58 protein-coding genes and 1 pseudogene (1 of these 59 running past the window's edge) are annotated in these 57671 nt (G+C 27.6%); 53 read left to right on the forward strand and 6 right to left on the reverse strand.

Annotation, left to right across the window (positions count from 1 at the left end; genetic code table 11):
• Window positions 1-160: 160 nt before the first annotated feature.
• On the reverse strand, window positions 161-1354 hold the full coding sequence (locus J2Z24_RS08220; RefSeq protein WP_035148398.1) for a hypothetical protein: 1194 nt from the start codon (window positions 1352-1354) through the stop codon (window positions 161-163).
• Between the two features lie 524 nt (window positions 1355-1878).
• On the reverse strand, window positions 1879-3258 hold the full coding sequence (locus J2Z24_RS08225) for a cache domain-containing protein (protein ID WP_035148397.1): 1380 nt from the start codon (window positions 3256-3258) through the stop codon (window positions 1879-1881).
• Window positions 3259-3431: 173 nt separating this feature from the next.
• Between J2Z24_RS08225 and J2Z24_RS08230 the strand changes: the two genes are divergently transcribed.
• The 4 genes from J2Z24_RS08230 (at window position 3432) to J2Z24_RS08245 (ending at window position 9127) form a co-directional block, all read left to right on the forward strand.
• Window positions 3432-5174, forward strand: coding sequence for a sensor histidine kinase (locus J2Z24_RS08230; RefSeq protein WP_035148395.1), 1743 nt, complete (start codon window positions 3432-3434; stop codon window positions 5172-5174).
• Complete coding sequence (locus J2Z24_RS08235) at window positions 5149-6543, forward strand: sigma-54-dependent transcriptional regulator (protein WP_111947521.1); 1395 nt, start codon at window positions 5149-5151, stop codon at window positions 6541-6543. Before J2Z24_RS08230 ends, J2Z24_RS08235 begins: the two co-directional genes overlap by 26 nt.
• Window positions 6544-6759: 216 nt before the next feature.
• Complete coding sequence (gene glsA / locus J2Z24_RS08240) at window positions 6760-7677, forward strand: glutaminase A (RefSeq protein ID WP_035148143.1); 918 nt, start codon at window positions 6760-6762, stop codon at window positions 7675-7677.
• 34 nt (window positions 7678-7711) lie between these two features.
• Complete coding sequence (locus J2Z24_RS08245) at window positions 7712-9127, forward strand: alanine/glycine:cation symporter family protein (protein WP_035148142.1); 1416 nt, start codon at window positions 7712-7714, stop codon at window positions 9125-9127.
• A gap of 84 nt (window positions 9128-9211) precedes the next feature.
• On the opposite strand, the gene J2Z24_RS08250 is transcribed toward J2Z24_RS08245, so the two are convergent.
• Entirely contained in the window at window positions 9212-9901 is a 690-nt protein-coding gene (locus J2Z24_RS08250; RefSeq protein ID WP_035148141.1) for a YjjG family noncanonical pyrimidine nucleotidase, read from the reverse strand.
• A 146-nt stretch (window positions 9902-10047) separates the two neighbouring features.
• On the reverse strand, window positions 10048-11433 hold the full coding sequence (locus J2Z24_RS08255) for an NAD(P)H-dependent oxidoreductase (RefSeq protein ID WP_035148140.1): 1386 nt from the start codon (window positions 11431-11433) through the stop codon (window positions 10048-10050).
• A gap of 239 nt (window positions 11434-11672) precedes the next feature.
• Here J2Z24_RS08255 and J2Z24_RS21770 point away from each other — a divergent pair, with 239 nt between their 5' ends.
• From J2Z24_RS21770 to J2Z24_RS21625, 12 genes are all read left to right on the forward strand, one after another.
• Entirely contained in the window at window positions 11673-12260 is a 588-nt protein-coding gene (locus J2Z24_RS21770) for a TetR/AcrR family transcriptional regulator (protein ID WP_035148139.1), read from the forward strand.
• A gap of 141 nt (window positions 12261-12401) precedes the next feature.
• Entirely contained in the window at window positions 12402-13121 is a 720-nt protein-coding gene (locus tag J2Z24_RS08265) for an MBL fold metallo-hydrolase (RefSeq protein WP_035148138.1), read from the forward strand.
• Window positions 13122-13294: 173 nt separating this feature from the next.
• On the forward strand, window positions 13295-14050 hold the full coding sequence (locus tag J2Z24_RS08270; protein ID WP_035148136.1) for a MerR family transcriptional regulator: 756 nt from the start codon (window positions 13295-13297) through the stop codon (window positions 14048-14050).
• 91 nt (window positions 14051-14141) lie between these two features.
• Window positions 14142-14876, forward strand: a complete 735-nt coding sequence (locus J2Z24_RS08275; RefSeq protein ID WP_035148135.1) for an ABC transporter ATP-binding protein — start codon at window positions 14142-14144, stop codon at window positions 14874-14876.
• Window positions 14863-15606 (forward strand): ABC transporter permease, encoded by a 744-nt coding sequence (locus tag J2Z24_RS08280; RefSeq protein ID WP_035148134.1) that lies wholly within the window; start codon window positions 14863-14865, stop codon window positions 15604-15606. The genes J2Z24_RS08275 and J2Z24_RS08280 overlap by 14 nt, the downstream gene beginning before the upstream one ends.
• Window positions 15607-15638: 32 nt before the next feature.
• On the forward strand, window positions 15639-16688 hold the full coding sequence (locus J2Z24_RS08285) for an ArsA family ATPase (protein ID WP_085059062.1): 1050 nt from the start codon (window positions 15639-15641) through the stop codon (window positions 16686-16688).
• 15 nt (window positions 16689-16703) lie between these two features.
• The gene (locus J2Z24_RS08290) at window positions 16704-16922 is read left to right on the forward strand and encodes a hypothetical protein (protein WP_035148133.1); all 219 of its coding nucleotides are present in this window, start codon (window positions 16704-16706) and stop codon (window positions 16920-16922) included.
• 18 nt (window positions 16923-16940) lie between these two features.
• On the forward strand, window positions 16941-18101 hold the full coding sequence (locus tag J2Z24_RS08295; protein WP_035148132.1) for an ArsA family ATPase: 1161 nt from the start codon (window positions 16941-16943) through the stop codon (window positions 18099-18101).
• Window positions 18102-18231: 130 nt separating this feature from the next.
• The gene (locus J2Z24_RS08300) at window positions 18232-19170 is read left to right on the forward strand and encodes an ABC transporter ATP-binding protein (RefSeq protein WP_035148130.1); all 939 of its coding nucleotides are present in this window, start codon (window positions 18232-18234) and stop codon (window positions 19168-19170) included.
• A 10-nt stretch (window positions 19171-19180) separates the two neighbouring features.
• Window positions 19181-19924, forward strand: a complete 744-nt coding sequence (locus J2Z24_RS08305) for an ABC transporter permease (RefSeq protein ID WP_035148129.1) — start codon at window positions 19181-19183, stop codon at window positions 19922-19924.
• Window positions 19924-20916: an ABC transporter permease gene (locus tag J2Z24_RS08310; protein ID WP_035148127.1), complete on the forward strand. Its 993-nt coding sequence runs from the start codon at window positions 19924-19926 to the stop codon at window positions 20914-20916. Before J2Z24_RS08305 ends, J2Z24_RS08310 begins: the two co-directional genes overlap by 1 nt.
• 67 nt (window positions 20917-20983) lie before the next feature.
• On the forward strand, window positions 20984-23572 hold the full coding sequence (locus J2Z24_RS21625; RefSeq protein ID WP_035148126.1) for a winged helix-turn-helix domain-containing protein: 2589 nt from the start codon (window positions 20984-20986) through the stop codon (window positions 23570-23572).
• A 423-nt stretch (window positions 23573-23995) separates the two neighbouring features.
• Here the strand turns inward: J2Z24_RS21625 and J2Z24_RS08320 are convergent, their stop codons facing one another.
• Window positions 23996-25042: a YdcF family protein gene (locus J2Z24_RS08320; protein ID WP_035148125.1), complete on the reverse strand. Its 1047-nt coding sequence runs from the start codon at window positions 25040-25042 to the stop codon at window positions 23996-23998.
• 250 nt (window positions 25043-25292) lie between these two features.
• On the opposite strand from J2Z24_RS08320, the gene J2Z24_RS08325 reads away from it, so the two are divergent.
• The 15 genes from J2Z24_RS08325 to tsaA all read left to right on the forward strand — a co-directional run bounded on the left by J2Z24_RS08325 (window position 25293) and on the right by tsaA (window position 33658).
• Window positions 25293-25724, forward strand: a complete 432-nt coding sequence (locus J2Z24_RS08325) for a DUF3788 domain-containing protein (protein ID WP_035148124.1) — start codon at window positions 25293-25295, stop codon at window positions 25722-25724.
• A gap of 183 nt (window positions 25725-25907) precedes the next feature.
• Window positions 25908-26738, forward strand: a complete 831-nt coding sequence (locus J2Z24_RS08330) for an Mrp/NBP35 family ATP-binding protein (RefSeq protein WP_035148156.1) — start codon at window positions 25908-25910, stop codon at window positions 26736-26738.
• A 2-nt stretch (window positions 26739-26740) separates the two neighbouring features.
• Window positions 26741-27106, forward strand: coding sequence for a NifB/NifX family molybdenum-iron cluster-binding protein (locus J2Z24_RS08335; RefSeq protein WP_035148123.1), 366 nt, complete (start codon window positions 26741-26743; stop codon window positions 27104-27106).
• An 18-nt stretch (window positions 27107-27124) separates the two neighbouring features.
• Window positions 27125-27955, forward strand: a complete 831-nt coding sequence (locus J2Z24_RS08340; RefSeq protein ID WP_035148122.1) for a nucleotide-binding protein — start codon at window positions 27125-27127, stop codon at window positions 27953-27955.
• Window positions 27946-28800, forward strand: coding sequence for an ATP-binding protein (locus J2Z24_RS08345; protein ID WP_035148121.1), 855 nt, complete (start codon window positions 27946-27948; stop codon window positions 28798-28800). Before J2Z24_RS08340 ends, J2Z24_RS08345 begins: the two co-directional genes overlap by 10 nt.
• A gap of 35 nt (window positions 28801-28835) precedes the next feature.
• Window positions 28836-29195, forward strand: coding sequence for a C-GCAxxG-C-C family (seleno)protein (locus J2Z24_RS08350; protein ID WP_035148120.1), 360 nt, complete (start codon window positions 28836-28838; stop codon window positions 29193-29195).
• A gap of 34 nt (window positions 29196-29229) precedes the next feature.
• The gene (locus J2Z24_RS08355; RefSeq protein ID WP_035148119.1) at window positions 29230-29586 is read left to right on the forward strand and encodes a NifB/NifX family molybdenum-iron cluster-binding protein; all 357 of its coding nucleotides are present in this window, start codon (window positions 29230-29232) and stop codon (window positions 29584-29586) included.
• Window positions 29587-29603: 17 nt separating this feature from the next.
• Entirely contained in the window at window positions 29604-30077 is a 474-nt protein-coding gene (locus J2Z24_RS08360; RefSeq protein ID WP_035148118.1) for a Fur family transcriptional regulator, read from the forward strand.
• Window positions 30047-30508 carry a DUF134 domain-containing protein gene (locus tag J2Z24_RS08365; protein WP_035148117.1) on the forward strand — a complete coding sequence of 154 codons (462 nt, stop codon included), beginning with the start codon at window positions 30047-30049 and terminating at the stop codon, window positions 30506-30508. Before J2Z24_RS08360 ends, J2Z24_RS08365 begins: the two co-directional genes overlap by 31 nt.
• Window positions 30509-30635: 127 nt before the next feature.
• Window positions 30636-31259, forward strand: a complete 624-nt coding sequence (locus tag J2Z24_RS08370) for a DUF1847 domain-containing protein (RefSeq protein WP_035148116.1) — start codon at window positions 30636-30638, stop codon at window positions 31257-31259.
• A gap of 13 nt (window positions 31260-31272) precedes the next feature.
• On the forward strand, window positions 31273-31764 hold the full coding sequence (locus J2Z24_RS08375) for a flavin reductase family protein (RefSeq protein ID WP_035148115.1): 492 nt from the start codon (window positions 31273-31275) through the stop codon (window positions 31762-31764).
• A gap of 95 nt (window positions 31765-31859) precedes the next feature.
• Window positions 31860-32132 carry a DUF5320 domain-containing protein gene (locus J2Z24_RS08380; RefSeq protein WP_035148114.1) on the forward strand — a complete coding sequence of 91 codons (273 nt, stop codon included), beginning with the start codon at window positions 31860-31862 and terminating at the stop codon, window positions 32130-32132.
• 63 nt (window positions 32133-32195) lie between these two features.
• Window positions 32196-32663, forward strand: coding sequence for a peptide deformylase (gene def / locus J2Z24_RS08385; protein ID WP_035148113.1), 468 nt, complete (start codon window positions 32196-32198; stop codon window positions 32661-32663).
• A 134-nt stretch (window positions 32664-32797) separates the two neighbouring features.
• A complete protein-coding gene (locus tag J2Z24_RS08390; protein WP_035148111.1) occupies window positions 32798-33172 on the forward strand; it encodes a DUF134 domain-containing protein in 375 nt (124 codons plus the stop codon).
• An 81-nt stretch (window positions 33173-33253) separates the two neighbouring features.
• Entirely contained in the window at window positions 33254-33658 is a 405-nt protein-coding gene (tsaA, locus tag J2Z24_RS08395) for a tRNA (N6-threonylcarbamoyladenosine(37)-N6)-methyltransferase TrmO (RefSeq protein ID WP_035148109.1), read from the forward strand.
• 207 nt (window positions 33659-33865) lie between these two features.
• Here the strand turns inward: tsaA and J2Z24_RS08400 are convergent, their stop codons facing one another.
• Window positions 33866-34951 carry a YibE/F family protein gene (locus tag J2Z24_RS08400; RefSeq protein WP_085059061.1) on the reverse strand — a complete coding sequence of 362 codons (1086 nt, stop codon included), beginning with the start codon at window positions 34949-34951 and terminating at the stop codon, window positions 33866-33868.
• Window positions 34952-35290: 339 nt separating this feature from the next.
• Here J2Z24_RS08400 and J2Z24_RS08405 point away from each other — a divergent pair, with 339 nt between their 5' ends.
• The 22 genes and pseudogenes from J2Z24_RS08405 to J2Z24_RS08515 all read left to right on the forward strand — a co-directional run.
• The gene (locus J2Z24_RS08405) at window positions 35291-36991 is read left to right on the forward strand and encodes a molecular chaperone HscC (RefSeq protein WP_035148107.1); all 1701 of its coding nucleotides are present in this window, start codon (window positions 35291-35293) and stop codon (window positions 36989-36991) included.
• A complete protein-coding gene (locus J2Z24_RS08410) occupies window positions 36992-39544 on the forward strand; it encodes a tetratricopeptide repeat protein (protein ID WP_035148105.1) in 2553 nt (850 codons plus the stop codon). It begins immediately after the preceding gene.
• Between the two features lie 49 nt (window positions 39545-39593).
• Entirely contained in the window at window positions 39594-40643 is a 1050-nt protein-coding gene (locus J2Z24_RS08415; RefSeq protein ID WP_051593269.1) for an SDR family oxidoreductase, read from the forward strand.
• Window positions 40644-40701: 58 nt separating this feature from the next.
• Complete coding sequence (locus tag J2Z24_RS08420; RefSeq protein ID WP_035148103.1) at window positions 40702-41736, forward strand: hypothetical protein; 1035 nt, start codon at window positions 40702-40704, stop codon at window positions 41734-41736.
• 311 nt (window positions 41737-42047) lie between these two features.
• Window positions 42048-42518: a peptide-methionine (R)-S-oxide reductase MsrB gene (msrB, locus tag J2Z24_RS08425; RefSeq protein WP_035148100.1), complete on the forward strand. Its 471-nt coding sequence runs from the start codon at window positions 42048-42050 to the stop codon at window positions 42516-42518.
• Between the two features lie 396 nt (window positions 42519-42914).
• Window positions 42915-45074 (forward strand): YhgE/Pip domain-containing protein, encoded by a 2160-nt coding sequence (locus J2Z24_RS08430; protein ID WP_035148098.1) that lies wholly within the window; start codon window positions 42915-42917, stop codon window positions 45072-45074.
• Between the two features lie 13 nt (window positions 45075-45087).
• Window positions 45088-47253: a YhgE/Pip domain-containing protein gene (locus tag J2Z24_RS08435; protein ID WP_035148097.1), complete on the forward strand. Its 2166-nt coding sequence runs from the start codon at window positions 45088-45090 to the stop codon at window positions 47251-47253.
• A gap of 375 nt (window positions 47254-47628) precedes the next feature.
• The gene (locus J2Z24_RS08440) at window positions 47629-47868 is read left to right on the forward strand and encodes a class I SAM-dependent methyltransferase (protein ID WP_051593268.1); all 240 of its coding nucleotides are present in this window, start codon (window positions 47629-47631) and stop codon (window positions 47866-47868) included.
• Window positions 47869-47935: 67 nt separating this feature from the next.
• A complete protein-coding gene (locus J2Z24_RS08445; protein ID WP_146750579.1) occupies window positions 47936-49186 on the forward strand; it encodes a hypothetical protein in 1251 nt (416 codons plus the stop codon).
• Window positions 49187-49221: 35 nt separating this feature from the next.
• Complete coding sequence (locus J2Z24_RS08450; protein ID WP_051593267.1) at window positions 49222-49878, forward strand: class I SAM-dependent methyltransferase; 657 nt, start codon at window positions 49222-49224, stop codon at window positions 49876-49878.
• Between the two features lie 75 nt (window positions 49879-49953).
• Window positions 49954-50313, forward strand: a complete 360-nt coding sequence (locus tag J2Z24_RS08455) for a class I SAM-dependent methyltransferase (protein WP_051593266.1) — start codon at window positions 49954-49956, stop codon at window positions 50311-50313.
• Window positions 50314-50327: 14 nt separating this feature from the next.
• Window positions 50328-50480: a hypothetical protein gene (locus J2Z24_RS08460; RefSeq protein WP_156950235.1), complete on the forward strand. Its 153-nt coding sequence runs from the start codon at window positions 50328-50330 to the stop codon at window positions 50478-50480.
• Between the two features lie 30 nt (window positions 50481-50510).
• Window positions 50511-50801, forward strand: coding sequence for a hypothetical protein (locus J2Z24_RS08465; protein ID WP_035148092.1), 291 nt, complete (start codon window positions 50511-50513; stop codon window positions 50799-50801).
• A 1-nt stretch (window position 50802) separates the two neighbouring features.
• Window positions 50803-51039 carry a DUF2164 domain-containing protein gene (locus J2Z24_RS08470; RefSeq protein WP_035148090.1) on the forward strand — a complete coding sequence of 79 codons (237 nt, stop codon included), beginning with the start codon at window positions 50803-50805 and terminating at the stop codon, window positions 51037-51039.
• A gap of 217 nt (window positions 51040-51256) precedes the next feature.
• Window positions 51257-51478, forward strand: a complete 222-nt coding sequence (locus J2Z24_RS08475) for an anti sigma factor C-terminal domain-containing protein (protein WP_035148089.1) — start codon at window positions 51257-51259, stop codon at window positions 51476-51478.
• A gap of 51 nt (window positions 51479-51529) precedes the next feature.
• Complete coding sequence (locus J2Z24_RS08480) at window positions 51530-52168, forward strand: hypothetical protein (protein WP_035148088.1); 639 nt, start codon at window positions 51530-51532, stop codon at window positions 52166-52168.
• A 238-nt stretch (window positions 52169-52406) separates the two neighbouring features.
• The gene (locus tag J2Z24_RS08485; RefSeq protein WP_035148087.1) at window positions 52407-53195 is read left to right on the forward strand and encodes a DUF6348 family protein; all 789 of its coding nucleotides are present in this window, start codon (window positions 52407-52409) and stop codon (window positions 53193-53195) included.
• Between the two features lie 114 nt (window positions 53196-53309).
• Window positions 53310-53936 (forward strand): DUF2238 domain-containing protein, encoded by a 627-nt coding sequence (locus J2Z24_RS08490; RefSeq protein ID WP_035148085.1) that lies wholly within the window; start codon window positions 53310-53312, stop codon window positions 53934-53936.
• A 27-nt stretch (window positions 53937-53963) separates the two neighbouring features.
• Window positions 53964-54860 (forward strand): DUF4261 domain-containing protein, encoded by an 897-nt coding sequence (locus J2Z24_RS08495; protein WP_051593265.1) that lies wholly within the window; start codon window positions 53964-53966, stop codon window positions 54858-54860.
• Between the two features lie 443 nt (window positions 54861-55303).
• Window positions 55304-55812 (forward strand): annotated as a pseudogene (locus J2Z24_RS21340) (cell division protein ZipA C-terminal FtsZ-binding domain-containing protein).
• Window positions 55813-56203: 391 nt separating this feature from the next.
• Window positions 56204-57622, forward strand: a complete 1419-nt coding sequence (locus J2Z24_RS08510; protein WP_035148084.1) for an SWIM zinc finger family protein — start codon at window positions 56204-56206, stop codon at window positions 57620-57622.
• A 9-nt stretch (window positions 57623-57631) separates the two neighbouring features.
• Window positions 57632-57671, forward strand: partial view of a HEAT repeat domain-containing protein gene (locus tag J2Z24_RS08515; protein WP_035148083.1) — the start only. 1853 nt of this gene lie beyond the right edge of the window; 40 of the gene's 1893 nt are visible here — the first part of the coding sequence; it begins with the start codon at window positions 57632-57634; its stop codon lies beyond the right edge, outside the window.

Genomic DNA, 57671 nt, shown 5'->3' on the forward strand with positions numbered 1-57671 from the left:
TCCTTTTTGTTTGAATAACTTAACCTTAAAGAAATATAATTTATTGATTCAAAAAAGTAAAACCGCCATCACTTTCGTGATGACGATTCAATATTCTTAGTTTTTCAGTGGCCTCACACTTTTGTCGTGGGGTTTTTAATGACAATATAGATAAGAGACTTTAATCTAGTTCCTTTGGTAAATATTTTACTTGAATTTTTATAAGCTTTCCTTTATTAGTTATAAAAACAACTTCTCTAAATACTTTTCCATATGTATAATACTTGAAGGATGAGCTTTCCTTTGTTTTAGCAGGTTGTCCATAAGCTGCAATAATTTCATCTATACTGGATTTTTCTGAAATTCCTTTAGGTAATTCTAAAGGAATTTGTGCACCATTAGTGCTGTATTCTACATAGCCAACAAAACAGTGCTTTAAAGGTTCAGCCTTGTCATTATAATTTTCAATCTGAGTTCTTAGAACTTGATTACCTTTTCTTAATTCAATACCCACATCACTAGATTTAGCAGCAATTACTTTAGCAGCATTTGATTGAAGTACCCAACCGTTTTTTTCAAATTCAGTAATAGGCGCTGGTAATTTGTAGTAATCACCACCATATTTTACTTGAAAGGACAATAAATCTTTACCTATATTTGAAGGTGCCTTATATTTTTTAACTATTGCAGGAAGTTCTGTATTAACAGATTTAGTTTGCATTTTTTCAGGTGATACTAAATTTTTTATTTCGATAGATTGTACTTTTTTACTTTTAGTATCAAATCCAATATTATAATCTGAATATATACCGGATTTATAGGTTAGTTTAGTTAGTGATTCTCCTTTATATTCATCCGATGGTTTACCATAAGCTGCAATAACTTCATCATATGTAGAGCCTACAGTAATCCCTTTTGCAATGGAGATGGTTGCGCCTTGAGCGTTTACACCTGGTTCTATTCTAACTCCAGCAACAGAACATTCTGATATTGGTGTGACATTCGTACCAAAGTTTGCTATTCTAATTAGCATAATTTGTTCACCATTTTTTAGGGTTTTTAGGGCATATTGATTTGGTTTTAATTTATCATTACCAAAATCTTTAGCTATCCATCCATTTTTTTTAAAATTAGAAAATGGAGTTGGAAGAGAATAGGCTACACCATTTATCAATACCTCATAACTATATAAATCATCAGATATAGAATCAGAAGTAGCTTTTGTAGCTTCTTTTGTATTATCTTTTGTTGTGGTGGTAGTTTCATTTTTTGCTTGTTCTTTTGGCTTTTCTGATGCTGGTTTTGAACAAGCAGTAAATGATGAAATCAATACAATTAGTGATAATATAAATGGTATTTTTTTTAGGTTTTTCATTTGTAAACATCATCTCATTTCTTTAAATATTTAAGCAAGTCACATAATTATAATCTGTTTTATTCTAGGAGGGAATTTGGATAAATATAGGTTTACACTTTGTAGGAAATAAATCTTATATAATTATGAGCTTTTCTTAGCTGATTTTGGACAAGAAAAAACACTTTAATATATTACCAAATTAAATATATAAATGCAAGTAGTGTAAAAAATATATTAATATTCAATTTATATTATATTTGTAATATAAAAACATGATGTTTTGAGGTAAAATTAAAAACTGTGAAAACTTTTATAATTTTAGACCTCTAGTTCATTTGGGATGCGGTTTTGAAGGAAGATTAGATACTGGATTAACAGGAGGATTAAAGGTATTGATAAAAATACTTAACTTAAATATATATTTATGGGGCTGTGGCACTAAGAATAAATGTCACAACATATTGCGTTTATTATTGATTTACAAAGCAATATATTGTATATAAATTTCTTAATGCCACAAGCCCCATTTCTAAGATTTTATATCAAGAATTAGTGATAGTATCAATAAGTTTACATAAATGTACAATTTCAGATTTAAGTTCAACATGATTAAAGTTTTCAGCTAGAGAAGTTAGTTTTTCTCTTATTTTAATTAAAAAATTATTTAAGCTCAACATTTCAGCTTCATGGGATTTTATAGACGGATTAAGTTTACTTTTGTAACTAGTTAGTGTTTTTAAAGAGTTTTTCACATCTTCAGCTTTTGATAAATTAAAGTTATTAATATTTTTTATCAAATTATCTAAGTTTTGTTTTTCATATTCAATTTCAAATAATATATTAATGTCTGAAGCAGGCTTTTCAAATAGAAAATCTTCATTTTCAATTCTAAATGGTGTTACTTTCGCTGATTGTGGAAGTGTTTTTTCTTCCGTAGACTTAATGGAAACACTTAATGTTTGTATAGTGCTTCCCATTTGTTTTGTAATATATAATATACTGATAATACTTATAAATACTACGGCAGCAATTCCTATAAATATGTTATTTACTAAAACATTTGTTTCTTTTATTAACTGTTGTTTTTCTATTACCCCTATAACTTTCCAGCCAGTAGCCCTATTGGTTGTATATGAAACATAATAATTTCCTGTGTTATTATCAGAATAGAAGCTTCCCGATTTTTTGTTATACATTTTATTAATAAGATTGTCATTGAATATATATTTCAATTCATTAGTTTTAGTATTGTCAACTATAAAAAAATTTTTATTATCAGTTCTTGAAATGATAAAAATATCTCCTTTGTTAAATTTTTTTAAATAATTTATTTTTTCAGATAAATCATCAAGATAAATATCTATAGCCATAACACCTGCAAACTTATTTTCTTTATTCATAACATTTTTAGAAACAGTAAGTATATATTTTTTTGTAGTACTATCAATATAGGGTTTTGTCCATGCAACTTTACCCTTTGAATTTATTGCGTTTATATACCAGGGCCTTTGTGATGCTTCCCAAGGAGCATTTGAAAGCTCCTCCGAGGTATCTGGCCATGAAATAAGTTTTTTAACACCAAATATTTTTTTCTCTGGTGCAAAATAAGCAAATGCAGTATATGAATATGCCTGTTGAAAGTTTTTTAAAAGTTCTTCAGTAGAATTATAATATTTATTAGGATTATCAGATACATATTGAATCAATTCATTTTTAGATAACATTTCAACAGCGCTTTCGAAAGTGGATAAAAAGTCGGTTATTGAAAGATTATGCTGTTCTACAGAACTATTAAAGGATTCAATATACTTATTTTCAGATGCTACATAGTAGGTGTTTATATAAATTTTTATAAATAAGAAAGCACTAATGATAATGAATATGATAACTTTTACTACTGTGTTATTTAATATTTTAAACATAGAATCACCTCAAAATATCTTTGCACAATCATTCTAGCATATGCTTAGCCATATTAAAACTTTTTTATTCAAAATTAAAAAATAATGGAGTATAATAAAAACGACTATTAATAAGCATCTGAATGAGAAATAAAAAAACTTATTGATTTTCAAGAAAGAGTAAGGTGTAAAATATGAAGTTGAAGCTTAAGAGAAAAATAGTATTACCAATATTATTTTTAATGATATTGCCTACAGTAGTACTAAGTATTTCATTTTTAAATATTATGCAAAGGGTTTTCTATGACAATGTTTCTGAGAATGCGGAAAACTTTTTAAACTCAATTTCAGAAAGAATATACCAAGTAAATGATGAGTTTTATTTTAAGCAGATGTTATTTAGCAAGCTTTCTTCTATGGAAGATCTAGGAGTTATAGTTTATGAGGACAATGATATAGTTTATGAAAGATTAAATGAATTTAACTTGGATGCTAATAAGATAAAGACAGGATACACAGATACCAAGAGATACGAAATCAAGAAAAAGACCTATGAAAACTTAAATATTTCTATATATGTAGTAATTGACAGATATCGGATATTCTTAAATGTTATAAATATATATAAACCATATTTAATATTAATAGCTATTTCAATATTTATTTCAATACAAGTAATATTTTTTTTAACAAATAGTTTTTCAAAACCTATATCAATATTATTAGAAGGATATAATAATATAATATCCGGAAACTTTAAGCACAATATAGATCTTAAAAGGAAAGATGAACTAGGGCTTTTAGGGGATGCATTTAATGAAATGAAGAATCAGATATACATTGGTAGTAATAAATTCTTACAGATGAAAAGGTTTAATGAAGATATATTACATAATATTTCAACAGGAATAATAACTACGGATATGGTAGGGAAAATCAAAAATTATAACGATACTGCCTCAAATATTATTGAGAGAGTAATATGCTTTAATCAAAAAAATACAAACATAATCAAAACACTTATGCTTCAAATAAATGAAACTATAGAAAAGATGGAGCCTGTAAATAGAATAGAACATTTTAATGAGCCACATACAAAGGAAGCAGTTTATTTAGATATAACCACATCCTTGATGAAAAATTCTTCAGGAGAATATATTGGTGTTATATGCAATTTTAATGATATTACAAGTAGAAAGAAAATAGAAGAGAATGTAGAACGAATAGACAGACTTACTTCTCTAGGACAGTTAACAGCAGCTTTAGCCCATGAGATAAGAAATCCTCTTTCAGGAATTAAAATGAGTGCTCAAATATTAAATAAAAGACTTTCTAGTCATCTTAATACCTCTGACGAATATCTCTTTAAAGCTATAATTAAAGAAACAGAAAGGCTTGATTTATTAATTACAGATCTTTTAAATTTTTCAAAGCCAAGAATACCGAAGTCTCAAATTATAGATGTATTTGAGGTTCTTGATAAAGCACTTCTTTTTTCTGATAAGAAAATAAGAGAAAAGGAAGCTATAGTTAGTATAAATCGTGATATAGGAGAGACATTGATATATTTTGATAAGGGACAGCTTTTACAGATTTTCTTAAACATAATATCCAATGCATTAGATGCCATAGATATGAATGGACAATTAAAAATAATTGTAGAAAAACCTAGGGAAAGTGATAATACATATATAATTGTATCAGTTGAAGATAATGGATATGGAATAAAGAAGGAATACATTAATAAAATTTTTGATCCGTTTTTTACAACGAGAGAAAGTGGAACTGGATTAGGTCTTTCTGTAGTACATAAATTAGTTGCAGCAAATAATGGAAATATCCAAATAGAAAGTATAGAATCAGTAGGAACTATTGTGAAAATTTATTTACCAAAGTATAGGGGAGAGATTGATGAATACAAAAGTTTTAGTAATTGATGATGAGGAAATAATGAGATTAACCCTTGGAGAGGGACTTAGTGATTTTGGATATGAGGTAGCAACAGCATCAACGGGTTTGGAGGCAATACAAAAGTTGAAACACTTTGAACCTGATGTTATATTGCTTGATATGAGACTTAGATCAGAAAATGGTTTAGACATTGCAAGAAAAATAAAAGAAATGGATGAATATGTAGAGATAATAATTATGACAGCATATGGAGACATTAAGACTGCCATTGAAGCAATAAGAATAGGAGCTATAGATTATATAAAAAAGCCTTTAGATATTGAAGAAATTCAAGTTACTATATCAAAAGCAATTGCTAGTCAGAGTATGAAGAAAAAATTAAAACTTTATGAAGAAATGGAATCCAGAGATGACAATACATTTATAAGTAAAGATGCTGCAATGGAAGATACCATAAGAAAAATGAAGGTATTAGCTGAAAATGATTCTGTAACTGCGCTGATAAGAGGGGAAACTGGAACTGGAAAAGAGGTTGTTGCTAATTTTATACATAAAAACAGCAACAGAAAGGACTCATTAATGTTAAGTATTAATTGTGCTGCTATACCTAAACAACTTCTAGAGAGTGAGCTGTTTGGTTTTGAAAAAAATGCATTTAGTGGTGCAAATTCTAGAAAAAAGGGCCTTTTAGAGCTTGCAAATGGAGGAACGGTTTTTCTTGATGAGTTAGGAGAAATGCCTCTTGATGTACAATCTAAGATTCTAAGGTTTCTTGAAACAAGAAAATTCAATAGAATAGGTGGACTTGAAGAAATAGAAGTTGATATAAGAGTAATTGCTGCTACTAATAAAAATCTTGAAGAAGCTATAGCTAAAAAGGAGTTTAGGGAAGATTTATATTACAGGTTAAATGTAGTGCCTATTTTTATTCCTCCACTAAGGGAAAGAAAAATGGATATTGTAGAGCTTTCTAAATACTTTTTAAATATTTTTAATACTAAATTTAAGAAGAATTTTAAAAGATTTACTAATGAAGCTATGGATAGAATGATATGTTATCAATGGCCTGGAAATATAAGAGAACTTAAAAATATTATAGAGAGAATTGTAATTCTAAATAATACAAGTAGTATAGATGTTGAACAACTTCCAAGTGAAGTGCGAGAACAAGCAAATGAAAAGAAGAATGTAGAAATTGTAGAAGAAAGGCAAGAGGATATTGAGTATGGTTTCTCATTAGAAGAAAAGGTAGCAGATTTAGAAAAATATTATATATTAGCAGCATTAAATAAGTCTAAGGGGAATTTTAGTGCTGCTTCAAAGCTTCTTGGAATTTCAAGGCATGCACTTAATAGAAGAATGGAGAAGTATTTTAACAATATAAATGAAATATAGATAATTTATTATAAAACCTATAGATATATAAGCTCGATATGGAACAAAGTGCTCGATATCGAGCTTTTTTTATGTTCGATTTCGAGCGTTTTCTGCATGAAAATACATAAAAAATATCATTTTTCTAAATTTTATTTATGTTTTTAATTTGGCATGTATATTGCTTATATATTTCATATAGTTAATATTTATAATTTGGAAAGGAGGTAAATAAGGATGGAATCAGTTTTAAAAAGTGCAATTGAAAGTAATAAAAAATTTGTAAAACTTGGAGAAGTGGCAACTTATATTCCTGAACTTGCAAAAGGAAATAAAGAGGCTCTTGGAGCCTGCATTTTCGATATAAATGGCAATTCAATTTTAGAAGGTGACTATAAAACAAAGTTTACTATTCAAAGTGTATCAAAAGTAATAATTCTTATATGTGCTCTTATGGATAGAGGAATGGATGTAGTTTTTTCTAAGGTTGATAAAGAACCGTCAGAAGAGCCTTTTAATTCATTAGTAAAGTTAGAAACAAAGGAAGGCCACAAGCCTTTAAATCCATTTATTAATGCAGGAGCAATAGTCTGTACATCTCTTGTGTCAGGTGATAATGGCATAGAGAAATTTAGTAGAATCCTTAATATGATTAAAAAGTTATCTAATAATGAGAACATTGATGTAAACTATTCAGTTTATAACTCAGAAAAATTGACTGGAAATACAAACAGAGCAATAGCTTACTATCTTAAGGGAGCTAACATAGTTGAAAAGGATGTTGAAGATGTATTAGACGCATATTTCAAAATCTGTTCCATAGAGATGGTGGTTGAGGATGTAGCAAAGATAGCCTCTGTAATTGCTAATAATGGTGTAGCTCCATGGTCAAATGAGAGAATAATTCCAGAGGATGTTAATAGAGTAGTGAAGGCTATTATGACAACCTGTGGATTATATGATACATCTGGAGAGTTTTGTGTCAATGTTGGTGTTCCTGCTAAAAGTGGAGTAGGTGGATGCATTATGGCTGTTGTCCCAAACCGTATGGGAATAGCAGTTATAGGACCAGCTTTAGACAATCACGGAAATAGTATTGGTGGAATAAAGGTCTTAGAAGAACTTTCAAGAGAACTTAATCTAAGTATTTTTTAAATAGGATAACATTTATTAAAGGGAGAGTGTTAAAATGGTAAATTATTTGAATTCTTTCATATCATTTGGTAATACGATACTTTGGTCATATGTACTAATATTTTTACTTATAGCAGTAGGACTTTATTTTACTTTTTATCTTAAGGGCCCACAGTTCAAATTTTTCTTTCAAACATTTAAGCTTCTTGGAGGAAGTGGAAAATCTAAAGATAGTAAGGAAGGAAAAGGTGTTTCTTCATTCCAAGCATTTTGTATAAGTGTTGCTTCTCACGTTGGTACTGGGAATCTTGCAGGTGTTGCTATTGCAGTTTCAGTTGGAGGTCCAGGAGCACTTTTCTGGATGTGGATTATAGCTCTTTTAGGGTCAGCTTCAAGTTTTGTTGAAAACACATTAGCACAGGTTTATAAAGTAAAGGATAAAGATGGATACAGAGGTGGTCCAGCATATTATATGGAAAAAGCTCTTGGTAATAGAAAGCTAGGAATTATATTTTCAATACTTATAACTATATCCTTTGGACTTGTATTTAATTCTGTTCAGGCAAATACTATAACATTTGCATTTGAAGGAGCTTTTGGTCTTAACAGACTTTATGGAGCTATAATTCTTATATTACTTACTGGTATGGTTATATTTGGTGGGGTTAAGAGAATAGCACAGGTTGCAGAGGTTATAGTGCCTGTTATGGCAGTAGCTTATGTATTGGTTGCATTATTTGTAATCTTAAAGAATATAGATCAAATTCCACATATATTTACAATGATTTTTGAAGGTGCTTTTGGTTTAAAACAATTCACAGGTGGTGGAATTGGTGCAGCTATTATGATGGGAATTAAAAGAGGATTATTTTCAAATGAAGCAGGTATGGGAAGTGCCCCAAATGCAGCAGCTACAGCAGAAGTAACTCATCCAGTTAAGCAAGCCATTATGCAAGTATTTGGAGTTTTTCTTGATACTATAGTGATATGTAGTGCAACAGCATTTATTATATTAGTTTCTGGTACAAATCAAAAAGAACGACTAACAGGAATACAGTTAACACAAGAAGCATTAACTTCTCAAGTAGGTTCTTGGGGAAATATATTTATAGCAGTATGTATTTTTATGTTTGCATTTAGTTCTATACTTGGAAATTACTATTATGGTGAATCAAATATCGAGTTTATGAATGGAAATAAAACATGGCTTAATGTATTTAGAATTGCTGTAATTGTTATGGTATTTTTAGGTTCCATGTCTTCATTAGATATTGTATGGAATTTAGCAGATTTATTCATGGGATTAATGGCACTTCTTAACATCGTTGTTATATTTAAATTAAGTAAGGTAGTTTCAAAGGTAACTAGAGACTATATAGCTCAAAAAAGAGAAGGAGAAGACCCAGTATTTTATGCAGAATCCATTGATGGATTAGTAAATGCTGAATGCTGGAATAAGAATAAAATGTAGTTTAAGCATTTCGTTAAAATGTTAATAAATTAAAAAATAAGGGTTGATAATCATTGTTTTATCAACCCTCATTATTTAGAAGTATTATCTTTTAAGTATATCTTTAAGCTCCATTAAATTAGAAATTTCATAAGTGGGTTTTATTTCGGTATTATTTATAATCTTATTAGGATTAAACCAGCAGGTATCTATACCAAAATTTATTCCACCTTGTATATCAGAGGTTAAGCTATCTCCTACCATTAATACTTTACTTTTATCAGTATATTTTATATTATTTAAGGCGTATTCAAATATTTTTGAATCTGGTTTTGACACTGGAGCCTCTTCAGATATTATTATGTCCTCAAAGTATTTTGATATAGTGGATTTTCTTATTCTATTATCTTGAACATCTGTAATACCATTAGTAATTATAAAAAGTTTATAGTCTTTATACAGACTTTCTAAAAGACATATACTATCATCATATAAAAAGGAAGAACAAGATAAACGTTTTATATATGACTTTGCAAACTCAACCTGGTTAAATTTAATATTTAATTTACGTGATAATCTTTTAAATCTTTCAACATTTAATTCTTTTTGAGTAATAAGACCATCTTCCATCTCTTTCCATATAGTTGTGTTTATTTCCCTATATATTTTTAAATGATAATTTTCATCATAGTTCATATTGAATTCAAGCATAGTATTTTTAAAAGCATCTTCTTCGGATTTTTTAAAATCAAATAAAGTTTCATCTGCATCAAATATTATAATCTCATATTTCATAATAATCCTCCAGTACAGTTAGTTTTCATAATTATAGCATAACTTATTCATTACTTCATAAGTGACAAAGAGGTATAGCAGAATATTTTAATTTAGATATTTTAAAAATACGTATTACTTGCGTTATATCAATTGTAGAATCGCCATTAAGTAGATGTATTTTCTACAATTTTTTTTAACGATACAATCATTGAAGATTTTATTTGGTTTGAATAAATTTCTTTTCTTATGAAAGGAAACTTACACATTAGAATGAATATAAAATTCATTATTCTAGATTTATAATTTTTTTGTGGAAAATCATATACATTAAGTGTTTTATAAGCTTTATGATCAGCAACAAAAGGAAATCTTAAGTTTCCCCATACTTCATCTCTAAATATCTTCATACCTGCTATACCAAGAAAGGTGGCAGGTTTAGTGTAATTTACAGTTGATAACTTAATAAGATTGTATGAAAAAGTATATAATTGTTCATCGATTTCTATATTGGTATCATACTCATCAGTGACAAAGCCAACTAAATTAGAGCCTTGCCATTGGACATAGGATTCTAATATTTGTCTTAAATTAGGTATTTGCCTCAGAACACCAGATATTATAAAACCTATTTGTTTACCAGAAAGAGATGGAGTGTGAGTATTAAAAAATCCTCTGTCTAAGAATTTTTTCCATGTAGAAGATAAATGCCTGTATTTAATAGAACCAGCAAAAACTATTATATCCGCAGTTTTTAATTTACTATTATAAAAATTAATAAAATCATCCTTACCTGTATAAGCGCACTCATAGTTATAACCACATTTTAAGCAGCCTAAGCAGCTTCCTTTTATATCTATATATTGAAGATTAATTAATTCTATAGTTTGGGAAAATGAATTTATAAATTTATCTATCATATTTTTTAAATTAATATTTTCTAAAGAATCAGTTACTATAATTATTTTTTTATTTGAAACATCTATTTTATCATGGATAATTTCAGGAATATATTCTTTTAGCGAATATTCTACTGGACTGTAGTTTTTTAAAGTAATTACTTTATTTTCTATAGCATCAAAATAGTTTTGAGCAAATTGTAATAGATTTTTTCTTATATGTTCTTTTTTTAAATCATACATTTCTGCGGAAAAATAATCTACATAATTCATATTTAAGTCATCGCAAATGGAATTCATGTAATTTATTGCAGTGTGGTCATAAAAGTGAATTGATGTAGTAACAACTGAAGCATATTTTCCTTTAAAAGCATCTTCAACATTTCTTTCAAAAATTAATTCTATAAATCTTTGATAATTGGAATGAACAGTAAAAACATAAAGAGGGAATGCCCATATAACTCCATCACTAAGTTTAATTTCGTTAATTATATCCTCAAAAGTTTTTTTATCTTTTTCTATTTTATTAATCCCTTGAGAAATATTAATTATTTTCAATTGGTGATGCTTAAACTTTTTTTGAATATAGTTTATATATTGCATAGTAACACTAATATCACCTTTAGGACTTCCATTTAAAACTACTATTTTCATTTACAACACCTCTATTATTAATTGTTTTTATATAAGTAATTCTTTTTTAAGTCAGTATATTTTATTATGATGGATAAGTACTGAAATTTCATATACTTTATTTATTGAAAGTTATGTTGACAGCGTAAACTTTAATTTAATTATAATTGAATAAGTTTACAGTGTCAACATGAAGTGATATAATTTTTATGATAAAAATTATTTTAAATATATTCTAAGATTTAAGGAGGATATCAACAGTGAATAGAAAAACATATCATCATGGTGATTTAAAAAATGAACTTATACATAATGGATTAGTATTATTAAATAAAGAAGGTATTGAGGGATTCTCCTTAAGAAAAGTTGCTAGTATGAGTGGAGTAAGTCATAATGCACCCTATAAGCATTTTAAAGATAAGGATGCACTTATTAATGAAATAATTAAAGAAGTTTGGAGAAAATTTTATATAGCATTACTTCAGATAACTGAGATATATCATGATAATGCTAAATTACAAATTATTGAGATGGGAAAAGCATATGTGAAGTTTATGGTAGAAAATCCAGAATATTTAAAGTTTATGTTTTTGTCAGATAATGCTCATCCTATAAAAATAGAAGATGATAAATTTACTGAAGATAAAGATAGTGCTTTTGGAGTTTTTAAACATAGTGCAGAAAGATTTTTTAAGGAAATAAAGTTAGATGAAAATTTATATATGCAAAAGACGCTAACTTTATGGAGTATGGTTCATGGAATAGCAATATTAATTATTAAAAGGAGTATTGAATACAAAGGAGATTACTTAAAGTTAGTGGAAAGTATGATTAGAGCTAACATTTAATAATATTAATCAAGTATTCTTTTTTACTTAATATATGGTTAAGTATATTACAGAATTGTTCATGAGATAACTATATTATTTATGGGTATGATATTATATAAGCAATTATATAAGCAATTAAATTGTATGAGGAGAATTTGTATGAATAAAATAAATATATTAGAAGTAAATTTTAATTTTGATGGACAGGTAAATACTATCTATCCAGTAATATTAGAAGATGAAAATGAAATGATTTTAATTGATTGTGGATATCCTGATTTTTTACATTTAATTGAACAAATTGCAATAAAGGATGGAATTGATATAAAAAAATTATCTAAAATAATTATAACTCATCACGATTTTGATCATATGGGAACTTTAGCAGAATTTAAAAGAAAATATCCTAATATACAGATATTAGCTTCAAAAGAAGATGAGCCTTATATCAGTGGTAAGAAAAAATCACTAAGATTAAAACAAGCTGAAGCTATGTATCATTCTTTATCAGAAAAAGAGAAGGAGAAAGCCAGAGATTTTCATAAGATGCTCGAATCAGTGGAGCCTTGCAATGTAGATATATGTTTGAATGATAAAGATTATTTTCATTTTTGTGGAGGTATAGAAATAATATCTACACCAGGTCATATGCCTGGACACATATCAGTTTATGTAAAAGAGAATAAGACATTAATCAGCGGAGATGCTTTGGTGATAGAAAATGAATGCTTAAATATTGCTCTACCCAAATATACTTTAGATATAGAAAAAGCCAAAGAATCTGTAAAAAAGCTTCTAAGTTACGATATAGATAGGATTATATGTTATCATGGAGGTGTGTATACAGGGGACATAAAAAAAGCACTTGAAGCAATATAAAATTTAAGTAAGGCCTTTAGTAAGAATGGTATTAGAGTGCGGTTCATCTACATCAATATACCCTTTTGTAATATATATTTTTATTTTCAAGTTATTATTCATAATGAACTCTCCACTATAACACCATACTTTTAATGAGTGCTACCATAGAATTAAATGGAGGTGGCAATATAATGGAAAATAAGTATAAGACAGCAGAAGTGGCGAAAATAGTTGGTATTCATCCTAATACAGTGCGTCTTTATGAAAAATGTCAATTAATATCTAAGCCAGAAAGACAACAAAATGGTTATCGTGTTTTTAATGATTTACATATTGAGCAATTCAAGTTAGCAAGAGTTTTACTAAAGGTTGAAGTATTACAAAATGGTTTGCGAAAAAAGGCTGTTGATATTATTAAAATCTCTGCTACAAAAAATTTTGATGCAGCAATTCTTCTAACTGGAAGTTATCTATTACAGATTAAATCAGAGAAACAGAATGCAGAAGAAGCAATTGAAATTGTAAAACAGATGTTCTCTGGTTCACATCATACAAAAGAAACAGAGTGCTTATCACTTACAAGAAAGCAGGCAGCAGATTCTTTACAGATTACCATAGATACTTTAAGAAATTGGGAGTTAAATGGATTGATTACAGTAAAGCGCAGACAAAATGGCTATCGGGTTTACACAAATGAGGATATTATGCGTCTGAAAATTATCCGTTCGCTTCGATGTGCAAATTATTCACTATCTGCTATATTACGAATGTTGTCAGCTATTTCTCAAGATCCAAATGTTAATATCAGAAAGGTAATTGATACTCCTAAACATGATGATGGCATTATTTCTGTATGTGATAAATTGCTTACTTCACTACAGGAGGCTGAAAGTAATGCACTTCATGTAATGGCTCAGTTAAAAAATATGAAAAAGCAATTTAAATAAAAAATCTATATAAAAAACCCTACACTTTTCCACCAGGCTACGTTCTGGTGGTATTCTTTTATATGTATAAAAGAACAAGGAGGTTTGGAGAATGGAAATAACAATTAAAGTTGACAAACTATGTAAGTCTTATGCCGGAATTCGTGTAATTGAAAATCTTGAATTTTATATATCACGGGGCGAGGTATTTGGATTGCTTGGCGCAAATGGATCAGGAAAAAGTACCACAATTGAATGTATATTAGGGACAAAAAGTGCGGATAGCGGAACAGTATCTATTTTAGGAATGAATCCACATAGGGAGAGGAAAAAGATCTTTGAACGGGTAGGTGTTCAATTTCAGGAAGCGAATTATCAGGACAAAATCACCGTGAGGGAGCTTTGCCAGGAAACATACTGTCTTTATAAAAATCCTGCTGATTATGAAGTTCTTCTAAAGCAATTCGCCCTGGAAGGAAAAACAAAAAATATGGTAAAAGAACTATCTGGGGGACAGAAACAAAGACTATTTATCGTACTAGCACTGATCTCCAATCCAGAGGTTGTGTTTCTTGATGAATTGACAACAGGACTTGATGCAAAAGCAAGGCGAAGCGTTTGGAACAGTTTGATGAGACTTAAGAATAGGGGGCTGACAATCTTTTTAACCTCTCATTTTATGGATGAGGTAGAAACTCTGTGTGACCGTATTGGTATCTTGAAAGACGGAAATTTTATTTTTTGTGGTTCCGTACAGGAAGCTATTGCTGCCAGTCCATATGAAAAACTGGAAGACGCATATCTTTGGTATACAGGAGAGGAGGAATTAGAAAGTGAAGACATTTAGAACAATGCTAAAAACTGAATTAAAACTATCTATGCGAGGGATGGACATGTTCATCTTTGCATTATGTATGCCAATGATAATGGTAATTATCATTGGTATCATATACGGCAATAAGCTTGCATTTAACGGAGCGGAATATACATTTTTACAACAGTCCTTTGGGGCAGTGTCTACAATAGCAATATGTGCCGGTGGTGTCATGGGGCTTCCATTAGTTATATCAGATTACCGGAACAAAAAAATCCTAAAACGGTTTAAAGTAACTCCTACAAGTCCGGCACTTATTTTAGCGGTACAGGTAACTATTTATATGTTTTACGCTATGGCTTCTCTTATCCTTGTTTATACTGTAGCAGTACTATTCTTTCAATATCATTTTGTTGGCTCACTGCTACAATTTCTGGGGGCATACTTGTTAGTTATGTTGTCTATGTTCAGTATTGGTATGATGGTAGGTGGAGTTTCGCCGAATATGAAAATTGCCAGCGTGATTGCCAGTATTTTGTACTTTCCTATGTTAATTTTTTCCGGAGCCACTTTGCCATATGAAGTCATGCCCTCAGCACTTCAAAAAGTAGCTGACCTTTTGCCATTGACGCAGGGGATTAAACTGCTGAAAGCAACCTCATTGGGCTTACCTATTACAGATGTTCTGTTTTCAATTATCGTCATGGCTGTTCTTGCAGTAATTTGTATTGGTATAGCAATTCGTTTTTTTAAGTGGGAATAAAAAGGAATGTAGCGGTAGGCATAAGCACTGATATGGCTCATAACTTAAGTGATTTATTTATGAAGGAAATAAAAGAAGAGCCAGTAGAAATAGTAAATAATCTTTGTGCATTAGAAATAGATTCAAATTATGAAATGAATAGACATTACAGAAGTATTTCAGAGGCTTTTAAGAAGATGATTCCTTTGGGGAATGAAAAGAATGAAGAAGTAATGGAAGATATAGTTGTATTTCCAGGTATAGAAGAATTATTTTCATTACTTAAGATAAAGGAAATATATGATGAAAATATTTATGATTTAATCATAGTAGACTGTGCGCCTACTGGGGAAACTCTTTCTTTATTAAAATTTCCAGAACTTTTTTCATGGTATATGGAAAAGATATTTCCTATTGGTAAGATAGCTATGAAAGTATTAAGACCAATTTCAAAGGTAGCTTTAAAATTAGATATGCCTGATGAAAAGGCTATGAATGATATTGAAAAATTATATGTTAAGCTTGGAAACTTGCAAAGTCTTTTAAAAGATAGAGAGGTTTGTAGTATAAGACTTGTTACCATACCAGAAAAAATGGTGGTAGATGAAAGTAAGAGAAACTATATGTATTTAAATTTATACAACTTTAATGTAGATGGATTATATATCAATAGAATAATACCGAAGGATATAGATAATAGCTTTTTTGATCAATGGAAACAGATTCAAAAAAACTATTTAGATGAGATAAATTCAGTATTTTATAATATTCCAAAATACAAAATTAAATGGTATGAAGTAGATATAAACGGAGTAAGTGGGTTAGATAGAATTATAAGGGATTCTTTACAGGATGACAATATATTTAAGGTTTTAAAGACAACATTAAATGAGATCTTTGAAAAGACAGAGAAAGGATATCGGCTTAATGTTTATGTACCCTTTACCAATAAAAAAGATTTTGATCTATTTGAGTCTGGTACAGATATTATAATAAAAATAGGGAATTTCAAGAGAAATATTCCCATACCCAATATTATAGAAAAATATTCAATAACTTCTGCAAAGCTAAATGATGAAATACTAAGTATTTATTTTGAATAAATGGGAGGCATCATGATGAATAAAGAATTTGTTAAGAATATAATTAAGGCAAAGAAATATGAGTACCAAGCTATAAAGGAAATAATGCCTGATAACTTGAAAAAGAGATTAGAGGAATTTGAAAAATATGCATTAAATTTATTAAAGGATGCTATACATGAAATGATAAAAGAGGATTTAGAAGAAGATAACAGTAAGAAGATAACAAAAAAAATTGTTGTAGATTTTTCATAGTAAATTGGAGGGAGCAATATGAGAATAATATTATATACGGGAAAAGGTGGAGTAGGTAAAACCAGTGTAGCTGCTGCAACAGCTTGCAAAATAGCAAGTGGCGGGAAAAAGGTATTGATTGTAAGTACAGATCAAGCACATAGTTTAAGGGATTCATTTGATATAAAGCTTTCAAATGAACCTTTAAAAATAAGCAATAATCTTTATGCTATGGAAATAAATTCAGTTTTAGAGAATGAGAATTCCTGGGGAAATATAAAGAGTTATTTTGAAAAACTTATGGTATTTAAATCTGAAAAAACAATAGAAACTGAAGAACTATTGGTATTTCCAGGTTTTGAGGAGTTACTGGCATTAATTAAAATTAAGGATATATATGATGAAGGAAAATATGATGTTTTAATAGTAGATTGTGTTCCTACAGGAGAAACTATGTCATTGTTAAAGTTTCCAGATTTATTTAAATGGTGGATGGAAAAGATATTTCCTATTAAAAGAAAAGGAGCAAAGATTGCAAAACCAATAATTGAAGCTACTATAAAAATGCCCATGCCAACAGATAATACTTTTGATGAAATTGAAAAATTATATATAAAGATTGATGAGCTTCATAGTCTAATGCTTGATAAGAATATAGTTAGCATAAGAATAGTTACTACTGCAGAAAAAATAGTGGTTAAGGAAGCAAAAAGAAGTTTTTCTTATCCTCATCTTTTCGATTACAATGTTGATGCAATAATCATAAATAAGATTTTTTCAAAAGATTCTCTAAAGGGGTATTTTGAAGGATGGACAACTATTCAAAAGGAGAGCATTGATGATATATATGATAGTTTTAAAGGTATTCCAATTTTTAAATTAGAATTAATGAGTGATGAGCTAAGAGAATATAATACCCTTCAAAATGTAGGTAATAAAATTTATAAAGAAGTTAATCCAGAAGATGTTCTTTTTCAGGACAAGATATTTACTATTGAAAAGAATGCTGAAGGATATAATCTTGTTATAAACATGCCTTTTGTTGATAAAAGAGAGTTAAATCTTTCTCAAAAAGGCGATGAAATAACCATATCAATTAAGAATGAGAGAAGAAGTTTTGTACTACCAACAAAGCTTCACTCTAAAGAAATAACATGTGCAAAATATATTGATGGAAAGCTTAATATTCATTTTGCTTAAGGAAAAGAAATATACATTAAGGAAAGAGATTAATTTATTAAAGAAAAATCAACCTTAAAAATCAACCGAAAGGTTGATTTTTTTTATCTACAATTTTTGTATTATGAATATGAAAGGTGGAGGTAATAATATGGAAAATATAATTGAAGTTAAGAATTTAGAAAAAAGTTATAAAGGAAAAAAAGCAGTAAAAGGAATAAGCTTTTGTGTTGGAAAGGGAGAAGTACTTGGATTTTTAGGACCCAATGGTGCAGGGAAAAGTACTACTATTAATATTTTATCCACTGCTTTAGGATATGATGGCGGTGACATAAAATTTTTGGGATCAAAAGTAGATGAGGATGTTATAAGAGTTAAAAGAAATATAGGTGTTGTTCCTCAAGATTTAGCTATTTATGAAGATATATCAACAGAAAAAAATGTGAAATTTTTCGCAAGTCTTTATAATTTAAAGGGAAAAGAACTACAGCATAGGGTAGAGGAAGCTTTAAAATTTGTAGGACTTTATGAAAAAAGAATGGATAAACCAAAAACATTTTCTGGTGGAATGAAGAGAAGATTAAATATAGCATGTGCAATTCTTCATAATCCTAAACTTATAATAATGGATGAACCTACAGTAGGAATAGATCCTCAATCAAGAAATCATATTTTAAATTCAATTAAGGAATTACAAAAAAGAGGAACTACTATAATATACACTACCCATTACATGGAAGAAGTTGAGGAAATTGCAGATAGAATAATAATAATGGATAATGGACAAATAATAGCAGAAGGTACAAAAGAAGAGCTAAAAAGAGAAATAGAAGATGAAAGGATATATTCTATAGATATAGCAAATACAGAAGAATTAAAAAAAGAAGACTTTTTTAAGATAGAAGGAGTAAAAGACGTGGTTATTTCAGAAGGGACAGTGAAAATCAAATCATTAAACACAGTAGAAAACTTAGATAAATTGATTCTGACTATGATGAATAAACAATGTAAAATACAAAATATTACAAGCACCTTAGCTTCTTTAGAAATGGTATTTTTAAATTTAACAGGAAAAAGCTTAAGAGATTAGGAGGAGCAATATGAATATACTTAATGTTACAAAATTTGATCTTATGAATACAATAAAAAATCCTGTACTTCTCATGTTTAATACAATTTACCCATTAGTTATCACACTGTTATTTGGATTTATAGCAAAAGGAACTTATGGAGGTGAAGGAGTTACGTCCTATGATTATTATGGTGTTACTATAATGATTTTTACTATGTTAAATATGTCTTTAACTACGTCAAATGCTTTTATGGAAAAGAAAATAGTAAAGGGGAATATTAGATTAATATATTCACCAACTTCAAAGAGTGTAATATTTTTATCTAAAATACTGGCAACATTTATATTTGGCGCAATTACTTCTATTATAATACTAATATTAGAAAATAGCATTTTTAAAATAAATTTTGGAGGAGAAAATTTTATGTATATAGTTCTAATAATAGTTATGTTTACACTTCTTATGAGTTCAATAGGTGCATTTATGTGTTGCATTTTTAAAAGTGAAGAAGCTGCAAATAAGTTTCTTTCGCCAGTAAATACTTTATTAGCATTATTAGGAGGTCTTCTTTTTCCTGTAGATAGCCTTGGAAAAACTGTGGAAAAGCTATCATATTTATCTCCAGTAAAATGGGTTAGTGAATGTATTTTTAAAATAATTTATGATAATGATTTTTCTATGTTTATTCCTTTAATAATAATTTGCATTTTAGGAGCATTATTATTTATTGTACTTTGTCAAATTACTTTTAAGCCGGAGGAGTATGTGTAATGAGTATATTTACTATATTTAAAAACAATTTTTATAGAATACTTTCAAAAAAGGCTATTATATCTGTGGTCCTTATATTCATTCCTGTAATGATTGCAAGTGCCGTTTATTTTACAGGGAAAATGGAAACTAAGGCAAATATAGCTGTAGTTTCTAGAAATAAAATTTTAAATGTAACAAACAATAAAGAGGTTAATATAAAATATTTAGACCAAAAACCTAAAATGTCAGAACTTCTATTAAATAAATATGATGCAGTGATTTATTATAAAGACAGTGATAGTTTTGAAGTTATCACCATAAAAAATGAAAAGTTAAAAAAGGATATAGAAAAGTTCATAAAAAATCCTAGCCAAGGTTTTAAAAACTCAGTTAAGGAACAAAAGAGGGGAGTAGGCACTAATATATTAGGTTTTTTGATAATGATTATTTTACTTCAAGCAGTAATACTTATGGTTCTTTATCCTGAAGATAGAGATTTTAGAACTTTTAAAAGAATATTAATTGCTCCCATAAGTGAAAAAAAATATTTATTTGCTCAAGGGATATTTAATTTTGTCATTATATATGTACCTGTGTTTTTATCTATAGTAATAACTAAGGAAATTTTTAAGGTAAATATTGGATTTGACTATAAAACTTTAGCTATTCTTTTATCCATAATAGTTCTATTTGGAACCGCTTTTGCATTATTTATGACTTCCATTATTGATGATATAGATAACAGCTCTATGCTGGCACAATTTATAGCTATGTTAACATCAATTATTTCGGGAAGCTTTTATTCCTTTTCAGATAACAATAAAATCTTAGATTCCATAGTTAATGCACTTCCTCAGAAGAATTATTTAACATTGGTTCAAGGAATAGAGAATGGAAAAAATATATTTGATTATCCAATGCAATTAAGCTATATTCTTTTTATAACGATTATATTATTTACAGCAGGAAGCATGATAACAAAAAGAAATTTAAAGTCAGGAAAATATTAAGAAAAATTTTCAGCATAAATAATAAATGATATAATTATAATTAAATATATATTTAGAGGTATGTTAGATGAGTAACAGATTCAATTTAATAGCAACAAAATTAATTTCACCAGTACCAAGAAAAAACTATGTTAAAAGAGAAAAGCTTGTAAAAGAGCTGGAACATATATTAGATTATAAAGTTATAATAATAAAAGGAACAGCGGGCAGCGGAAAGTCCACGCTGTTTTCCTCTTTTGTAAAAGAAAAAAAGTTGAGTAATGTAAAATGGATAAACCTAGATGGAGAAAATAATGAACTATTCTCTTTTTGGTATTATCTTATAGAGTCTTTAAAGGAGTATTTACAAGATGAAGGTCAGCAGCTTATAAATACTTTTAGTACATTTATGAAAAAAGACGACATATTCAATATAATTCCTTATATAGTTAATGAGCTTTCTGATGGTGAAGATATTTTTTTAGTCTTTGATGATTATCATTATATAAAGGATAAATTTTTAAATTCTACATTAGAATATTTAATTAAGTATTCATCTTCAAATGTACATTATGTATTTTTAACTAGAGAAGATGTGCCTATATATTTGGGAGAACTTAGAATAAAGGGTCATCTTCTAGAGATTGGAGAAGATAATTTAAAGTTTTCAGAGAAAGAATGTTTAAATTTTATAAAAGACACATTGAATATTATTCTTACGGAAGATGTTGTAGATAAAATATTTAATATATCCGAAGGTTGGATTGCAGGAATTCAGCTTATTGCATTAGCTTTAAAAAACAGAAAAGACAATATATTTAATGATATAACCGTATTAAATAAATATGTAATTGAATATTTAACTGAAGAAATATTAAATCAACTTAGTAGTGATGAAAAAAATTTTTTAATAAAGACTTCTATTTTGGAATATTTTAATATAGAATTGAGCAATAATATTTTAAATATAACTAATTCAAAAGAAATAATTGATTCTCTCTTAAATAAAAATCTATTTATAATTGTGTTGGATGAACAAAATAATATATATAGATACCATCATTTATTTAAAGAATTTTTAAACATAAGTTTTTCAAAACTTAATGAGGATGAAAAGAAAGAACTTCATATAATGGCCTATAAATCTTTTAAAGAAATAGGAGATTATAAAGAAGGAATAAAACATCTATTAAAAATTAAATATTATGATAAGGCTTTAGTAGAAATAGAGCAAAATGCACAAAATTTTAATGGATTGTGTTATCTAAAAGAAATACCATTAGAGTATCTTTTTACAAGTCAACAGATGACTCTTCAAAGAATTTTTTATCATTTTTGCAATTTGCAGATGGATGAATATAAAAGAATATTAAACTTATTGGGTAAAAAAATAGATGAACCACAATGGCAAATAATCAAGATGTTTAAGGTAGTTATAGATGATTATAATGGCTCTTTTGAAGAAATAGATTTAAATTGTATAGAGAATTTTAATTTTAGTGATATAACTAAGGCTATAATATATTTAAATATTTGTATTTTACTTCTATCCCAAGATGAATTTGAAAAAGTTATATATTATGCTGATAAATGTGATAACATAGGACAGAAAAATGAATTTATAAGTATAAGTTTCTTTGGTAAAGGACAAAAGGCCATGGCTTTGGAAGAATTAGGACAGCTTTATGAAGCAGAAAATACTTTAGATGAAATGAAAGACATGATTAAAAAAAGTAGAATTTTTAGCAACTTGATCTTCATGTATCATCTTGGAATAGCGGGAATTTACATGAAAAGATGTGAATTGGAAAAGTCAGAAGAACAACTAGTATTAGCACAAAAGTTTTCAAATATAAACAAGGGTTTTGCAGATAGATCAATATTATATAATATAATGGAGATTAAATTTTTAAAAGGAGAAGTTGAAGAAGGCATAAAATTAGCTAACAAGCTTGTAGAAGAATATTCTACTGATGCCTTTAATCTTTTACTTTCTTCAGTGAGATTAGAATATTTTATATCAAGCAGTGTATATTCAATAAATGATTTACAAACGTATAAAGAAATTTATGAAAATACTAAGGAAAATACAAGGATTTATATACAAATAAGTGATAGAATAGTTTATTCAACGGTTCTTTATTTACTAGGTGAAAAAGATGAAGCTTTTAATATTTTGAACAAATGTTTAGAGTATTGTAGAAAGAATAAGATAATAACATATCTAGTGACAGGATTAATCAATATGGCATTAATGTTAAAAGAGGACTTTGATAAAAGGAAAAGAGAAATTTATAATTTAATAAGAGAAGCTATTCATTATAGTATAGATAATAAATATATAAAACCTTATGTACTTAAGGGAGAAGATATTTTAACAATAATAAAAAAACTTAATGATGATAAACACATAGAATTAACTGTTAAAGAAAAGAATTTCATAAAAAATTTAATGAATATAATGCATAGTAAAAACATTAAACATGAATTATTAACTGAAAGAGAGAAGGAAGTTTTAAAAGTATTAAGTGAAGGGACTTCTAATAAAGAAATTGGAGAAAAGCTTAATATATCTTTAGCTACGGTAAAGACTCATATTATTAACATATACTCTAAACTAGGTGTTTCAAATAGAGTACAAGCTGTAGAACAGGGGAAAAAATTTAAAATTATATAAGGAGTTGGATTTATTATAGCTTTAATAAATTGCTATGTTTGAAGAAATGTTTCAAATTATAATGTACTTATAGGTGTTTTGATTCCAATATCTTTGACTTTAATTCAGATAACTGAGTCCATAATATTAAATAATACAGTAAATATATGGTGCCATTTATAATAGTAATGCTTATTATAGTGGGTATTGGATTAATAATTAGAAGATATGGAAAAGAAAAAAAGATAGATGTTACTTGGTAATAAATATAAACTAATAATTTAAATTTAAGTTATATTTAAAGTTCGTTAAAAAATAGCTTTAGGTGAAGTTTAACTATAAAAAGTAATTACTACATCTAAAGCTATTTTTTTATTTAATAAAAGTTGTTGAATAATCATTTTTTAAATTTTAAAGTAGGCTTAAAATAAAAGTTTTATTTAATTACATATAAGGTCTGATAAGACAGTAGTTTAATATGGCCAATACTAAACTTACAATAAGTATTAAGCTAACAATTATTATATGCTGTTTTTTATGGAGTACTACAATAGCAATGTATTCTCTAATCATTGCATTAGGTAAAAAATAAAGTGCTGTCTTAGAGGCTAGGCCTACACTGTTTAAATTTGCTTTTCTTGCATAAAGTGCAGCACGAAATAAATGAAAATTATTTGTTACAAATATGCTCTTAGACTTATTCGGTATTAAATTCTCTATTATCCTTTTGGAGAATTGCATATTTTGTAGTGTATTAATTGACTTATCTTCTAAAATAGTATCTTCAATAGGGATACCTTTTTCAATTGCATATTTTTGCATAGCTAGTGCCTCAGAAATTTTTTCATCAGCTCCTTGCCCACCAGAAAAGATGATTTTTGGTGGAGTGGTAACAGCAGCTTGCTTATGATAAAATTCAATAGCTTTATCAATACGACTAGCAAGTAGAGGAGGAACTCTATCACCAATTAATCCACTACCTAAAATTATAATAAAATCTTGATTTAACTTTGGATGGTTAAATTGATAAATAAATGATATCATTAAAAAATTAAAAATACTAAATAAATAATATACCCCAATAAGAGTAAAGCCACCCAATAAAATTCCTGCTTCAGGTGAAAGATTTATTCTACGTATAATGAAAGATAAAACTAAGCAGCCAATTAAACCTATAGCTAAAAATAAGGTTAATAAATTAGCAGACGTTCTACTTTCATGTTTCATAACAATTTTTGCATTTATAAATAGGGCTATAATTAGAATATAAACCCCAAATATAAACACTATGATTACTAATATTGCAAAAATAATTACTAAAAAAATCAAAATAGAATTTTGTATTGTAAAAGCCACATAAACAATGGTAATCATAGCTGAAAATAAGAAAATATTAAATAAAAGTCCATTAACTAATTTCCTTGGATCCATTAAGTATGATACGAAAAAAACAATAAATGTAATTGCCGTTAATGTTATAACTAAAGACATAAAACACCTCCTAGTATTATTTTGTAGTCATATGATGATATTATGTAGAATCTAGAAAAAAGTCAATATCAAATAATGATAAATTTTTAATGAGTTTACAAATATAATCTATAAAAAAATAGAAATAAATAATTTATAAGCGGTAATTTAGTTATGAAATCATTATTATGAAGAGTTGTTTATGTGGAAGTTTAGTTAAATTTGGTTTAAACTATATATAAATATTTTGTCTGTGAGGTGTTTTAAAGATATGATGTGGAATGAATTATATAATCAAAGTAATCAACCTACTTTAGAGGATGTGAAGAAATTTGTAAATAACAAGTTATATAATGAACTTTGTTTGTTTCTAGAAAATACATACAAAGTATCACCTAAGATGGAATATAGTAAATGTTCTATGCAACAAGGCTGGAATATAAAGTATAAAAAGAGTGGAAAGTCTTTATGTACCATTTATCCAGTGGAGGACTATTTTATTATACTTGTGGTAGTTGGTTCAAAAGAAGAAATGGAAGTGGAAAATATGATTTCAAGTTGTAGTGAATATATTCAAAATTTGTTTAAAAACACACCGTCTTCATGTGGCGGCAGATGGTTAATGATTGAAGTTAGGGAATCATCAACTTTAGAGGATGTATTAAAGTTAATACAAATACGAGTAAAGCAAAAGAAAAAATGAAACGTAGAAATATTACATTTAGAAATAAATTGAATACAATAGTTTTATTGAAATAAGATAATTTAAAAAGCTTAAGATTGATTTTTTCCAATCTTAAGCTTTTTAAATTGGCATTTGACAATAACTAAAAAAAGGAGTAATATAATATTGGCAAATGCCAATATTATATTAGGAGATGGTTTTATGGCAGAGTGCAGTACATGTCCCTCAAATCAGAGCTGCTCAAAGGATAAGGAAAGTTGTATGATTGAAAACAATCCTCTAAATAATGTTAAAAAAATTATTGGTGTTCTAAGTGGAAAAGGAGGAGTAGGTAAATCTTCAATTTCGGTTCTTATTGCAAAGCATTTAAAACAGCTTGGACATAGTGTAGGAGTATTAGATGCTGATATAACGGGACCAAGTGTTCCAAGGCTTCTTGGATTAAAGGGGAAAAAAGCTTATGTCACTGAAGAGATGATATTACCAGTTGAAACAAGTGATGGTATAAAAGTTATGTCATTAAATTTTTTAACAGAAAAAGAAGATGATCCTGTAATTTGGAGAGGACCAGTAATTTCAGGCGTAGTTAAACAGTTCTGGACAGATGTTCTTTGGGGAGAACTTGACTACTTGGTAATTGATATGCCTCCAGGAACAGGAGATGTTGCTTTAACGGTAATGCAGTCTATTCCTATAAATGGAATAGTTATGGTATCTGTCCCTCAGGACCTTGTATCTATGATAGTTTCAAAAGCTGTAAATATGGCAAGGAAGATGAACATTGATGTTTTAGGTGTTATTGAGAATATGAGTTATATAACTTGTTCTGATTGTGGTAAAAGAATAAAACTTTTTAATAGTGAAAATACTGATGAGTTTTTAAAAGAAATGAATTTAAAGCTTCTAGGAGAGCTTCCTATGTTAAATAGTGTAAGCAATTTAGAACAGTATGGATATGAGAATGTGAATGAAAGTCTTGAATTGATTTTTAATCCTATAGTAACAAATATAATAAAGAATTTGGAGGAATAGCAATGAAAATAGCAATTTCAGCAACAGGAAAAACTAATAAAGATTTACTTGATATGAGGTTTGGAAGATGCGAATATTTTCAAATTCATGATACTGAAAGTAAAGAAGTTAAGGTATTAGAAAATGAAGGACAAAATTCTAGTGGAGGAGCAGGTATTGCTGCATCAAATCAATTAATAGATGAAAAAATAGATGTTATTATAACAGGTAATTTAGGACCAAATGCTTTTGAACTTATTGAAAAGGCAGGTATTAAGGCATATAAATGTGGAAATATAAATATAAATTCTGTACTTGATAAATATAACAATGGGGAATTAGAACAAATAAAAATGTCCGGTCCTGCACATCATGGAGGAAGCCATTAGATTGGAGATGAGTATATAATGAACATAGCAGTACTTAGTGGAAAAGGAGGAACGGGTAAAACTACGGTTTCAACTAATCTTGCGCTTGCATTTAAGGCGAATTATATAGATTGTGATGTAGAAGAGCCAAATGGTTTCTTGTTTTTAAAGCCTAAAGTAGATATGGGAAAAAAAGTTATGGTGGAATATCCTATTATAGATGATAATAAATGTACTGCCTGTGGAGCTTGTGTAAATGTATGTCAATTTAATGCTCTTGCAAAAGTGAAGGATGATATTATGCTTTTTCAAAAGCTATGTCATGGTTGTGGAGCTTGTGAAATTGTATGTAAATACCATGCTATATCTTATGATAAAAGAGAAATAGGAAAAATTGAAAAAGGTAAAGCAAGAAATATAAATTGCACTAGAGGAATTTTAAATATAAGTGAGCCTATGGCGGTACCAGTTATTAAAGAGCTTCTAGAAAGTCTATCAGAAGAACTTAATTTAATCGATTGTCCACCTGGAACTTCTTGTAATGTGGTAAATACGCTAAAGTATGCTAATAGTGCAATACTTGTAACAGAACCTTCTGAATTTGGACTTCATGATTTAAAAATGGCAGTAAAACTTGTAAGAATGTATAATATACCATTTGGTATAATTATAAATAAAGATGATGGAAAAGATAATTTAGTAAAAAAGTATTGTAGAGAAGAAAAAATAGAATTAATAGGTTTCATTCCATATAGCAAAAATACTGCAATACTATATTCAAATGGGGAAATATTATATGATGATATAAATCATAAAACAATATTTGATAACATTTCAAAGAAAATTAAGGAGGTGCTATCTTGGAATTAGCAGTTTTAAGTGGAAAAGGTGGCACAGGAAAAACTACTATTGCAACAGCATTGGCTGAACTTGCTGAAGATGTAATAAGAGTAGATTGTGATGTAGATGCTCCAAACCTTTACTTATTCTATAAAGGTAAGGATATTGAAAAAACCGACTTTATAGGTGGTAAAAAAGCTATTATAGATGAATTACTTTGTGTTAAATGTGGTAAATGTGAAACTATATGTAGATTTCATGCTGTAGAGAATTTTAAAATAAATCCATTTATTTGTGAGGGATGTGGTGCTTGTAGATTAGTATGTCCACAAAATGCTATAAAGCTAGAGGATGAAAAAACAGCGGATACATTTATTACTGAATTAGATAAAGGAATAATTTCAAGGGCAGAAATGGAAGTAGGTAGTGATGGCTCCGGAAAGTTAATAACCTATCTAAGAAAAAATGGTAGAAGATTTAACAAAGATGAAAAACTAATTATAATAGATGGCTCTCCTGGTATTGGATGTTCTGTTATATCATCAATAACAGGAAGTAATACAGTATTAATTGTAACAGAACCTACAAAGTCAGGTCTTGAAGATTTAATGAGAGTAGTATCATTATGTGAACACTTTGGTGTTTTTACTATGGTATGTATAAATAAACATGATATAAATAAAGAAGTGACAAAGGATATAGAAAATTTTATTAATGAAAAAGGCTTAAAATTAGTAGGTAAAATTCCATATGATGACATTGTTATGAAATCTATAAACGAGTTAAAACCTATAACCTATTATAAGGATAGCATTGCAGAAAAAGCTATTGAAGAGATGTGGAATAAGATCAAGAATACTATAAAAAATTGTTAAGGACGTATAAATAATTAAAATAAGAGGTAGAAAAAATGATTAATGTATTAAAATATCATGATAAAGGATATAACTGTGCAGAATCTATAGTAAAGGCATTTAATGAGGAGTATAATGCAAATATTCCTGTTTCCATTGCAAGTCCTTTTGGTACCGGTATGGCTGTAGGAACTACTTGTGGAGCAATTACAGGAGCAATTATAGCTTTGGGATCAGTAAAAGGAAGAGAAGAAGTTACAGTTAAAAATGAATCAAGAAAATATACAAAAGAAATAATGAATAAAATAAAAGAAAAATATGGAACATTTGAATGTTTAGAGCTAAAGAAAAAAGGTATATCTTGCAGTGAAATAATAGAGTATGTATATGATATTTTAAAAGAATATATAAAATAAATTTATTAAATTAAAATATAAGGAGGAATTTTAAATGAAAATAGCAGTTGCAAGTGAAGGGAAATATGTAAGTGGACACTTTGGACATTGTGAAGGTTTTACTATATATGAGGTAGAAGAAGGAAAGGGATTAAATAAGAGTTTTATACCAAATCCAGGACATAGACCAGGGTATCTTCCAGTATTTTTAAAGGAATTAAATGTGGATGTTATTATTGCAGGTGGTATGGGAGAAACAGCACAGGAGTTATTTAATCAAAATGGAATTAATGTAATAGTTGGTGCAAAAGGATTTAGTGATGATATAGTACAAAAATATATAAATGGAGAATTAAAATCAACAGGTAGTATTTGTAGAGAACATGAACATGAAGGCCATTGTAATGAATAATTTAAAAGGATGATTTTATGAAAGCTGAGTTACTACCTTTTAAAAAGCTTTTAGAGACAAATGGATATAAATTTACATTAGCAAAACAAGTAGTGTTAAAAACTATTTTAGACAGCAAAATACATTTAAATGTAAAAGAAATATACGAAAAAATAAGGGGAAAACATATAGGCCTTGCTACTATTTACAGGTCTTTAAAGGTATTTAATGAATTAGGTATAGTAAAAGAACTAAATATCAATGGCATAAACTACTATGAAATGAAAATATTTAGTGGAAAACCCCTGCATATTCATTTTAAGTGTTATAAGTGTAACAGTATAATTGATATAGATAGTCACAATTTAAATTCTGATTATCTGAAATTAAATAGAAAAATTGAGATAGATAATAATTTAGAAATATATGATTCAAATATTATGTTTATAGGGCTATGTAGTAATTGCAGGGAGGAATTAAAGTGTCAAGACCAACAAAATGCAGAAGAGTAGAGTTTTTTCCAGAACATACTTATTTTGTTCCATTGGGAAAACATAAATGTGAGATTGAAGAAATAGTTTTAAAAGTAGAAGAGTTAGAAGCCATGAGACTTAAGGATATTGAAGGTTTGAATCAGGAACAATGTGCTGAAAGTATGCAGGTATCAAGACAAACATTTCAAAATATTATAGATAGTGCAAGAAAAAAAATAGCTATTGCTCTTACTAAAGGAAATGCAATAAATATAAATGGTGGAAATTATAGAACAATATTTTGTAAATTTAAGTGTTTTAATTGCGGCAATTTATATGAAGTAAATTATGAGCAGGACAAATATATTTGTCCTGCTTGTGGTTCAGATAAGGTTATTTGCAGTAAAAAAGCAGAGTTTTGTACAAAATGGTGTCAAGGAGATAATAAAAATAATAATAGTTTACCATAACGTGCCAGATAGATTCCTTTAATTCTAGTGAAATATTTTCCTAACTATAAAAAATGTTATTTTGCAAGAGATAAGAAAAAGTTATAATTTGTTCTTAATATATAAGAAAAAGTTTTGAGGTGAGAATATGTATACATGTGCTATGTGTAGTGAACATTATTGTAAAATAGGAAAACTTGATAAGTTGCCAACTAATTGTCCATGTAATGAAGAGGAAGAGCAGAAAAAAATAAAAGAAGCATATTCTGAAGAAGAAAATTATAAATTAGCATATAATTCGGCGTTAGTTGAAGCGGAAGGATATTGTAAAAAAACAAGACTTGAAGAGATAATGGATTTTGCAAACAAATGTAATTTTAAAAAGTTAGGAATAGCTTTCTGTGTAGGATTAAGCAAAGAAGCAAAAATGCTATGTAAAATACTAACACATAATGGATTTCAGGTTGAATCAGTGGTGTGTAAAAGTGGAAGTATACCTAAAGAAATTTTAAATATTAAAGATAATGAAAAGGTAAGACCAGGTACTTATGAAGCAATGTGTAATCCTATAGGACAGGCTACACTTTTAAATAATGCTAAAACAGATTTAAATATTATGTTAGGTTTATGTGTGGGGCATGATTCATTATTTATAAAATATTCTAATGCACCTATAACTGTTTTTGCAGTTAAGGATAGAGTCCTTGCCCATAATCCTTTAGGAGCATTATATTTATCAGAAGGTTATTATAAAAATAAATTATATAAATAATGGGGGAATTATTATGGAAAAAGTTCAAGGAAATATGAGATCATGTCTTCAGCCAAGGCCTAATATATTGGTTTCTTGTAGAGGAAATGATGGTAAAAACAATGCATTAGCAGTGGCGTATTGTTGTAATTGTAGTTATGATCCACCTATGGTTATGGTAGGAATTGTTCCTTCACGATATTCATATAACCTTATTAAGGAAACAGGTATTTTTGTAGTGAATATTGTTACAAAAGCACAAAAAGAAATGTTTGATTATTTAGGTAGTCATAGTGGTAGGAATGAGGACAAGTTTTCTAAACTTAATATTAAAGTTGAAGAAGGAATAAAAGTCAATGCACCTTTATTGGCAGACTGTCCTATAAACATAGAATGTAAAGTGGTAGATTCTATAGTTACTGGTTCACATGAAATGTTTGTTGGAAAAATTGAATATGTGCATGCTGATAGACAAGTCGTGGATAAGAAAGGTAATATTGATTTTTCTAAAATTGAATTTTTATAAAATTACCATAAAAGGTTATTGACATATACCCAAAATAAAGTATAATAATTATTATAAAGGGTAAATGCCCAAAAAAATAAAAAGGAGATGGGTTTATGCCAAGAAGAGATGGTACAGGTCCAATGAAAATGGGAGCGATGACAGGAAGAGGAATGGGCTTTTGTAATGTAGTTAAAGATTTAGACACAATTGGAGGATTAGGTCTCGGATTAGGATTACGTTGTAGAAGAGGTTTTGGAGGGAATGGTTTGAGAAATATGAACAATCCTGAAAATCAAAAAAGTTTACTTATGGAACAAAAATCTATTCTTGAAAAAAGACTTAATTTAATTAATGACCAATTAAATAAAATGCAGGATGACAAGTAAAAGGGGTGGGAAACCACCTCTTATTATAATATTTATAATTTCCTATGATAGGAGGAATATATTATGGCTTTGAGAAATATTACTAATTATAAAACAGATGATATATTAAGAAAAAAATCAAAGTATGTTGATAAAATTAATAAAAAAACATTACAACTAATAAATGATATGGCAGAAACAATGTATAAAGAAAATGGTGTAGGATTAGCTGCTCCACAAGTAGGAATATTAAAAAGAATAATTGTTATTGACATAGGAGACGGACTTATTAAACTTATAAATCCTGAAATAGTAGAAGAAGATGGGGAAGAAAAGGATACAGAGGGATGTTTAAGTATTCCTGGAGTAATAGCAGAGGTTAAACGTCCTTATAGAGTAAAAGTCAAAGGTCTTAATGAAAATGGTGAAAATATAGAAATAGAAGGCTTAGGACTACTTGCAAGGGCATTTTGCCATGAAATTGATCATCTTAATGGTATATTATTTATTGATAAGGCTGTTTCTGGAACCATTAAGAACACTAATATTTAAAAATGTAATTTTAGATAAATAAAAAAGTAAATGAAGAAGGGACCAGGCTAATGAAAAATATTTATTAGTCTATATGTAAAAAAATTATTATGTATAGATTAAAATAAATCTTTTAAATGGAGGTATATTAAGTAATGGGAAGACCAAGAAAATGGAGAAGAGTTTGTACATTACCCCAAGTTGATAAATTTGGACCTGTAGATATACTAAACGGTATAAGTGAATCAATAATAATGACAGTAGAGGAATATGAAACTATAAGACTTATGGATTTAGAAGGATTAACTCAAGAACAATGTGCAGATACTATGGGAGTTGCACGTTCTACTATACAAAGAATATATGATGATGCTCGTAAAAAAATGGCGGATAGTTTAGTAAATGGTAAAATATTAAAGATAGAAGGTGGTGACTATAAGCTTTGCAGTGATTTTGAAGATAAAGTAAATTGTGATGAATGTATTCGTGGCAGACATAGATACGGAAGAAATAGAAAAGTGGAGGACTAGACATGAATATTAATTTAGAACATGTTTATTGTACTATAAAAAATGAATTTAAAAAATCATTTTCTAAGAGAGGTGTAAATAATGGAAATTATATTTAGTCCAATAGGATATGTTGAATCTCCATTTAAAAATTTAAATGACATACCTAGACAAAGTGTTTATGCCAATGATAAAAAAGCAACTATAAAAATATTAAATGAGTTTGTTGAAGGAATTAAAGATATAAAAATAGACTCTTATATTATTGTGTTGTTTTATTTTCATCAATCAAAAGGATATAAATTAACTCAAAAGGCTAAAGACACAAATGAATTTAGAGGAGTTTTTTCTACGAGATCTCCTAACAGACCTAATGGCGTAGGCATGTCTATCGTAAAAGTTATAAACATTTATGACAATACAATAGAAATTCAAGGTGTTGATATGATTGATGGAACTCCTATAATAGATATAAAACCTTATGTTTCTGAATTAAATCCTATTTAATGATGTATTTTTCTTAAGCTTAATTGTACTTGGAAAAATGAATAAAATTAACAACTTTTTTTAATTAAAAGTATATTTAAAGAAGGATTGATAATTAGATGTATAGTTATACAAAAAATATTAATCCTTCTTTATTTAAGTTTTTAAATAAATAACAAGATATGATATTTTAAATGAAAAATATAGTGGTTTATTGTTAAATAGAAACTAATCCATAAGAACTCTACTTATTACAGTTAATGGAACTGATAAAATAATTCCCATGCTACCAGCTAAGGAACGTAATATTTCTATTGATATTTCTTGAAGATTTGCAATATATGTAAAATTAATATTATAAGCTACAAAAATCATTAAGGTAACTAGCGAACTACCTACATAAGCTAATATTAATGTGTTACACATTGTTCCTATAACGTCTCGTCCAACATTCATTCCACATTTAATAAACTCTAGATTAGTAATATTTTTATTACTTTCTTTTATTTCATTCATTGCTGAAGCAACAGACATACTCATATCAATATTTGCACCTAGAGCTCCTATTACAACACTAGAAAAAAATATAGATTGAAAATTAAAATTTATATTTTCAGATAGTCTTGAAAGTTGTACTATTTCTTCAGAATTCATAGATATATTTAGACTATTACCCATTAAGTATGTTACTAATGCAGCTACTGTTATACCACCTACAGTTCCAATTAAGGAAGAAAAGGATTTTTTATTTAAACCATTTTGAACAATTAGAGAAAAGAAAGATATAATTAAGCTACATATAATAGAAAGTTTTATAGGATTATATCCACTAAGCAAACCAGGAATAAATAATATAGAAATAACACATATAGTGAATGTAACAGAAACAAGGGCTTGTAGTCCCTTTATTCCACCAATAACAAGGATTAATAATGCAAAACTACAAACTAAGTATAGTAGTTTTCTTTCTCTTATATACTCATATACAGTTATATCAAAATTATTTTCATTAGAACTTCGTATCATAAGTAAAATCGTATCTTTAGGTTTTAATAGAAGCAAATTGTCTCCTCTTGATAGATTGTTATCAACAGTAAATTCTTTACCTTTAAGTTTTCCTTCTTTTATAAGTACTTTTATTTTTTGATAATCTGTAGAATTGGATGGTAATATTTCTTTAACAATTGCTCTACTAAATTCTTCATTGGATGAAGAATTGTCTTTATGAACTTTTACGTTAAAAGGAGATAATAGAAAAAGTAATGCAAATAAACCTATTGTCAACATTAAACGAAAGAAGGGAAAAATGCGCATTATAACACCTCACTTTAATGTAAAATATTTACAATAAGTATACTACATAATTTCTAATTTGTGAATATTTATATGTGCATAAAAAAATAGTAACTCTAGACTATATTACATATTTACTTTATAAAATCATATGATAAAATTATTGTATAAAAGTGGAATAAAATTCATTATAAAGATAAATTTTGTGTTAATAATGATATATATGGTTATTCATAGATTAATTTAGAAATGAAATAGTATTTTCTTGTAAAAATGTTAAGTAAATATTATAATTACATTATAATATTTACTTAACAAAATTATATACATTATTTAATAAATTCTTTGAGAGGGATAAATATGATTAATATAGGAATTGATTTAGGAACAACGAACAGTTTAGTATCTCATTGGACAGAAGATGGTCCTGTTATTATACCAAACTCTTTAGGTGAACGTCTTACACCGTCTGTAGTAAGTATAGATGAAAATGGTGAAGTGTTAATTGGTAAAATTGCAAAGGAAAGGCAGGTAATCCATCCAGAATTAAGTGCTTCTATATTTAAGAGAAATATGGGAAGTAAAAAAATATGTAAGCTTGGAGATAAAGAATTTTTACCAGAAGAATTATCTGCTATTATATTAAAAGCTTTAAAAGAAGATGCCGAGCATTTTCTAGGAATACCTATAACAGAAGCAGTAATAAGTGTACCTGCATATTTTAGTGATGCCCAGAGAAAAGCTACTAAAAGAGCAGGTGAGTTAGCAGGATTGAAAGTAGATAGATTAGTTACTGAACCAACAGCAGCAGCACTAGCTTATGGATTACATAATGAAAAGTCAGATACCAAATTTTTAGTGTTTGATTTAGGGGGAGGTACTTTCGATGTATCTATTTTAGAGTTATTTGATAACATCATGGAAGTAAGGGCTGTTGCAGGAGATAATTATTTAGGGGGTGAAGATTTTACTGAGGCTTTAGAAGAACTATTTTTAAAACATTATGATTTAAATTCTAAAGATTTAGACCACAAGAGTAGTGCGTTATTAAGAAAGGAAGCAGAAGTAGCAAAAAGAGCCTTGGGCGAAAATAGAGTTGTTACTATTAATTGCCCTATAAATGGAGAAACATTATCCTGTGATATAACTATAGAAGAGTATGAAAAAGCTATAAAAAACTTATTAAATAAGCTAAAAGAACCAGTGGAAAGAGCATTAAGTGATGCATCTTTAAAGCTTAGTGATATAGAATCCATATTATTAGTAGGTGGGGCTACCAAGTTGCCTTTAATTAGACATTTTGTAAGTAAGTTATTTGGTAAGTTGGCTTATGTAAATATTAATCCGGATGAAGTAGTTGCTCTTGGAGCAGCTGTACAAGCTGCCTTAAAAGGTAAGAATTCGGCTTTTAAAGAAATTATACTTACAGATGTCTGTCCTTATACTCTTGGAACAACTATTTCTGTAAAGAAGTCTTATGGATATTATGAAACAGGACATTTCTTTCCTATAATTGAGAGAAACACTACAATACCTGTTAGTAAAGTTGAGCGTTTATATACAATATATGATAATCAAAAGGTAATTAATGTAGAAATATTACAAGGAGAAGCTCGTTTATCTAAAGACAATATATATCTTGGAGAATTAAATATACCAGTTCCACCACATAAGGCAGGGGAAGAGGCTATTGATGTTAGATATACCTACGATATTAACGGTATATTAGAAGTAGAAGTAACAGCGGTATCTACTGGTGTAAAACGAAATATTATTATTGAAAAAAATCCTGGATATATGAGTAAGGAAGAAATTGCAGAACGCATAGAAAGCTTATCTTATCTAAAAATTCATCCTCGTGAAAACTATGAAAATAAGCTTGTTATTACAAGAGGAGAGAGATTATTTGAGGAAAATTTGGGGACTACTAGACAGGAAATTGGAAGACTTTTAAGTAATTTTGAAGATGTATTACAAAGGCAAAATTTAAAAGAAATAGAAGAGGTTAGAAAAGAAATTAATGAAATATTCGATACTATAGATACTAGGGGAGGATTTTAGATGGATTGTTTTGAAATATTGAATATCAATGAAACAAAAGATACAAAAGAAATTAGAAGGGCCTATTCAAAGTTATTAACTAAATATTCACCAGAAGTAGATCCAGAAGGATTTCAGAGACTAAGAGGCGCCTATGAAGAAGCTCTTTTAAAAGCTAAAGAAGATGAAAGTTTATCTAAAAAGCAATTATCCCCTCTAGATAAATTTATGAAAGAATTCGAAGAGATTTATAAATGTTTCCAGAAAAGAGTTGATAGTCAGTGTTGGACTGAATTATTAGAAAAAGATATTTGTTATAATATTGATACATCTGGGAAAGTAAGTGATAGAATTTTAAGATTTATTATGGAGTATTATAATTTTCCTCATGAAATATGGCAATTGTTTGATAGCTATTTTTCTTGGAGTGTAAAAAAGGATAAACTATACAATGATTTCCCTAAAAATTTTATTGATTTTGTAATATATAAAATTAATAATAAAAGCACTTTTCGTTATAAATATTTAAGAGAATGTAAAGGAGATGATGGAGATAAATTTATTACAGAATATAACAAAATTTATAATGCTATAGAAGACTTTGATTTGTATACTGCCAATAATTCTATTAAGGTTGCAGAAAAATTTTGTCCTACTCATCCAGATTTATTAATATTAATTGGAAGATATTTAACTATTAATGGTAAAATGGAAGAAGCTATTAAGTTGTTTACTGATATTATTAGTAATGATAAAGAGGATTTAGATGCTTATTTTTATAGAGGAGACTTATATTATAGAATTGGTAATTTAAAAGAGGCTTATAATGATTATAAAATGGTATTACATATAAAGCCAGATTTTTTTGGAGCATTGTATGGATTAGGAAAGTGTTGTATTATTTTACAAAAATACGAAGAAGCTATAGAACATTTAGAAAAGTTATGTGAATTAGTACAATATAGACAGGATATAAAGATAATTTTAAATTCAACTTATAATTTCTATACAGACAGCCTTTTAGAAGCTATTGAAGAAGATACTACAAATAATAATCTAAAATATAAATTAGCAGAGATTTATTTTAAAACTAATAAAACAGAAGAAAGTTATAATATATTAAGTGAATTAATGCAAAGTACTAATGTTACTAGTGAAATATATTCTTTATTTTGCCAAGTATTAAGAGATTTAAAAAATATTGAATTAGCTTATAGTACTGTTTGTAAAGCAGTAGATTTATTTAATGATGATTATAAATTAAATTTTCTTAAGGCTGACATTTTAGATGAACTTGGAAAATATGAAGAAGCTATTGAACAATATGATAAAATTCTAACTTTAAAGGAAGAAGAAGCTTCAGTTCATAACAATAAATCATACATATATAATATTTTAAATAGACATAATGAAGCCTTAGAATGTGCTCATAGAGCAATAAGTATAGATTCTAATATGGCCCATGCATATAAAAATAAGGCAGCAGCACTTTTAGAACTGGGGCTTTATGAAAATTGTTTAGAAGCTTGTGAACAAGCTTTAAATATTTATCAGTATTTAACAGAAGTTTATATAATAAAGATGAAAGCTTTTATTAATATTAAATTATATGATGAAGCTTTAAGAGTTTATGATAATGCCAGTGATTTAGGATTAAGAGACAGTAAATTATATTATGAAAAAGCAATAGTTTTAATTATTTTGGACAGATTTGAAGAAGCTATTAATTATTGTGACCGTGCTATGGAAATAGAACCAAATAATTCAGATTTCATTTATCGTAAAGGACTTTGTTACTATTATAAAGAAGATTATGGCCAGGCCATAGAATGGTTTGATAACGCAATAAAGCTGAATTCAAGCTATGGAGGGTCTTACTATTATAAAACATTGAGCTTAATGTATAGCTCAATGGAAAAACAAGCATTAGATGTAATAGATGAAGCAATTAATTTAAATATAGAACACCCAGATAGTTTTTATGATTTAAAAGGATTAATAATGAGAAAAGAAAATAATTATGAGGAAGCTGTTGTTCAATATAGAAAAGCTATTAGTTATGAGCCAGCTGTTGGTCAGTATTATTATTTATTAGCAGATTCCTTAAGTGAACTAGGTAAGTTTGAAGAAGCAATTGAATATTTTAAAAAGGCTATTGACATAGATCCAAATCAAGAAGATTGGTATGTTGATATGAGTTATTCTTTATATAATCTTAATAAATATAATGAATGTATTAAGTATTGTAATAAAGCAATTGATATTAATGATGAATGTGTTATAGCTCATCAAAATAAAGGTTGGGCATTTTTTAAATTAGGAAATATAAAGAAAGCAGAAGAAGAGTGTACTACTGCTTTAAAATTAGATGGAAATAATTCAGGGGTTTTGTTGCTAAAACTTAGAATTCTACAATATAAAAAGTTATATCAAGATGCACTTATAGTGTGTGATAGAATGTTAGAATTAGATGAAGATGATGAAAAGGTAAAAGGAATTCGTCAGGATTTACTTAAAGAAATAAATAAATCTAAAAGTGAGAAAAAGGGGTTTTTTGGTTCCTTATTTAAATAATTAGTGAAAAGTATTAAATTAGAGTAAATTAATTTTTAGGAGAATTAAAATGGAAAGATGTTATATATGTAGAAAAGAACTAAGAGAAAAACATGATAGTTATCATAGATTATGTAAGGAATGTGGAGAATCTAATTTAATGGAAAGAAAGAGAAAAGGAAATTTATCAAATTATATTATTTTAGTTACAGGAGGAAGAATAAAGATAGGATACTATACAGCTTTAAAACTACTTAGAGCAGGAGCTAGAGTAATAGTAACTACAAGATTTCCTTTAAACGCATTGAGTACATATTCTAAAGAAAAGGATTTTGAAAAGTGGAAAGAAAATCTTATAATTTATGAAATAGATTTAAAAAAGGTTGGAGAAATAGAAGCATTTATACAATATATCCAAATTAATTTTCCTAAGTTAGATATAATAGTAAATAATGCAGCACAAACTATAAAGAAAAGTAAAAAATATTATGCAGAACTTGAGGAAGCAGAAGAAAAATTGAGCTCAATTTATTTAAGTGAATGTAAATATCCACAGCTAAGATGTATAAATACACTAAATAATCAAATATGCAAATCGAAATCAAAAGACATTATAAATCTTGAGGAAACAGAAGATTATAATTCATGGGTTGCAAAACCAGAGGATATTTCATTATATGAATTTTTAGAAGTACAAATTATTAATTCAACAGCTCCATTTATGCTTTGTACAAGGTTAAAAGAAAGTTTAAAGAAAAGTGATAATATGAATAAATTTATTATAAATGTGTCTTCTGTTGAAGGAATGTTTAGTGAAAAGAGAAAGTCAAGCAAACACATACATACTAATATGGCTAAAGCATCTTTGAATATGCTAACAAAGTCATTATCAAAAGACTATGCAAAATATAGAATTTTTATATATAGCGTAGATCCAGGATGGGTTTCGAATCAATTTCCAAAGAATTGGAATGGAGTCTGTGATGAAAAATTTAATGCTCCATTAACTTATGAAGATGCAGCAGCTAGAATATGTAATCCAATTTTTAAGTACTTAAATAGTGAAAAATTAGATGAGTTTGGAGTGCTTTTAAAAGATTACAAAAAACAGGAGTGGTAAAAGGAGTTGTTGAAATCCCTTATTACATAAAAGATTATACAAAGAAAGAGAGAAAATTATGAAGCTTTGTAGAAATAAATGGTGGATTATTAAAGAATTTTATACAGTTAAACATAATCAAAAGAAATATGAAATACCTCAAAAAGCTATTAACGAAAATATTGAAGATAAATTATTAAATTATAATATGAATGTAAAAAGCTTTAAAAGTTTTATTAGCAATTTTTATAATAAAAAGTTTAAAGACAAGTTTAAAATTGTTATAGGAGAAGATATATCCTTTGAAAGAATATTTTTAGATATTGATGATATTTCTATAGACATTAATGATAAAATTTATTTGATTATAATGTTTTTTGATGAAATAAATAAAACTTGCTATAAAAATATAATTGAAGATGTTGGTATAAAAATACATTTTAATTTTGTGGATAAATGCTATAGGATAACTAAAAGAAATTCAAAGATATTGATAAAAAATATATTTGATAAAAATATATTTGCTTGTATATACAATTATTTTTGTAGTGAAATTGGAAAATATGAAGCATTAAATGATGAAGATAAGATCAGAAAAATTTCTAATAAATACAAAGTTAGAGTAGATTTTACAAAAATAAAAAATAGTTATGCATACAGTAGTAATCATATTATTCTAAGTAGAGAAGCAAATTTAAAGGAGCTTTTAATGTTTCTTGAGAAGGGTAATAGTATAATAGTAGAAAATTTTTTAAATTATTTTGCCTATTATGTATTAAATATAGACGAAATAAGATTTAGACTTCACTTTCATGATATAAATGGAAGAACCTCTGAACAAATAGATAGTTATTACAAGAAAAAAAGGCATAAAGAACCATATATGTGTTATTTATTAAAAGAATTAAAACCAGCAAAGCCAAGATATATTATTGATAAATTAAAGTATATGAATTATGTATCTATAAATAGACAAGTAATAGAAAATAAAGAATGTATAGAATTTAGTATTGATTTAAATAATAGAAATGTAAAAAAGAATTATTTAATGAATATTATAACTAGCAGAGGAATGCTTATTTATAATTATACAAATAGTCATATTAAATATTAACAGTGGAGTGGGGAGCGACCCCAATCTTTCGCGTGGTGCTGAATGTTTTAATTAAACTACTCCAAAGGTCAATTAAGATAAGAAAAAATCCTAAGTTGAGGTAAGGCTTTAATTACCCTTGACATTGATATTATAACATATAATTCTAGTTTTATAAATATTTATTGAAAGATTGATAGTGTTTTACTCAATATTTTCTTCATCTGAAATGCTATGATAATTAGAATGGCAATTGGGTTATTTATAGAATTGCCTTTATACTTGAATATAATAGAGAAATTAATGAAAAGCTAATATTTGAGGTGAACGTTATGGAAAACAAAAAGTATGCAAAATTAAAAGATGAGGAATTGAGAAAAAAGCTTACTCCACTTCAATATAAAGTAACACAAGAAAGTGCTACAGAAAAACCTTTTAAAAATGAGTATTGGAATAATAAAAGAGAAGGAATATATGTTGATATATGTAGTGGAGAGCCTTTATTTACATCAAGGGATAAATTTGATTCCAGATGTGGTTGGCCAAGTTTTAGTAAGCCTATAGATAGATTGCAAATTAAAGAGAAGGCTGATTTTACATATAATATGCATAGAATAGAAGTAAGAAGCAAACTTTCTGATTCTCATTTAGGTCACGTATTTAATGATGGTCCAGATGAAAAAGGCGGATTAAGGTATTGCATAAATAGTGCAGCTTTGAGATTTATATCTGTTGAGGACTTGGAAAAGGAAGGGTATGAAGAATATATAAAACTTTTTAAAAACAATGATAAATTGGTTTAAAATATACACAGCTATATATTTTATATAAATTAATAATATATTTGGAAGAAATTTATGAAATTATATATCCATGAGCAGTGCGAAACTCATGGATAATTTTTTTATAAAAATTTTAGTAAATTCCCAAGTATATTTTTCGATAAGTTCAATATAATTCAATGAAGCAACAAGTTAAAGAAGTTGGTAAAAATTTAAATGTGAAAAGTTTATAAACAAAATACAAATTGTATTTATAAATGTTCATTATTTTGATATTATAATTAAATAAATTTTTATACTAACCAGTCAGTATAAAAAGAGATTTAAATTTGTAGTTTCAAACTTAACGCATCTGAAAAGAAATATAGATGTAATAGATATTTTGTTAAAGATGTTTAATATAAGGAGGAAAATCCAATGCAAAATACTTTAAAAGTGTTTAAACGAGACATAAAAAGTATATTAAAGAATCCTGTAGCTATGTTGGTAGTTATAGGAATATGTTTTATACCTTCTCTGTATGCATGGGTAAACATAAAGGCTTGTTGGGATCCTTATGAGAATACAAGTACTATTCCCATAGCAGTAGTAAATAATGATAAGGGAGCAACTTTTAATGATAAGGAATTAAATATAGGTAATGATGTTATAAAAAAGCTAAAAGATAATCATAAGATTGGATGGAAGTTTGTTAATTCTAAGCAAGCAGAATTAGGAGTTGTGGATGGCACATATTATGCTACTATAGAAATCCCAGAGAATTTTTCAAAAGATTTAACAAGCTTGGTATCGGACAAACCTAAAAAACCTGAAATAGTGTATAAAGTAGATACTAAAACTAATCCAGTAGCCACTAAAATTGCAGGGGCAGCAAAGACAACTTTAATTGACGAAATCACAACTAATTTTATATCAACAGTTAATGAAACAGTATTTGATTCGTTCAATGACATGGGGGAAGATTTACATGAGCAAGAGAAAAGGATAATAAGAGTTAAAGACTCCATAATAAAAGCAGATAAGAATATGGAATTTATACTTGCTACATTAAACAATGTTAATAGTAATTCAACTAACTTATCAAAATATTTATCTGAAATTAAAACTACTATGCCAGATATAGCTAAGGGGATTAAAGTAATAGGGGAAAATAAACAAAACAATAAAAACTTTTTAATAAATACTAAAGACACTTTAAATAGTGCTTTTGATAATGTTGATTTTACATTTAAACAAGTTCAAAGCTCTACAGAACGTATACAAGATTTATTACAACAATTAGCTATATCAGGTAGTGAAAACACTGCTGTAGATATAAATGATATATTGTCTAAAATAAGTACAGAAATAAATTCAGTTAATAACCGTATTAATAGATTGACAGTATTTTTGGAAAACATAAATGATCTTCATCCTAATAAAACTGTATCTAAAGTAATGGTTAGCTTAAAAGATATAATGGAAAATTTAGATAAACAAAAAATTGCTTTAGACAAATTACAAAAACAAGTAAGAGAAACTAATAAAGTTAATCAAGAATTAATAAACACAATTATGAGTAATATAAATAATATTCATAAGGACATAACAAGTGAAATAAATGATTATAACGTACAAGCCAGACCACAATTAAACAATATAGTGGGTAATCTTATAAAAGCAACAGATGATGCTTCAAAGCTTATTGATTTATCTCAAGGATTAACTACTGAAATAGATAAATTATTAGGTTCAGGAGCAGAAGGAGCTGAGTTAGCATCACAGATATCTGAAAAGTTATATGATAGGTTAACTGAGTATAAAGATATTATAAGTAAAATTAGTGATAAATTGAACACTGTAGATAACAAAGATTTAGTAAAAATAATATCAATACTTCAAAGTAATCCTGAGTTTATGGGAGATTTTATATCCAATCCATTTAATTTAAAAGAACAACCTATATATAAAATACCTAATTATGGTTCGGCAATGACACCAGTTTATACAGTACTTGCTCTTTGGGTAGGGGGATTAATTTTAACATCTGTGTTAAGAATAGATGTGGTAGATTTTGAAGGAAGTCAAAATATAACAATAAGACAAAAATATTTTGGTAAAATGCTTACATTTATTACTCTTGCATTAGTACAAGGACTTGTGGTTTCTATAGGAAACAAGGTTATTTTGGGGGTGTACACAGTAAATACTTTTCTTATGATACTGTTTGCACTAATAACCTCACTTACTTTCTCAATAATAATATATACTTGTGTAGCATTGCTTGGTAATATAGGTAAAGCTTTAGCTATTGTATTAATGATTGTACAACTTGCAGGAAGTGGCGGAACTTATCCTATACAAGTTGATCCTATGATATTTAGAGTACTTCAACCATTCTTTCCATTTACTTATGCTGTTGGAGGATTTAGAGAAGCTATAGCAGGCCCCCTTGTATCTAGTGTAGTATTAGATTTACTAGTATTAATTGTAATGGCAGTAATTTTTATAGTTATAGGATATTTCTTAAAATCTCCATTACATCATAAAGTAAATAAATTTGAAGCTAAGTTTAAAGCATCAGGAATTTCAGAGTAAAGAAGGTAATGGAATGAAAAAGATTTTTAAGATTTTTAGAAATGATTTAAAAAGTATAGTAAAAAATCCAGTGGCACTGTTTATAGTTACAGGATTATGCATTCTTCCTTCATTATATGCATGGATTAACATAAAAGCATGTTGGGACCCTTATGCTAATACTGGGAATTTACCCGTTGCAGTAGTTAATAATGATGAAGGTGCAATGTTTAATGAAAAATCTATTAATGTTGGAAATGAGGTAGTAGATTCCCTTAAGAAAAATAAGAAGATTGGATGGATATTTGAAGATGAATGGCAGGCAAACAATGGATTAAACGAAGGTAAATATTATGCCATAATAGAAATACCAGCAAATTTTTCAAAGGGATTAATAAGTTTAGCAAGTACAAATCCTCAAAAACCTAATATAATATATAAAGCAAATGAAAAGGCCAATGCAATAGCTACGAAAATTACAAATGCAGCTAAAGAAAGCTTGACAAGAGAGATAAAAGCTAACTTTGTAGATACTGTAAATGAAAAAGCCTTTGAAAAGTTAAATACAGTAGGTGGAGAATTAGAAACTCACAAAGCTCAGATATTACAATTAAATGATATTTTAAATTCTTCTATCAATGAATTAGGAAAGGTTAAAAATTATATAAATACAGCGAATAATGATTCAGCAAGCTTACATCAGTATTTAAAAAAAGTACAAAATGATATACCCATGCTAACGGAGCAATTAAATACTCTTCAAAAAGCCACTAATGAAAGTAAAAATCTTATGATGTTAACACAACAAACAGTAAATTCTTTAGGTGGAAATATAAATAGTGATATAATGCAGATTGAAACAACTAATAGAAAGGTTCAGAAGTTAATAAGGGAATTAAAAGAATTAAATAATACTTCAAATGATTTAACACAAATAATAAAAGATACTGAGGACGTAGATAGGCTGCTTAAAATAATGGACAGTTTAATAGATTCAAGAATTAGAATATTAGAAGCACTTAATGATTTAAAAGATAGTAAAGGTATTTTTCAATTTATAGACTCATTAAAAAATTTAAAGAAGGCTATAAAAGATGCAAAAAATATTTCAAGCAGTATAAGCTTTTCTGTTAAAAATGGAACTGCAACTAAAGAACATATAAATGAAATGTTAGACACATTATCTAAAACAAGTAATGAAATTTCAGATCAGGTTGGCACTTGTTCTAACGCTCTTTATTCAACAGTTATACCTACACTTAATAGTGTTGGCAATGGAGTAACTACAGGATTAACTAATGCAGATGAAGTTTTAGACGGTATAAAGGTTATAGTACCTCAGATTAATGTTTTAGCTAAGTTTGGAGTAGCAACTAGTTCCTTAGCTATTGATGAAGGAAATAAACTAAATGACAAACTTACAACTTTCCAAGGGGATTTAAATAAGTTAACAGAAAAAACCAAGGACTTAACAGAAGAAAACTTAAATGAAATACTGGATCTAATGGAGAAAAATCCAGATGAGATGGCTTCATTTATATCTTCACCAATTAAAGTAACAGAAAAAGAAGTTTATGATGCAGGTATATTTGGAGTTGGACTAACACCATTTTACACAGTACTTGCAATTTGGGTTGGGGCATTATTATCTTCAGCATTACTATCAGTAGAATGTGAAGAAAAGTTTAAGAAAAAAGAAAAAATAAGTTTATGTCAGGAACATTTTGGTAAGATGCTATTGTTTTTAACTATAGTAATAATACAAGCCATTATTGTTACTTTAGGAGATGTATATATATTAGGTGTAAATGTAGCGGATATGAAGCTTATGATAGAATTATCAGTGCTAACGGCAATTACTTTTACAATTATAATATATACTTTAGTATCTATGCTTGGTAATGTAGGAAAAGCTATAGCTGTAATAGTGATGGTATTTCAAATAGCTGGAGCTGGTGGGATATATCCAATACAAACTAATCCAGAGATTTTTGGAAGAATGCAATTTCTATGGCCATTTACTTATGCAATAAATGGATTTAGAGAGGCAATAGCAGGTCCTATATGGGAAAGTGTTAATAAAAATTTATATGCATTATGCATTTTTGCAGGTGGATTTTTAATCCTAGCTATTTTAAAAAGACCAATTCATAAACTATCACATGCTATGGATCATAAGTTTAGAGAATCTGGACTTTAAAAAATAAAAATTTCCAACCATGATTATAGGCTGTGACCTGCTTTATTATAGTGGAAAGATTATAGTGAGGTAATAAGTTATCTATAATTGTGCAAGGTAGATTCTTATATTCTTTAAACTTAACTAAAATTTTAAATGAATTTTAGTTAAGAAAAAGGGAAACGGATTCAATATAGTAACTTAACTATATTGAATCCGTTTCTTTTTTATTTAATTATATGAAAAGCGTAACAAAACCATAGTATTATTTATACTATTTGTGATATATTTTAAAATTATTTAATGGTAAAATATAACTTGTAAATCATTCATTAAATGTATAATATAAAACTAATTGTGTATTTTAAGTATACAAGATAAGAAGGGTGTTGTATATTGGAGGGAGATTATAAGGAAAAATCAAGAAAAAGCTTTGATAAACAAGCTAAGATATATGATTCTAGTAACTATAGCAAATACTCAAGGCAATGCTATCCTTATGTATTAGAGGAACTAGCTAAAATAAAATTTAACAATATTTTGAATTTAGGTTGTAGAACAAGTGGTGTATTATCTCTATTGCTAGAACAAAAACCTAATGTGAAAGCTTATGGATTGGATTTATCAAATTTTTAATATTATATTTATTACTGTAATTTTTATAATAATATTTATTTTAAAATTTACATTTAGAGGTGATCATATGTTTAATAAAAAAATGCTAAGCTCAATTTTGATAACAATTGTTTCAATTTCTCTTTTTGCAAAATGCGGCAGCGCTAACAAGAAAGCTAGCAAAAATGAAGTTAAACCTAGTACTACTATTAATACTACAAGTAATAGTAAAAATAAGAATAAAAGTAATTCGGGCACAATTAGCTCAGGACTTTTAATAGGCTTACGCTATGATCAAAAAGCTGATGCAAATAAGGATGAATTTAATATGCCATCAAAAGAATTTAGAACCTTATGGATATATAATGATGGCAATAAAATTATATTAAAGGAAAAAGATAAATCAATAGTTACACCATATAAAGATAATTTTTACGAAATTAAAAATGATCATTTTCAGCTTAAAGAGAAGAATAAAGAAAAGCAAAGTGAAGATTTTTATTTAAAGTACAAATCTTATTATAGTTGGAACAATATAGTAAGTAAAATTATAGGGTCAGCTGATAAGCATCTTTTTACAGAGAAATCTTTCAAAAAGAAATATAATACCTTAGATAGTAATTGGCCATTTAAGTCAAATATAGAGAATGTGAATTATATAGGTAATAATTATGCATGTATAAATATTGATTACTATGAAACCGGTGGTGGAACTTATAGAAGTGGAAAAAATGATATAAAACTATTCAATATAAGAAGTTTGGGAGATATCAATGATAGAGAAAAAAATGAAAAACTTTATAATTTGTTAGATGGGGATGTTAAAAAAGAAATTAAAGCTTTTGTAGACAAAAAAAATAATGAATTTAAGGCGGAAAATGGAGACAAACAGACGCCATTTGTTAAAGTTGAGAAGATTGTAGATATTGATAATTTATCACTTGGTAGAAAAGAAGGAAAATGGATAGTTCAAATACCAGTCTATGAAAAATATAGTCATGAAGGTAATGGTAGCAATTTTTATAAAATAACAGAATTTATTTATTATAAGTGTAAATTACCATCAACAATAACATCCTATGATAGTTTATACCTTCCATGGGGAAATATTAAGCAAGCAGTACCAGATGCAGTAGATGCAATATCCTCACCAAAAGGGGATCTAATGGCAGTGATTACGAAAAAAGAAATATTAATCTTTATAAATCCTAAGAAGGATATGAAGGAAGCTGATCTAAATATTCCATTGAAGAGCAATGAAGCAGTAATATCAAATCAATGGGCCATGGGTGACTATGTAAAAAAATGGAATAATGAATTAGGGAAGATATTCAAGTAAATTTAAAATTAAAACTCTGGTATGAGGTGAAATTTTTGAAAGAAGATATTGTAAAAAGTTTTAATAAAATTGCATTATTAGATGATAAATGGGATCATAATCAAAATTATGAGAAATTGTTGCTTAGCGAAGTTGATAGTGGTTTGAAAAATGCATTAGATATAGGATGTGGAACGGGAGAATTCACCCAAAAACTTTCCAAAAGAGTTGATAGTGTGCTAGGAATTGATATCTCTCCTATAATGGTGGAAGAAGCCAAAAAAAGACATACTTCGAACAATATACAATATATTGTTAAGGATTTTGATGAACTAAATGAAAATACAAAATACGATTGTATTGTAAGTGTTGCGACATTTCATCATTTAGATATAGAAACAGCTTTACCCAAAATTAATCGAATCTTAAATAAGAATGGTATTTTAATAGTGCTAGATCTCTATGATAGAAAAGGATTAATTGATTTTGTTCTTGATTTAGTTGCAGTACCAGCAAATCTTATATTAGAAAAACTAAAAAATGGAAAAACGAAAGAGCATGTTGAAGAAATTCAAGTATGGAAAGAGCATAGTAATCTTGATAATTATATGACTTACAAAGATCTAAAAAAAATATATAATAATCATTTTGGAAATTCTATAAAGTTTAAAAGACTATTATTTTGGAGATACATAATGATTTATAGGAAATGAGGATGATCCTTTTGTTAACAAACTGCTAAAACTAGATTAGTATGTATTAATAAATGTCTAAAAGGAGAACATTAAATGAATAACGAAAAACAAAAGTTTATAGAAATATGGGATAAGGTTGCACTTACATTTGGAAAAATAGGACCTAAGTATTGGGATAAGTTTGGGAGCAGATTAGTAGAATTTTCAAATATTAAAGAAGGAGCAAAAGTATTAGATATAGGAACGGGAAGAGGGGCTTCCTTGTTTCCTACAATAAAAAAGATAGGAAAAGATGGATATGCTATAGGTATAGATATTTCAGAAGTTATGGTAAGAGAAACATATAAGGATATTTCAAGGCAACATATAAATAATGCAAAAGTGCTAAAGATGGATGTAGAAAGCTTAGATTTTATGAATATATATCTTAAGCATATTACGAAGAAAATTTAAAAGAACGTATCAATTTGAAAATATCAAAAGAACAAGAAAGATATTTATCACATACTAATAAAGCATCTATTAATGAAGCAAAGGTTAATTCTCAGTGGATACTCAATATATATGTTCAACATGTGGAAGATGTATATGTATTTACAAGAACAAAAAGATTTATGTAAAATTTAAATTGCAATTTAGGAGGAAATAACATGGACTATGCAATTATTGGAATAGTATTAATTGGAGTTTTCACAGTTTTAAGTAGTATTAATACACTAAAAAATGATGTGTCATGTATGAATTCAACTTTAAATAAAATTGCTAAACAGGTTGGAGTACCTAAACCAGATATAGATAATGAATTACGTGCTCTTGTTTCAGAAGGTAAAAGGGTACAGGCAGTTAAAAAGGTAAGGATGGTTTCAGGACTCTCCTTAATAGAAGCAAAAGAGTATGTTGATTCTTTGGAAATTATAGAAAATAGATTTAAAGGAGAATAATATGAAAGATAAAAATAAAATCAAATTAACTAAAGAAAAAAGAGAAGAGATGATTTCTTCTATAAAAAATTATTTTTACAATGAACGAGAAGAAGAATTAGGAGAATTGGCTTCAAGTTTAATTTTAGATTTTATTATAGAAGAATTAGCACCAGAATTTTATAATCAAGGAGTATATGATTCTTATACATATATGAGTGATAGAATTGAAGATATACTGTCAATTCAAAAATATTAGTTTAATTTATGTGTTGTCATAATGTTTTTATGTTTAAATATTATTTAGAACAAAAATATAAAAGTAAGGCTTAATTTGTAATATATAAGCAAGTTAGGTCTTATATTTTTTATAAAAAAATAAAGCTAACATTGCTTTTATTAGAGAAGGACACGTTTTGGCAATAAATTGAAATAAATATGAAGATCGAGAATTAGGTGCATTTAAAAATACTACTTTGGATATTTTAATTAATAATTTACTTAAATCTATGGAAAATAGCAGTAATAAGAGATATAATAACCTATATAATGAACTAATAAGTAAGGTCTATAAAGATTCATCTAGTATACCTGTTTTAGGAGTAATAGTATATGGTACTAAAGATGAATTAAAAGCTTTAAGTGGAAATTCTCATATAAAGGCCCTATCTGTTGGGGTTATAACAGATAGGTATTAATAAAATTTTAGTATATATGAATAAAGTACAACTAAATGAAAGGAGAAATTTATGAAGAAATTATTATTAACTGGTTTAATTACACTGTCATTAGCTGGATTGGTAGTTGGATGTGGAAATAAAGAAGTGACTAAAAAAAATATGCCATCAAAAACAGAACCAGTTTCATCTTCAACTTCATCAAATGAATTAAAGAATAATGAAATAAAGGAAAGTGAAGATAAGGCAAAGAGTGCAACAAAAACAAAGGATGAAACAAAGCCAAAAGAGGAAATAGAAGTAATAAAGAATGAAGTAAAAAAGATAAATAATAAACCCCAAAATGAAGTAAAGGGGAACAAAACGGACTATAAGAGTAAAAAATTTGGATTTTCACTTACTTTCCCCGAAAGTTGGAAAGGTAAATACAGAGTTGAAGAAAAGGATAATAGCTTATCAGTTTACTTTCAGCCTAAGGAAAAAGTAGGAGATGGGTTAGGGTTATTTTTTACTATTATTAAAAAAACTAAGGATTTAAATGAAGAATTTTATGATTCTATATATGGGTGTGAAAAATACTACAAAATAAATGGAGAAACTTACTTTTTAGGTGGACCAACAGATGTAAATTTTCCAGAAACACATGCCGAATTTAAAACATTTTTGACAATGAAAAAGGAAATACCACAAGTTATGAAGACATTTAAATAATATATGTTATGACTTTAAAAAAATATATAAATAGTAGATCAAATTATAGTAATGAAATATAGTTAATGTGAGAACACTATAAAAATTTATTAAAACCAAATAAATTTTTATAGTGTTTATTTTTTATTACATTAATAGAATTAAAGAAAGCGAAAATAGTTATCGATAACAATATAGTGAAAATATATTATAAATGGTTAAAAATAAAATTTAATATATTATTTGGGGGAAAACAAGAGTGAAAATTAGAGCATATATAAAAAATATTTACAAAATATTACAAGATATGTTTGGTTTTAAAAATAAAAAAGATGAAATTGATACTATAAATTTAAGTGAAAATGAAAAAATTCTTTGGTACTTAAATAAGTCAGTTAGAGATATGAATATTCAAGGTGAAATATTAAATGGTTCATTAGTATTAAATGATTACAATATAATAATAAAAACTCAAATTGGGAATAGAAAACAACATCCTAATGTTATTGTTTTACAACTTGATTTTATACTTTGGAATAAAGATATTTTTAATGAAGGAATATATGAATCTTTAGTTGGTCTTGCAGAAGGAAGTGATATAGAATCAGCAATTAAAAATGGAGTAAATTCATTTGTAACAGGAGCCTTAATTCCAATTATTAATTCTTTTGATGACATACATAATCCAGAACTTGATTTTAAAAAAGAGTATGATGGTATTAATAGACTTTGGCATCCTAAAGTTGGTCCTTTACAGGCTCAAGGATATTTTGATGCCAATAATACAGATGAAAATAGAATTTTTGATATTTTAAAAAATGATATAAAAGAGAAAATAACTAATAAAAGAATGTATTGGATAAAAGTATATATTGCTCGTCAAACTGATGGATGTATATTATCTCAATGTACTATAAATAATGAGCCCTTTTATTCTGCACAAAATAAGATAGAAGAATATGCTAGAACATGGAAGGTTACAGGACAGTTTAAAGCTGAAAAACAATATATTATCCTTAGACAATGTGATAAAACATGGAATTTATAGCTTAAAGATATAATAGAATAATATTTTCTAATTCTACATAGACTATTAAAATAACTTTTTATAAATATTTATAATAAGCTGAAATAGATGAATGTAAAATTGGAGTGTATAAATATGAATATAGTTAAAGAAACTAAAATACATATTACTTTATTACTAATATTTGGATTAGCTTTAATTGTGTCAGCTATTAAGCCCAAGAGTTATTTAATATGGTTTCTGGAAGCAATCCCTATTATTATAGGAATTGGCATATTGATAGTTACTTATAAAAAATTCCAGTTTACAACTTTTGTATATATACTTATTTTGATTCAGACAATTTTTATGGTAATTGGAGCACATTATACCTATGTGGATGTGCCTTTATTCAATTGGATAAAAGAAGCATATGGATTAAGCAGAAATCATTATGATAGATTTGGACATTTAATGCAAGGTATTATACCTGCTTTTATTGTAAGAGAATTATTAATAAGAAAGCTAAAGCTTAAAAAGGGATTAATATTATCAATATTGGTTGTTTGTATTTGTTTATCAATAAGTGCTTTTTATGAAATAATTGAATGGGGAATAGCTATGTTTTCAGGAAAACCATTAGAAGATTTTTTGGGACTTCAAGGAGATGAATGGGATACCCATTGGGATATGTTTTTAGCTTTAATAGGTTCTATAATCACAGTATTCATATTTTATAAAATCCATGATAAATATATAAATAAATTAGAAAAACAAAAATAAATAATTTGAACTGAGGAGAGTACAATTATGTTTGAACGGAGAAAAAAGAAAGAAAAACAACGAGAAAATATTGAAGAGCAAGAGAAAATAGAAGATGGGTTTATATCAGTATATAATGTTGAGTTACTATATGAACAAATGCCTAATTTTTCTATAGAATCTTTATTAAAAAGATTAAAAGAAAGATGTGGGAATGTAGAAGTGTTAACTGAATCAAAAGATAATGATTTAATATCTTTTATTTTTCACGATTATCTTGTTGAATACAAGGATAATAAAAAATTACCAGCTCAATGTATAATTGCTAAAGCTAATAAACAAATGGAAGTACAATCATTTGAAAGTAGTATTCAACAATCCTGGGAATGGAGAGAAGCAGAAGATGGAATTAAAAAATGTAAGTATTCTTTTTTAGTCTCAGAAATGATGGCAGCAGGTCTTATATATAAGGATAGATTAGAATTATTTCAAAAAATTTTAGTCTCTATTATTGAAGAGTTTCCATGCACAGCTATTAATTGGACCCCTAGTGGACAAATTGTTAATCCGGCTGCATATATTGAGTCGCAAAAGAATGGATCAAAATTAGGATATTTGTATGGAGCAGTAAACGTAAGATTTTTGAATATAAGCGATGGTGCTGAAAATGAAATGTTGATGGACACGCTAGGATTAGCTGCACTTGGAATCCCGGATTTACAGTGTCATTTTATAGACTTAGATCCAGGAAAAGTTGGTAGTCTTTTATATAATTATGCATATTATTTATTTCAAAATGGTGATGTTATAGGGGATGGGCATACAGTAGAAGGTGTTGAAGCAGGACAAAAGTGGACATGTCAGCATGAGTTCTCATTGGTTAAACCAGAAAGAATAGTATTGGATATTAATCCTGGTAATAGACATGCTGCTGGAAATAGATAAAGTAATTTAGGAGGATCAAAATGGATGCAAATTTACCAGCTAAAGGAACAGAAGATGTATCATTTTTATTAAAGATTAGTGATGAAGAAACTACTATAAAGCAAATTGGAAATTTAATAGTTAGGGAGCCAAATGAAGATTTTTATTGGTTAGTTGATGTAGAATTTGATGATTTTACAATGTCAGATGAAGATATAATAAAACTCTTAAGAGGATGTATTGTATATGGACATGTTAAAGATTTAAATGTATGGACAAGTGTTGGAAGGAGACAGCATGGACCTTGTATATATGATAAGATAAGCATTTGTATTGATGTTTATGATAATGTAAACAATGAGATTTGTGTTACATATGATAAACTTGAAAATTGTATAGAAAATATTGAAAAAAAATTTAAAACTATGGGTAGTGCTAAAATTGTTCCTAGAGAAAATATACAAATGGCAATAAATAAAGGAAATAAACTAAGTGATTTTTTTCAAAATGAAGAAAAATTTGAACATAATATAGGTTTAAAACTCTTATCAGATAAGCATAGTCCTTATAAGGGCAAGGATATATGGGATGTAATGCTGTGCTTAGGAATAGAATGGGGAGATATGGATATTTTTCATGCAGAAAATAAGTCACAATTTGGTGATGATTATTTATTTAGTATTTCTACAACAACAGAGCCAGGATTTTTTGGATACATACAATGGCTGAAGATACCTTTGATGATTTAGTTTTTGTTATTAATATTGCAAGGAATTCAAATCCATTGAAAGCTTTTAATGCTATGTGGAGAGCAGCTGAATATATCCAAAAAAGACTAGGTGGTTCATTGTTAGATGAGACACATAGGGAAATTTCTAAAGACAATTATATAGAAATTATTAATAACACCATTGGTAGATTTAAAAAGTGGGGATTTAAACCAGGAGAAGATGTAGCATTATTTTTATTTTAACCTATAATATTTTAAGGAGCTGTCGCACTAAAAATAAATTCTACAATATATTGTGTTAACTTTAAACTTGCAAAACAATATATTGTATGTAAATTTCTTAGTACCACAGCCCTTTTTGCGTGTTTATCTTATATAATCCATGGGTTGATAAAAATATTGGATATATAAGCAAAAAAATGTTGAATAATCATTTTAAATATATTATTATAAAAAAAGAAATTTAACCATTTTATGGCGAAACAAGAAGAAAAAGAATGTATTTAATAATAATTATGAAAAATACATATAAATATTTTTATATAGTATTTTGATTCAATAAATTATTAAATAACAGTGACTTTGTGAAAAAATTTAATTTTATTAGAAATGTTAATGAAGGGAAGTTGATACAATGATAAATTTGAGTAAGGAATACATAGATTCCCTTGCAACTAATGCTAGTGCTATGAAGAATGGAAATAAATTATCAAAAGATGGATCTTTTGTAAAACTTAATAAATCTGAAGATGAATCAATAATATTTGGAGAATGTAAAGGAAGCGGAAAAAATAACTATTTATGTTCTGCGGATTTTATAAATGAAAGTAATCCAGTATTTAGATGTAGTTGTCCAAGCAAGCAATTTCCTTGTAAGCACACTTTAGGTCTTCTGTACGCATTTGTGGATGGCAAGAAATTTACAGTTGAGAATATACCAGAAGATATTATTGAAAAGAGAGCAAAAATTGAAAAAAAGGAGCAAAATAAAATAGAAAAGAAGAAAGCTCCTGCTAAGAAGAATAAATCTGCTATAAAGAAAAAAATAAATGCTCAATTAGAGGGAATTGAACTTTTAGATAAAATAGTTAAAGGTATTTTAAAGCAGGGATTTGCAAGTATACATAAAGAAAATATAAAGGAGTTAAATTCTCAATTAAAGGAGCTAGGAAACTACTATATACCAGGGGTTCAGGCAGAGCTTAAAAGACTTATTGAAAAAATTTTTGATAGTGAAGTAGATAATGAAAATGCTTTAATGCAAGCAATATATTTAAAATCTCTTGTAAAAGAAGGTAAAAAGCATCTGCTAAATAGATTAGAGGATGAAGAGATGAATCTTTCTGTAAGTTCTGATATGGAAGAATTATTAGGACATGCTTGGAAGCTTACAGAATTAGAGGAATTAGATCAATTCAAAAAAGATGTTAATTTAGTTCAACTTTCATTTTCTTCATATGTAGATACTGCCAGAGAGGAATATATAGATGAGGGAATCTTTTTAGATTTAAATACGGGAGAAATAAGAAACACTTATAATTACCGTCCACTTAGAAGAAAGTCTGATGCTGAAGGAGAATATGCACCAAATTGTTTACTAGAGATTCCTACTTTATACATATATCCTGGACAGTTAAATTTAAGAGTTAGATGGGAAGAAATGATTATAAAAGAAATGCAGCAGGAGCATTATGAAAAAGCTTTTAGTTTCGGTGAAAAATCATATGCCCATGTTATAAAAAAGATAAAAAATTATATTAAAAATCCTTTAGTAAGTAAAATGCCTAGTATACTTTTAAGGTACAGTACCCTAGGAAAAGTAGAAAATAATTGGGTAATCGAAGACGAGGAAGGGAATAGATTAGTTTTAAATGAAGACGAATATGATTTAGGGTATAAAACAGGATGTAGAATATTACCTTTACTTAATTCTAAGTATATGAAGGATGGAGCTATGTTAGTGAAATTTCATTATAATATTCAAACTAGAAGCTTAGAACTATATCCACTTAGTGTACTTACTGAGAACGAAATTATAAGACTTACTTATTAGGAGGAAATTATGAGTATAGAATTATTAATAGAATTACAAAAAGAATGTA

The sequence above is a fragment of the Clostridium tetanomorphum genome (assembly GCF_017873215.1).
Classification (GTDB): domain Bacteria; phylum Bacillota; class Clostridia; order Clostridiales; family Clostridiaceae; genus Clostridium_AO; species Clostridium_AO tetanomorphum.

Coding starts and splice junctions, on each gene's coding strand:
- J2Z24_RS08320 (WP_035148125.1), bottom strand. CDS start 25,042: ATGTCTTTAGTTATAACATTAACGGCAATTACATTTATTGTTTTTTTC.
- J2Z24_RS08250 (WP_035148141.1), bottom strand. CDS start 9,901: ATGAAATATGAGATTATAATATTTGATGCAGATGAAACTTTATTTGAT.
- J2Z24_RS08290 (WP_035148133.1), top strand. CDS start 16,704: ATGAATAAAGAATTTGTTAAGAATATAATTAAGGCAAAGAAATATGAG.
- J2Z24_RS08445 (WP_146750579.1), top strand. CDS start 47,936: ATGTTTAATAAAAAAATGCTAAGCTCAATTTTGATAACAATTGTTTCA.
- J2Z24_RS08480 (WP_035148088.1), top strand. CDS start 51,530: ATGAAGAAATTATTATTAACTGGTTTAATTACACTGTCATTAGCTGGA.
- J2Z24_RS21625 (WP_035148126.1), top strand. CDS start 20,984: ATGAGTAACAGATTCAATTTAATAGCAACAAAATTAATTTCACCAGTA.
- J2Z24_RS08340 (WP_035148122.1), top strand. CDS start 27,125: ATGAACATAGCAGTACTTAGTGGAAAAGGAGGAACGGGTAAAACTACG.
- J2Z24_RS08465 (WP_035148092.1), top strand. CDS start 50,511: ATGGACTATGCAATTATTGGAATAGTATTAATTGGAGTTTTCACAGTT.
- def (WP_035148113.1), top strand. CDS start 32,196: ATGGCTTTGAGAAATATTACTAATTATAAAACAGATGATATATTAAGA.
- J2Z24_RS08470 (WP_035148090.1), top strand. CDS start 50,803: ATGAAAGATAAAAATAAAATCAAATTAACTAAAGAAAAAAGAGAAGAG.
- J2Z24_RS08245 (WP_035148142.1), top strand. CDS start 7,712: ATGGTAAATTATTTGAATTCTTTCATATCATTTGGTAATACGATACTT.
- J2Z24_RS08230 (WP_035148395.1), top strand. CDS start 3,432: ATGAAGTTGAAGCTTAAGAGAAAAATAGTATTACCAATATTATTTTTA.
- J2Z24_RS08435 (WP_035148097.1), top strand. CDS start 45,088: ATGAAAAAGATTTTTAAGATTTTTAGAAATGATTTAAAAAGTATAGTA.
- J2Z24_RS08420 (WP_035148103.1), top strand. CDS start 40,702: ATGAAGCTTTGTAGAAATAAATGGTGGATTATTAAAGAATTTTATACA.
- J2Z24_RS08275 (WP_035148135.1), top strand. CDS start 14,142: ATGGAAATAACAATTAAAGTTGACAAACTATGTAAGTCTTATGCCGGA.
- J2Z24_RS08305 (WP_035148129.1), top strand. CDS start 19,181: ATGAATATACTTAATGTTACAAAATTTGATCTTATGAATACAATAAAA.
- msrB (WP_035148100.1), top strand. CDS start 42,048: ATGGAAAACAAAAAGTATGCAAAATTAAAAGATGAGGAATTGAGAAAA.
- J2Z24_RS08455 (WP_051593266.1), top strand. CDS start 49,954: ATGAATAACGAAAAACAAAAGTTTATAGAAATATGGGATAAGGTTGCA.
- J2Z24_RS08355 (WP_035148119.1), top strand. CDS start 29,230: ATGAAAATAGCAGTTGCAAGTGAAGGGAAATATGTAAGTGGACACTTT.
- J2Z24_RS08330 (WP_035148156.1), top strand. CDS start 25,908: ATGGCAGAGTGCAGTACATGTCCCTCAAATCAGAGCTGCTCAAAGGAT.
- J2Z24_RS08375 (WP_035148115.1), top strand. CDS start 31,273: ATGGAAAAAGTTCAAGGAAATATGAGATCATGTCTTCAGCCAAGGCCT.
- J2Z24_RS08225 (WP_035148397.1), bottom strand. CDS start 3,258: ATGTTTAAAATATTAAATAACACAGTAGTAAAAGTTATCATATTCATT.
- J2Z24_RS08405 (WP_035148107.1), top strand. CDS start 35,291: ATGATTAATATAGGAATTGATTTAGGAACAACGAACAGTTTAGTATCT.
- J2Z24_RS08400 (WP_085059061.1), bottom strand. CDS start 34,951: ATGCGCATTTTTCCCTTCTTTCGTTTAATGTTGACAATAGGTTTATTT.
- J2Z24_RS08235 (WP_111947521.1), top strand. CDS start 5,149: ATGAATACAAAAGTTTTAGTAATTGATGATGAGGAAATAATGAGATTA.
- J2Z24_RS08490 (WP_035148085.1), top strand. CDS start 53,310: ATGAATATAGTTAAAGAAACTAAAATACATATTACTTTATTACTAATA.
- J2Z24_RS08370 (WP_035148116.1), top strand. CDS start 30,636: ATGTATACATGTGCTATGTGTAGTGAACATTATTGTAAAATAGGAAAA.
- J2Z24_RS08255 (WP_035148140.1), bottom strand. CDS start 11,433: ATGAAAATAGTAGTTTTAAATGGAAGTCCTAAAGGTGATATTAGTGTT.
- J2Z24_RS08285 (WP_085059062.1), top strand. CDS start 15,639: ATGGCTCATAACTTAAGTGATTTATTTATGAAGGAAATAAAAGAAGAG.
- J2Z24_RS08270 (WP_035148136.1), top strand. CDS start 13,295: ATGGAAAATAAGTATAAGACAGCAGAAGTGGCGAAAATAGTTGGTATT.
- J2Z24_RS08220 (WP_035148398.1), bottom strand. CDS start 1,354: ATGAAAAACCTAAAAAAAATACCATTTATATTATCACTAATTGTATTG.
- tsaA (WP_035148109.1), top strand. CDS start 33,254: ATGGAAATTATATTTAGTCCAATAGGATATGTTGAATCTCCATTTAAA.
- J2Z24_RS08310 (WP_035148127.1), top strand. CDS start 19,924: ATGAGTATATTTACTATATTTAAAAACAATTTTTATAGAATACTTTCA.
- J2Z24_RS08325 (WP_035148124.1), top strand. CDS start 25,293: ATGATGTGGAATGAATTATATAATCAAAGTAATCAACCTACTTTAGAG.
- J2Z24_RS08390 (WP_035148111.1), top strand. CDS start 32,798: ATGGGAAGACCAAGAAAATGGAGAAGAGTTTGTACATTACCCCAAGTT.
- J2Z24_RS08410 (WP_035148105.1), top strand. CDS start 36,992: ATGGATTGTTTTGAAATATTGAATATCAATGAAACAAAAGATACAAAA.
- J2Z24_RS08360 (WP_035148118.1), top strand. CDS start 29,604: ATGAAAGCTGAGTTACTACCTTTTAAAAAGCTTTTAGAGACAAATGGA.
- J2Z24_RS08335 (WP_035148123.1), top strand. CDS start 26,741: ATGAAAATAGCAATTTCAGCAACAGGAAAAACTAATAAAGATTTACTT.
- J2Z24_RS08380 (WP_035148114.1), top strand. CDS start 31,860: ATGCCAAGAAGAGATGGTACAGGTCCAATGAAAATGGGAGCGATGACA.
- J2Z24_RS08415 (WP_051593269.1), top strand. CDS start 39,594: ATGGAAAGATGTTATATATGTAGAAAAGAACTAAGAGAAAAACATGAT.
- J2Z24_RS08300 (WP_035148130.1), top strand. CDS start 18,232: ATGGAAAATATAATTGAAGTTAAGAATTTAGAAAAAAGTTATAAAGGA.
- J2Z24_RS08510 (WP_035148084.1), top strand. CDS start 56,204: ATGATAAATTTGAGTAAGGAATACATAGATTCCCTTGCAACTAATGCT.
- J2Z24_RS08295 (WP_035148132.1), top strand. CDS start 16,941: ATGAGAATAATATTATATACGGGAAAAGGTGGAGTAGGTAAAACCAGT.
- J2Z24_RS08430 (WP_035148098.1), top strand. CDS start 42,915: ATGCAAAATACTTTAAAAGTGTTTAAACGAGACATAAAAAGTATATTA.
- J2Z24_RS08265 (WP_035148138.1), top strand. CDS start 12,402: ATGAATAAAATAAATATATTAGAAGTAAATTTTAATTTTGATGGACAG.
- J2Z24_RS08495 (WP_051593265.1), top strand. CDS start 53,964: ATGTTTGAACGGAGAAAAAAGAAAGAAAAACAACGAGAAAATATTGAA.
- glsA (WP_035148143.1), top strand. CDS start 6,760: ATGGAATCAGTTTTAAAAAGTGCAATTGAAAGTAATAAAAAATTTGTA.
- J2Z24_RS08350 (WP_035148120.1), top strand. CDS start 28,836: ATGATTAATGTATTAAAATATCATGATAAAGGATATAACTGTGCAGAA.